This window comes from Flavobacterium sp. DSP2-3-1 (assembly GCF_049896865.1).
Taxonomy (GTDB): Bacteria; Bacteroidota; Bacteroidia; order Flavobacteriales; family Flavobacteriaceae; genus Flavobacterium.
The window spans coordinates 1-57,671 of record NZ_JAFCVD010000009.1; the positions used below are offsets into that span (position 1 = coordinate 1).

At 35.2% G+C, this 57,671-nt stretch carries 50 protein-coding genes, 1 pseudogene and 1 riboswitch; of the genes and pseudogenes, 9 read left to right on the forward strand and 42 right to left on the reverse strand.

Annotated features, from left to right (window positions below):
* Positions 1–585: 585 nt before the first annotated feature.
* A complete protein-coding gene (locus tag ACP7AT_RS11210) occupies positions 586–1,812 on the reverse strand; it encodes an ABC transporter permease (RefSeq protein ID WP_426064408.1) in 1,227 nt (408 codons plus the stop codon).
* A gap of 196 nt (positions 1,813–2,008) precedes the next feature.
* Between ACP7AT_RS11210 and ACP7AT_RS11215 the strand changes: the two genes are divergently transcribed.
* Entirely contained in the window at positions 2,009–3,142 is a 1,134-nt protein-coding gene (locus ACP7AT_RS11215; RefSeq protein ID WP_426064409.1) for an exo-beta-N-acetylmuramidase NamZ family protein, read from the forward strand.
* Between the two features lie 49 nt (positions 3,143–3,191).
* Here the strand turns inward: ACP7AT_RS11215 and ACP7AT_RS11220 are convergent, their stop codons facing one another.
* Complete coding sequence (locus ACP7AT_RS11220; RefSeq protein WP_426064410.1) at positions 3,192–3,686, reverse strand: YkgJ family cysteine cluster protein; 495 nt, start codon at positions 3,684–3,686, stop codon at positions 3,192–3,194.
* Between the two features lie 92 nt (positions 3,687–3,778).
* Between ACP7AT_RS11220 and ACP7AT_RS11225 the strand changes: the two genes are divergently transcribed.
* Both ACP7AT_RS11225 and ACP7AT_RS11230 read left to right on the forward strand, forming a co-directional pair.
* Positions 3,779–4,510, forward strand: a complete 732-nt coding sequence (locus ACP7AT_RS11225; protein WP_091204149.1) for a class I SAM-dependent methyltransferase — start codon at positions 3,779–3,781, stop codon at positions 4,508–4,510.
* A 1-nt stretch (position 4,511) separates the two neighbouring features.
* Positions 4,512–5,054 carry a YfiT family bacillithiol transferase gene (locus ACP7AT_RS11230; protein WP_426064411.1) on the forward strand — a complete coding sequence of 181 codons (543 nt, stop codon included), beginning with the start codon at positions 4,512–4,514 and terminating at the stop codon, positions 5,052–5,054.
* A 77-nt stretch (positions 5,055–5,131) separates the two neighbouring features.
* Here ACP7AT_RS11230 and ACP7AT_RS11235 read toward each other — a convergent pair whose 3' ends face one another.
* The 8 genes from ACP7AT_RS11235 to ACP7AT_RS11270 form a co-directional block, all read right to left on the reverse strand.
* The gene (locus ACP7AT_RS11235; protein WP_426064412.1) at positions 5,132–5,764 is read right to left on the reverse strand and encodes a 7-carboxy-7-deazaguanine synthase QueE; all 633 of its coding nucleotides are present in this window, start codon (positions 5,762–5,764) and stop codon (positions 5,132–5,134) included.
* Between the two features lie 226 nt (positions 5,765–5,990).
* Positions 5,991–7,664, reverse strand: coding sequence for a tetratricopeptide repeat protein (locus tag ACP7AT_RS11240; RefSeq protein ID WP_426064413.1), 1,674 nt, complete (start codon positions 7,662–7,664; stop codon positions 5,991–5,993).
* Positions 7,665–7,680: 16 nt separating this feature from the next.
* Positions 7,681–8,601: a PstS family phosphate ABC transporter substrate-binding protein gene (locus ACP7AT_RS11245; RefSeq protein ID WP_426064414.1), complete on the reverse strand. Its 921-nt coding sequence runs from the start codon at positions 8,599–8,601 to the stop codon at positions 7,681–7,683.
* Between the two features lie 3 nt (positions 8,602–8,604).
* Positions 8,605–8,835: a hypothetical protein gene (locus ACP7AT_RS11250; protein ID WP_091204157.1), complete on the reverse strand. Its 231-nt coding sequence runs from the start codon at positions 8,833–8,835 to the stop codon at positions 8,605–8,607.
* Positions 8,835–9,629: an energy transducer TonB gene (locus ACP7AT_RS11255; protein ID WP_426064415.1), complete on the reverse strand. Its 795-nt coding sequence runs from the start codon at positions 9,627–9,629 to the stop codon at positions 8,835–8,837. Before ACP7AT_RS11255 ends, ACP7AT_RS11250 begins: the two co-directional genes overlap by 1 nt.
* 38 nt (positions 9,630–9,667) lie before the next feature.
* Positions 9,668–10,213: an ExbD/TolR family protein gene (locus ACP7AT_RS11260; protein ID WP_426064416.1), complete on the reverse strand. Its 546-nt coding sequence runs from the start codon at positions 10,211–10,213 to the stop codon at positions 9,668–9,670.
* Positions 10,214–10,231: 18 nt separating this feature from the next.
* On the reverse strand, positions 10,232–10,831 hold the full coding sequence (locus tag ACP7AT_RS11265) for an ExbD/TolR family protein (RefSeq protein ID WP_426064417.1): 600 nt from the start codon (positions 10,829–10,831) through the stop codon (positions 10,232–10,234).
* Positions 10,832–10,918: 87 nt separating this feature from the next.
* Positions 10,919–11,737 (reverse strand): MotA/TolQ/ExbB proton channel family protein, encoded by an 819-nt coding sequence (locus ACP7AT_RS11270; RefSeq protein ID WP_426064418.1) that lies wholly within the window; start codon positions 11,735–11,737, stop codon positions 10,919–10,921.
* 373 nt (positions 11,738–12,110) lie between these two features.
* Between ACP7AT_RS11270 and ACP7AT_RS11275 the strand changes: the two genes are divergently transcribed.
* Together ACP7AT_RS11275 and ACP7AT_RS11280 are read left to right on the forward strand one after the other, a co-directional pair.
* A complete protein-coding gene (locus ACP7AT_RS11275) occupies positions 12,111–13,631 on the forward strand; it encodes a helicase HerA-like domain-containing protein (RefSeq protein WP_426064419.1) in 1,521 nt (506 codons plus the stop codon).
* Positions 13,632–13,639: 8 nt separating this feature from the next.
* Positions 13,640–14,002 carry a cupin domain-containing protein gene (locus ACP7AT_RS11280; protein ID WP_091204171.1) on the forward strand — a complete coding sequence of 121 codons (363 nt, stop codon included), beginning with the start codon at positions 13,640–13,642 and terminating at the stop codon, positions 14,000–14,002.
* A 60-nt stretch (positions 14,003–14,062) separates the two neighbouring features.
* Here ACP7AT_RS11280 and ACP7AT_RS11285 read toward each other — a convergent pair whose 3' ends face one another.
* Positions 14,063–15,400, reverse strand: a complete 1,338-nt coding sequence (locus ACP7AT_RS11285; protein WP_426064420.1) for an FAD-dependent oxidoreductase — start codon at positions 15,398–15,400, stop codon at positions 14,063–14,065.
* Positions 15,401–15,462: 62 nt separating this feature from the next.
* Entirely contained in the window at positions 15,463–17,853 is a 2,391-nt protein-coding gene (locus tag ACP7AT_RS11290; RefSeq protein WP_426064541.1) for a penicillin acylase family protein, read from the reverse strand.
* 167 nt (positions 17,854–18,020) lie between these two features.
* Here ACP7AT_RS11290 and ACP7AT_RS11295 point away from each other — a divergent pair, with 167 nt between their 5' ends.
* Positions 18,021–18,662, forward strand: a complete 642-nt coding sequence (locus tag ACP7AT_RS11295) for a flavin reductase family protein (RefSeq protein ID WP_426064421.1) — start codon at positions 18,021–18,023, stop codon at positions 18,660–18,662.
* A gap of 3 nt (positions 18,663–18,665) precedes the next feature.
* A complete protein-coding gene (locus ACP7AT_RS11300; RefSeq protein WP_426064422.1) occupies positions 18,666–20,198 on the forward strand; it encodes a cryptochrome/photolyase family protein in 1,533 nt (510 codons plus the stop codon).
* A 78-nt stretch (positions 20,199–20,276) separates the two neighbouring features.
* Here ACP7AT_RS11300 and ACP7AT_RS11305 read toward each other — a convergent pair whose 3' ends face one another.
* Positions 20,277–20,711, reverse strand: coding sequence for a YMGG-like glycine zipper-containing protein (locus tag ACP7AT_RS11305; protein WP_426064423.1), 435 nt, complete (start codon positions 20,709–20,711; stop codon positions 20,277–20,279).
* Between the two features lie 91 nt (positions 20,712–20,802).
* Positions 20,803–22,089: a kynureninase gene (gene kynU, locus ACP7AT_RS11310; RefSeq protein ID WP_426064424.1), complete on the reverse strand. Its 1,287-nt coding sequence runs from the start codon at positions 22,087–22,089 to the stop codon at positions 20,803–20,805.
* 182 nt (positions 22,090–22,271) lie between these two features.
* Between kynU and ACP7AT_RS11315 the strand changes: the two genes are divergently transcribed.
* On the forward strand, positions 22,272–23,006 hold the full coding sequence (locus ACP7AT_RS11315; RefSeq protein ID WP_426064425.1) for an SIMPL domain-containing protein: 735 nt from the start codon (positions 22,272–22,274) through the stop codon (positions 23,004–23,006).
* Between the two features lie 360 nt (positions 23,007–23,366).
* Here ACP7AT_RS11315 and queA read toward each other — a convergent pair whose 3' ends face one another.
* From queA to ACP7AT_RS11385, 14 genes and pseudogenes are all read right to left on the reverse strand, one after another.
* Entirely contained in the window at positions 23,367–24,416 is a 1,050-nt protein-coding gene (gene queA / locus ACP7AT_RS11320) for a tRNA preQ1(34) S-adenosylmethionine ribosyltransferase-isomerase QueA (protein WP_426064426.1), read from the reverse strand.
* A 164-nt stretch (positions 24,417–24,580) separates the two neighbouring features.
* The gene (aroA, locus tag ACP7AT_RS11325; protein WP_426064427.1) at positions 24,581–25,813 is read right to left on the reverse strand and encodes a 3-phosphoshikimate 1-carboxyvinyltransferase; all 1,233 of its coding nucleotides are present in this window, start codon (positions 25,811–25,813) and stop codon (positions 24,581–24,583) included.
* A 100-nt stretch (positions 25,814–25,913) separates the two neighbouring features.
* The gene (locus ACP7AT_RS11330; protein ID WP_426064428.1) at positions 25,914–26,240 is read right to left on the reverse strand and encodes a nucleotide pyrophosphohydrolase; all 327 of its coding nucleotides are present in this window, start codon (positions 26,238–26,240) and stop codon (positions 25,914–25,916) included.
* On the reverse strand, positions 26,237–28,234 hold the full coding sequence (locus ACP7AT_RS11335) for a DUF3857 domain-containing protein (protein ID WP_426064429.1): 1,998 nt from the start codon (positions 28,232–28,234) through the stop codon (positions 26,237–26,239). Before ACP7AT_RS11335 ends, ACP7AT_RS11330 begins: the two co-directional genes overlap by 4 nt.
* 4 nt (positions 28,235–28,238) lie before the next feature.
* On the reverse strand, positions 28,239–30,254 hold the full coding sequence (locus ACP7AT_RS11340) for a DUF3857 domain-containing protein (RefSeq protein WP_426064430.1): 2,016 nt from the start codon (positions 30,252–30,254) through the stop codon (positions 28,239–28,241).
* A gap of 4 nt (positions 30,255–30,258) precedes the next feature.
* The gene (locus ACP7AT_RS11345; RefSeq protein WP_426064431.1) at positions 30,259–32,169 is read right to left on the reverse strand and encodes a DUF3857 domain-containing protein; all 1,911 of its coding nucleotides are present in this window, start codon (positions 32,167–32,169) and stop codon (positions 30,259–30,261) included.
* Between the two features lie 47 nt (positions 32,170–32,216).
* Positions 32,217–32,669, reverse strand: a complete 453-nt coding sequence (dtd, locus tag ACP7AT_RS11350; protein WP_426064432.1) for a D-aminoacyl-tRNA deacylase — start codon at positions 32,667–32,669, stop codon at positions 32,217–32,219.
* A 49-nt stretch (positions 32,670–32,718) separates the two neighbouring features.
* Positions 32,719–33,078: pseudogene (locus ACP7AT_RS11355) on the reverse strand (four helix bundle protein).
* Positions 33,079–33,108: 30 nt separating this feature from the next.
* Entirely contained in the window at positions 33,109–34,086 is a 978-nt protein-coding gene (gene rsgA, locus ACP7AT_RS11360) for a ribosome small subunit-dependent GTPase A (RefSeq protein ID WP_426064433.1), read from the reverse strand.
* 141 nt (positions 34,087–34,227) lie between these two features.
* Positions 34,228–35,310, reverse strand: coding sequence for a chorismate mutase (locus ACP7AT_RS11365; RefSeq protein WP_426064434.1), 1,083 nt, complete (start codon positions 35,308–35,310; stop codon positions 34,228–34,230).
* Between the two features lie 126 nt (positions 35,311–35,436).
* Complete coding sequence (locus ACP7AT_RS11370; protein WP_426064435.1) at positions 35,437–36,294, reverse strand: prephenate dehydrogenase; 858 nt, start codon at positions 36,292–36,294, stop codon at positions 35,437–35,439.
* Positions 36,295–36,462: 168 nt separating this feature from the next.
* A complete protein-coding gene (locus tag ACP7AT_RS11375; RefSeq protein WP_426064436.1) occupies positions 36,463–37,611 on the reverse strand; it encodes an aminotransferase class I/II-fold pyridoxal phosphate-dependent enzyme in 1,149 nt (382 codons plus the stop codon).
* Positions 37,612–37,661: 50 nt separating this feature from the next.
* Positions 37,662–38,489 (reverse strand): prephenate dehydratase, encoded by an 828-nt coding sequence (locus ACP7AT_RS11380; RefSeq protein ID WP_426064437.1) that lies wholly within the window; start codon positions 38,487–38,489, stop codon positions 37,662–37,664.
* Positions 38,490–38,879: 390 nt separating this feature from the next.
* Positions 38,880–40,133, reverse strand: coding sequence for a dicarboxylate/amino acid:cation symporter (locus ACP7AT_RS11385; protein WP_426064438.1), 1,254 nt, complete (start codon positions 40,131–40,133; stop codon positions 38,880–38,882).
* 145 nt (positions 40,134–40,278) lie between these two features.
* Between ACP7AT_RS11385 and gldA the strand changes: the two genes are divergently transcribed.
* Positions 40,279–41,178: a gliding motility-associated ABC transporter ATP-binding subunit GldA gene (gldA, locus tag ACP7AT_RS11390; protein WP_426064439.1), complete on the forward strand. Its 900-nt coding sequence runs from the start codon at positions 40,279–40,281 to the stop codon at positions 41,176–41,178.
* Between the two features lie 261 nt (positions 41,179–41,439).
* Here the strand turns inward: gldA and metF are convergent, their stop codons facing one another.
* The 14 genes from metF to ACP7AT_RS11460 form a co-directional block, all read right to left on the reverse strand.
* The gene (gene metF, locus ACP7AT_RS11395) at positions 41,440–42,396 is read right to left on the reverse strand and encodes a methylenetetrahydrofolate reductase [NAD(P)H] (RefSeq protein WP_426064440.1); all 957 of its coding nucleotides are present in this window, start codon (positions 42,394–42,396) and stop codon (positions 41,440–41,442) included.
* Between the two features lie 81 nt (positions 42,397–42,477).
* Complete coding sequence (metH, locus tag ACP7AT_RS11400; protein ID WP_426064441.1) at positions 42,478–45,153, reverse strand: methionine synthase; 2,676 nt, start codon at positions 45,151–45,153, stop codon at positions 42,478–42,480.
* 3 nt (positions 45,154–45,156) lie between these two features.
* On the reverse strand, positions 45,157–45,444 hold the full coding sequence (locus tag ACP7AT_RS11405) for a hypothetical protein (RefSeq protein ID WP_426064442.1): 288 nt from the start codon (positions 45,442–45,444) through the stop codon (positions 45,157–45,159).
* A gap of 52 nt (positions 45,445–45,496) precedes the next feature.
* A complete protein-coding gene (locus tag ACP7AT_RS11410) occupies positions 45,497–46,546 on the reverse strand; it encodes a homocysteine S-methyltransferase family protein (protein WP_426064443.1) in 1,050 nt (349 codons plus the stop codon).
* 295 nt (positions 46,547–46,841) lie between these two features.
* Positions 46,842–46,961: riboswitch (SAM riboswitch) on the reverse strand.
* A gap of 92 nt (positions 46,962–47,053) precedes the next feature.
* On the reverse strand, positions 47,054–48,106 hold the full coding sequence (locus ACP7AT_RS11415; protein ID WP_426064444.1) for an NAD(P)/FAD-dependent oxidoreductase: 1,053 nt from the start codon (positions 48,104–48,106) through the stop codon (positions 47,054–47,056).
* A 165-nt stretch (positions 48,107–48,271) separates the two neighbouring features.
* Positions 48,272–48,862 (reverse strand): precorrin-2 dehydrogenase/sirohydrochlorin ferrochelatase family protein, encoded by a 591-nt coding sequence (locus tag ACP7AT_RS11420; RefSeq protein WP_426064445.1) that lies wholly within the window; start codon positions 48,860–48,862, stop codon positions 48,272–48,274.
* Positions 48,863–48,864: 2 nt separating this feature from the next.
* Positions 48,865–49,638, reverse strand: coding sequence for a uroporphyrinogen-III C-methyltransferase (cobA, locus tag ACP7AT_RS11425; RefSeq protein WP_426064446.1), 774 nt, complete (start codon positions 49,636–49,638; stop codon positions 48,865–48,867).
* Entirely contained in the window at positions 49,631–51,721 is a 2,091-nt protein-coding gene (locus ACP7AT_RS11430; protein WP_426064447.1) for a nitrite reductase, read from the reverse strand. Before ACP7AT_RS11430 ends, cobA begins: the two co-directional genes overlap by 8 nt.
* Positions 51,722–51,750: 29 nt before the next feature.
* Positions 51,751–52,995, reverse strand: a complete 1,245-nt coding sequence (locus ACP7AT_RS11435; protein WP_426064448.1) for a sulfate adenylyltransferase subunit 1 — start codon at positions 52,993–52,995, stop codon at positions 51,751–51,753.
* A 180-nt stretch (positions 52,996–53,175) separates the two neighbouring features.
* Positions 53,176–54,075 carry a sulfate adenylyltransferase subunit CysD gene (cysD, locus tag ACP7AT_RS11440; RefSeq protein ID WP_426064449.1) on the reverse strand — a complete coding sequence of 300 codons (900 nt, stop codon included), beginning with the start codon at positions 54,073–54,075 and terminating at the stop codon, positions 53,176–53,178.
* 74 nt (positions 54,076–54,149) lie between these two features.
* Positions 54,150–54,851 (reverse strand): phosphoadenylyl-sulfate reductase, encoded by a 702-nt coding sequence (locus ACP7AT_RS11445; protein WP_426064450.1) that lies wholly within the window; start codon positions 54,849–54,851, stop codon positions 54,150–54,152.
* Positions 54,852–54,865: 14 nt separating this feature from the next.
* On the reverse strand, positions 54,866–55,768 hold the full coding sequence (locus ACP7AT_RS11450) for a sulfite exporter TauE/SafE family protein (protein WP_426064451.1): 903 nt from the start codon (positions 55,766–55,768) through the stop codon (positions 54,866–54,868).
* Between the two features lie 116 nt (positions 55,769–55,884).
* Positions 55,885–56,295: an RrF2 family transcriptional regulator gene (locus tag ACP7AT_RS11455; RefSeq protein ID WP_426064452.1), complete on the reverse strand. Its 411-nt coding sequence runs from the start codon at positions 56,293–56,295 to the stop codon at positions 55,885–55,887.
* A 186-nt stretch (positions 56,296–56,481) separates the two neighbouring features.
* Positions 56,482–57,654, reverse strand: a complete 1,173-nt coding sequence (locus ACP7AT_RS11460) for a trans-sulfuration enzyme family protein (protein WP_426064453.1) — start codon at positions 57,652–57,654, stop codon at positions 56,482–56,484.
* Between the last annotated feature and the right edge of the window lie 17 nt (positions 57,655–57,671).

Sequence of the window (57,671 nt, forward strand, 5' to 3'; positions counted from 1 at the left end):
CCTTTATTGGGTTATTCAAGCTTTTTAAACACTTTTTTTTGACCTTTTCTTAACTTTATCTTTAACTAACTGATATCATGTTTTTTGAAAGAACAAGTTTTTTAAACAAATCTACAATCAAACACCAAATAAAACCATTTGTACTTCCAAATCGCCAATTTCATTGCGGACAGATCGCTTTTTACTATCCATTCCTATTTATACAATCTTGATGAATTCAAGCTTTATTGCACTATTCCCTGTTTATGACTACGCTTTGCGACTTCAAATGTTGCTTCTGTGCCATTATTCAAAAACATGATTAAGCTAACTAATGGTTTTGTTCTATACATTATATAGAACTAAATTGTGCTATTACTTTTTCACTCCTATATATAAGGTATCATAATATTCGTAAAAACAACAACAAGTTATAGATTACCGAGGTTCGCGTCAGGGATAGCAGCGAAAAGCCCACAGGAAAACGAAATGAAATGGAGTTTTGCGAGGACTTGCAGCGAATAGCCCGACCGTTTATAAAAAAGAGGCTATTATCGATATCGATAATAGCCTCTTTTTTATAAACGGTAACGCCCAAATGAAAATCTAATCGAAACGTATGGCTTTGACTGGTGAAATTTTGGTTATTATATAGGAAGGAATTAATAGTACCAGGAAACAAACGGTCACGGTAAGCAGGTTCAATAAAAGTATGTAACCCCAATTTAGATAAACTGGCGCTTGATTGACGTAATAGTTCTCTGGTGGAAGTTGGATTACACCAAATTGTTGTTGGATTAACAATAATGAGATACCGATTAGGTTTCCCCAGAAGAGTCCTCTTACTATAAGATAGAAGGCGTTGTACAGAAATATTTTTCGTACTAACCAATTATTAGCCCCTAACGCTTTTAAAATTCCAATCATTTGGGTTCGCTCGAGAATCAGCACTAATAAAGCTACTACCATATTGATTGTGGCGACAAGAATCATAACTACTAAAATAACAACGATGTTGAAATCGAATAGTTGAAGCCACTCAAATATATAACTGTATTTCTCGATTATAGTTTTAGTATCTAACGTTGATGCTGTTTGTGCGTAAACCTGCTCACCAATTGATTCTATAGTATTAAAATCATCTACAAAAATCTCGAAAGCTCCTATTTGATCTGGAGCCCATTTATTAATACGCTGTATGTGACGAATATCTCCTATTATATAGGTAGCATCGAATTCTTGAAAACCAGAATTGAAAATCCCAACAACATCAAAATTCCTCAGGTTAAACCCCTTCTCTTTCATAAAGAAAGTGTTGAATGCATCACCAACTTTTAAATTCAACCGATTTGCAATAAACTGAGATATCACAACTTCTTCATTTAACTTTCCTTTGTTATTTGGAATTCTACCTTCAACAATGTATTCCTTTATATTGTCCCACTTATAATCAGTTCCCACTCCTTTGAAGACAATTCCTTCGAAAGTGGTTTCGGTTCTAATAATACCAGCTTTACTGGCAATGGCCTGAATATGTTCTACTCCACGAACTGAAGTAAACTTTGGATAAAAATCCTGTTTTTTAGAAATTGGAACTAATGTCACTTCAGATTGATTGTTATCGTAATTTGAAATAATGATATGTCCATTGAAAGCCGAAACTTTCTCTCTAATTTTTTGCTGCAGCCCAATTCCGGTTGCTACTGAAACAATCATCATAATCATACCGATGGCAATTGCTGAAATAGCGATTTTTATAATTGGAGCAGAAATGCTACTTTTATAATCTTTAGCAGTAATAAGACGTTTGGCGATGAAATATTCTAAATTCAATTTAATTACTTTTCTGATTTGGATTTGCTTCGCCAGTCTGCGTTGCTTAAGCCAAAAATACAGCTAAAACACGAATTACACTAATTGACCTTAATTTTATTTGCTCCTATATATGAACTCATTTTTTAAAATATCTTTTCGTTTAATATTTCTGATAATCATTTCAACTTCCTATTCTGCCAGAAAAACCGATACAATGGGAAATATAAAATCGAATTTAGACAAGGCTGATACCAATTTACAAATAAGGACAAAAACCGGAGCAGATAATTATAATAACTATTTACCATCGTTAAAAAACAAGAAAATTGGAATTGTAACAAATCAAACCGGTATTCTCTCTAATAAAATACATTTAGTAGATTTTCTTTTAGAAAAAAACATAACCATCCAAAAAATATTTGCACCAGAACACGGTTTTCGCGGAACTGCTGATGCGGGCGAACATGTCGTTGACGGTAAAGATTCTAAAACTGGACTTTCAATTATTTCGCTTTATGGTGACAATAAAAAACCAAAACCACAACAACTTTCAGGAATCGACATTATGGTTTTTGATTTGCAAGACGTAGGCGCACGATTTTACACTTATATCTCTTCGTTACATTATATAATGGAAGCCTGTGCTGAAAATAATATTCCGCTTTTGATTCTTGACCGACCAAATCCTAACGGAAGTATTGTTGACGGTCCAATTCTTGAACAATCATTCACCAGTTTCGTGGGAATGCATCCAGTTTCCTTGCTTCATGGAATGACAATTGGAGAATATGGAAAAATGGTTAATGGTGAGAAATGGCTGAAAAATGGTATACAATGCAAATTGACTGTTATTCCATGTCTTAATTATAATCGAAAGATCAGCTATAGTTTACCTGTAAAACCTTCACCAAATCTTCCAAATGATCAAGCCGTTAATTTATATGCAAGTTTATGTCTTTTTGAAGGTACAAATGTAAGTGTAGGACGAGGAACTGAACTACAGTTTCAAATTTATGGCTCTCCATATTTACCGAAAAGTACTTTTAGTTTTATTCCGAAACCAAATTTTGGCGCACAAAATCCCGTTTACAATGGCATCGAATGTTACGGAGAAGATTTATCTGCGACTGCGAAGGTAAATCGACTGGAACTAAAATGGTTAATTGAAGCCTACAGGTCGACAACTGACAAATCAAAATTCTTCAATCCTTTTTTTACAAAACTCGCAGGAACTAAAAAACTACAACTGCAAATCGAAGCAAGAATGCCGGAAAATAAAATAAGAGAAAGTTGGAGGAACGGGTTAGTTCAGTTTAAGGAAATGAGATCGAAATATTTGATTTATTAATCCTCATCCCAGTACTCTTAAAAGAAGAGGAAGACGATGTATAAAATTTTTAAAGAATCAACTTCTTTTTCATTTCTTCGACAATATTAAAAGCAGCTGGACATATAGCTACGTTTTTCAATGTTAAGTCCGTGATTTGTTGAAACTTTTTTCTATCCGTATGCGGGAACTCTCTGCATGCTTTTGGGCGAACATCATAGATCAAACAGGCATTTTCATTATCCAGAAAAGTACATGGTACACTTTGCAACACATAATCCCTGTCTTCATCGATGCGAAGATATTGCTCAACAAACTTTTGTGGTTTTTGACGCAAATATTTTGAAACACGTTCAATATCTGCATCTGTAAACAATGGTCCTGTGGTTTTACAGCAGTTCGCACACTTTAAACAATCTGTTTTCTTGAATTCGGCGATATGCAAATCTTCCATTATGTAATCCAAATTCTTTGGCGTCTTCTTTTTCAGCTTATCAAAATACTTTTTATTTTCGATATGCTTATCTTTGGCTTCTTTAGGGAGATTGTTTAAAATAGTGTTCATTCGCAGGTTTGTTTTTTCGTTTATTCGATAAAACATGTCGCGAAATTACTTAAAACAAATCAACAAATAACTAAATTAACACATCAACTATAATGAAAGACCTTTTTGGCAAAGCCATACTTGATTTTCAAACTAATAATTCCCCAGAAGATTTAATCACGGAAACCTCAATTTCAGAAGAAGATGAAATGAGCGTTGAATATTTATTTCGTTCTTATGCCGAAATGCCAAAACTAGAACAGAAAGCATTAATACTTGCGAAGGGGAAAATTTTAGATGTAGGCTGTGGCGCCGGAAGTCATAGTTTGTATTTACAAAACGAAAGGAATTTCGATGTTCATTCGATTGATATTTCTCAAAATGCAGTTGAAGCCTGTAAACTTCGTGGATTGAAAAATGTTCAAGTTCAAAATATTCTTGAAATGGATTCTACTAATCCTCAAAATAAATTTGACACTATTTTATTATTAATGAATGGTACAGGAATATTTGGAACACTAAAAGATACCACTAAATTTTTAATAAAACTAAGAAGCTTACTTAATCCAAACGGACAAATTCTTATAGATTCTTCGGATATCATTTACATGTTTGACAATGATGAAGATGGTGGCAAATGGATTCCAAGCAGTGGTTATTATGGCGAATTGACTTTTACAATACGTTATAAAAACGAAAAAGAGGACCAATTTCCTTGGCTTTACATGGATTACAACACTTTGCAAAACGCGGCTTTCGCCAATGGATTACAAAGCGAGTTAATTCTCGAAGGGGAACATTACGACTATTTAGCAAGACTTTCGATTATAAACAATATTTTATAGTATGGAAAATATTACATTAGAAAAATTACGATATCCCATCGGAAAATTTATCGTACCGGAAAGCTACTCCACCACGTATCTCACTGCTAAAATAGCTGAAATTGCAAGTTTCCCTGAACAATTGAAAAAGGAAGTGATCCATTTAACCGAGGAACAACTCGAAACACCTTATCGTCAAGGTGGTTGGACAATTCGACAAGTGATTCATCATTGCGCTGACAGTCACATGAATTGTTTTATTAGAATTAAATGGACGCTGACCGAGGATCATCCCATAATAAAATTTTATCACGAAGATCGTTGGGCTGAATTAGATGATAATTTAACCATGCCTATCCAACCTACTCTTTCTTTTCTGGAAGGTTTACACTTTCGCTTGGCGTATTTAATGAATGGACTATCAGAAGCTGATCTACAAAAATCTTTTATTCACCCTGATGCAAACGCGGTATTTCAAATAAAGGAAATAATTGGAACATATGCATGGCATGGCAACCATCATTTAGCACATATCACGGAATTAAAAAAAAACAAAGGCTGGTGATACTCGTGTCTACATTTTTACTTTAAATGAAAAATCCCAAATACAGTTTTAAACAGCATTTGGGATTCTTTATTTTTTTAAGGAATATTCAAATATTTATGAGTCTGCAATGAAACGCGCCATTTGGGATTGTTCATTACATAATCTACTATAAGCGGTGTCATTTCTTCTTTTTTACTCCATTCTGGCTGCAAGAATAAAATCGCATTATTATTCACTTTTTCCGCTTGCTCTTCGGCAAAAATAAAATCATGCTTGTTGAAAATAATCACTTTCAACTCATGTGCGTTATCGTAAACCGTTTGTGTTGGTAATTTATTTTTTTTGGGAGACAAACAAATCCAATCCCAATATCCAGTAAGAGGATACGCCCCAGAAGTTTCTATATGAACTTTTCTATTGTTTTCTTTTAACTTTCGCGTCAGCAAAGACATGTCCCACATTAATGGTTCACCACCAGTTACCACAACAGTTTCTGAATATTTACTGGCATTTGCTACAATTAAGTCAATTGCTGTCGGTGGGTGTAATTCTGCATTCCAACTTTCTTTCACATCGCACCAGTGGCAACCCACATCACATCCACCTATTCTAATGAAGTATGCAGCAGTACCTGTATGAAACCCTTCTCCTTGAATGGTATAGAACTCTTCCATTAATGGCAGCATGGCGCCTTTATTAACTTCTAACTGTATTTCTTTTGATAACATTCTATTATTTTAAAGTGCAAAGATAGTTAATTTGAAAAGAGATAATTTGAAAACAGTGACTAATATAAGAAACTTTGAAAGCACCGAAGAAGTTTACCAACTTAATGAAATCAATAGTTACGAGAATATAAATCATCGCAAAAAATTACTGCCTTCAAATACTAACCACAAAAAAACCGATAGCCACTAGACTATCGGTTTCCCATTTTAAATATTTAAATCTTTATTATTTTAAAATTTTTAAAGATTCTAAAGCATAACTATTCGCCGGGTCTAATGCTAATGTTTTTTTAAAATATTCTTTAGCTTTAGTTGTATCAGTGTTAGCGAAACTTGCGGCCATATTATTATAAGATTCGATAAACTTCGTCTTAACTGCTGGTTTTGCTAACTCCGCTGCTCCTAACTCAGTCGTTTTGGCAACATAATCTTCATAATTTTTTACCATTGCATCATCTTTTTCAAGCAATCTATTTGTTCTTGCTCGGTATAGATAAGCTTCTAGGTAAGTTGGTGAAGCTACCAAAACTTTTTCGAAAGCTGCATCTGCTTTTTGTAAAGCGACAACATCAACTTTTACATCTTTTCCTTTGTTAGTGTTCGCATAATAATTTGCTAAACCATAATACACATTGTCATCAAGGAAATTTGAAGATTCTTTAGTATTTGCTCCAAATTCAAATATTGCTGCTGCTTCATTATAAAGTTTTTGTGTAAATAATTTTTTACCAACTTCACTTAAATCTTGTACCGCTAAAGGTTCCATTTCAATGGCTTTTTTCACATCTATCAAACCTGCACTAAAAGCAGCCGGATCAATTGATAAACCATCAGCACTTGTTCCTTTTTTGATTTTTGTTAATCCTAAATATAAATAATCTAAAGCAATCGGTTTATTCGCTGGAGCATTGATAAAACTCTCTAAAGATTTAATAGCAACATCCACATTTCCATTTTTATAAGCTGCATAACCTAAATAACGGTAAATCCTTGGATTAACTTTGTCCAACTCAATCATTTTATTAGCTTCAGCTTCAAGAGCCACATAATCTTCTATCAAAATAAGAAAATCGGCACGACGCATTCTAGAATTAATAGAGTAATCAGTTAATGACATGTATTTATCATAATATCCTAGTGCCGTTTTATAATTAACAGCAGCTTGAGATGGCTTATTACGTGCTATTTTATAATAGGTCTCAGCTAATTCTCTGTAAACTGGACCATAATTGGGATTTATAGCAATTACTTCATTGTACGCTTTTGAAGCTTCATCATAAGATTTAGCACCTTTTAACAAAACACCTAATTGCATTTTAGCTCTCAATAAAGTATTATCTAATTGAAAAGCACTTCTATACGCTACGTAAGCTTCATTTTGTTTCCCATCACCATAATATGCATCACCTAATGCAAGTTGCAATTGTGCATCTTGAGAATTGTTTATTGCTGCACGAGTCAAAATTGCAATAGCCCCTTTATAATCAGGTTTGTTTGCATTCATATATGCTCTGGCTACATAAACAAATTCTTGAACATCTTTTTTTCTCATGTCTTTGGTGGCCAATGCAAATTTAGCTTGTGCACCAGTAAGATCATTTTTATTCAAATCCATCTGACCTAAACCGATATAATTTAGTTTAGCATTCTCAGACGCATTCAATCCTTCTTGAAAATAAATTTTAGCAGAATCCTCTACACTTTGAGTAAGGTAAACATTTCCTAAAGTAAAGAAAGCCGCTCCATTAGAAGGTTTTGCTTTAATAATTGATTTTAAAATCGATTTTGAACTTTCAAACTGCTCCGCGTCGATAGCTTTTCTAGCTTGATTAATATCTTGTGCTTGTGTCGTAAAAGCAGAGGCCATTAAGGCAACGCTAAAAGTTGTAAATTTATTCATTTTCATTGTAGTTAATTTATTTTTCATCATTTTGACTTTTCGTTATTGTAAATTTTCTTGTAGGAATACGTACAGGTAACAATCCAGATTTTAAAATTATCCTTTGCCCGATATCTCCACCAACAAATGAGGCAAAGCCCATTCCTAATCCAGAGTATCCTTGACAATTTATTATATACAAATCACGTGCCAAAGGGTATTTTTTTTCTGCGATATTGTTTTGTGAAGGCATATAGTAGTTATCTCCGTTCACTCCTTTTACACTTAAAGTATTTACTTTATCAACATACTTTTGCATATCAGGTTTTGGCTGAGAAAGCCAATTGACGCCCACCACACCTATCATTCCTTCATTGGCTGAAACATGTTTTATAACCTCATCATTTGTCTTAAATGAAAAAACGCCCTTTTCAGGAATCGTTTTAATCCTTGCCAACGATTTTAAATAACGAACCGTACTTGAATTTAAGTTATCAAAAACTAAACCTTTTATTGAAGAAACTGGATTTCCTTGCATAAAACTGATAACATCGTTTAAAGCTATAAGAGAATCTTGACCATTTCTATTAGCGACAAAAGCAATTGCATCGGTACCAAAAGGTGTAATCTTAGGGTTAATTTTTCTTTGTTTAAAAATTTCAAGTTCTTCAGGCGTCAAGTTTCTGGATAAAATTGCTATTGCACTTTTTTTATTAAATAAAGAATTAACTGTTTCCGATTCTGATTTTGAGATCAGGCTAATTTTAGCCTCATATTTATTCTCGAATACTGCAACTTGGTCTTCAATAATTGGAGTTAAAGTTTCATCTACATAGATAGATGCTGAGCCTTTCAAAATAGTTTCTTTTTCTTTTGATTTATTTCCTTGATTACAAGAAACTACAAAAGCGATTGCTAAGAAGAAAATCAAATACGGAAGTTTAGCAGAATTTTTCATAACCTAATCATTATTATCATTAATAATCCTAAAGAATCTAAACGAAGCATAAGCAATCAGCAGAACACCAAAAGCGACTCTATAAATAGGCTGCATATCTAAAGGAAAATTCTTCATAAAGATAATGAATAAACCTAAAACAAGATAAACCAGAAAAAACAAAATTCCTAAAACAAGAAGAAATCGCTCTCTAAGCGATTTCTTCTTAATATTATTAAGTATGTTACTCAGCATTACTCTGCAGATTGAATGGTTATTGGTAACGAATAAAGTACTCGAACCGGTTTACCATTTTGCACCCCAGGAGACCATCTTGGTGATTTTTTCAAGACACGAATAGCTTCTTTTCCAGTTCCGTAACCAATATCTCTAATTACTTTAATGTCAGTTAAGGAGCCGTCTTTTTCAACTACAAAAGTTACATAAACTTTACCTTTCAACCCTTCTTCTTCAGGAGTTACATAATTACTACCTACAAATTTGTAAAATTTCTCGATACCTCCAGGAAAATCAGGTTTAACTTCAATACCAGCAGTGTTATAAATCTGGTTATCAACCTCTTCAACTACTGCGGCAGTTCCAGTACCAACTGGTTCAACAGTTAAAACAGCATCTGGATCTCCCTTTATAGTTTCAGCACCTAATTTCTTATCTTTAATTTCGACAGTTTTTGGCGGTTCTTCAGTAACTTCATCTGCTTTTGCAACCACAGGTTTAACAAATTTAACCTGATCCACTTTTGGTGGCGGCGGCGGCGGCGGCGGTATGTTTTTCTTTATTTCTTCTTTTGGTGGTAACTTGATACTAACAATTTTAGTATCTAAGGTGTCATCAGCTTCTGTTGAATTAGGAAGTAAACGTAATATTAGTGGCATACTAACAGCTACAGCGAAAACAATTGCACCTAAGATAAGTGCTCTAACCGTAGTTTTGTTATTTGATTTTCGTAACTCATAAGCTCCATAAGCTTTGTTACGACCCTCGAATACAATATCAAGCCATTGGTTTGTGAATATATCTAATTTCATTTTTCTTAATTATTAAGTTATTGAGCAATAAGAAAATCTTATTTACCTTCTAACAGTTTTAGTTCCTCTGGAGAAAAATCATTAACAATTGCATTTGAAGGTACTCCAACAATTGCCATCTCATCTAGTATGTCTACTAAATTACGATAATTTGATTTTTTACTTGGTTTGATAATTACGATCAATCCTTTGTCTTTATTCCCGGTATATTCAACTACTGATATTTTTCTTTTCAATAGTTCTTTACGGATACCCTCTTTACCATAAGAAATGTCTTTAGGACCTGCAATTGGAGTTGCTAATAAACCCATGTAATAAACCATCTTATCATTGTCTCCTAACAAAACAGTCAAGGTACGATTTTCATCAACTTTAATCGGTTTTTCATTAGGATCATCTTGCTTATCAGGCAAACCCAAACTCATGGATTGGGGTTTAGACAACGTAGTGGTCAGCATAAAGAACGTAATCAACAAGAATGCCAAATCCACCATAGCAGTTAAATCTACTTTTGAATTGGATTTTTTACTTCTTACTTTACCACTTTTTTTGCCTCCGCCGTCACCGGTATTTAATTCAGCCATTATAGTGTATGTTTTTAGTTATTTTTGTGTTGCTCTTAAACTCGTAACCAAATTAAAATTATTGATTTTTTGATCTTGCAAAATATCCATAACTCGTTTAATTGCAGGATACTCTTCTTTTGAATCCCCTTTTATAGCGATTTGCAATTCCTTGTCATTCACATCAATATTTGCTATACGTGAATTGTATATCCAATCTTTCAATTGATTATCCAATGAATCTTTAGGAACTCCCGGCTGCAAACCTGGTTTATTTCTATCCGCAGTCTTCATTGCAATAAGTTGCTTTAAAGCTGTAATAGGCACTCCTACACCTTCCATCAGAGAAAATGTTTCCAATTCCTGTTCTGTAAATGCAACACTATATTTTTGCCCCATTAACTCCAAGGCTTTTTTTCTAACTTCTCTACCTTTTAGGTCAAAGAAAACTTTTCCTTTTCCAATAGTTATAGTAGCTAAATTATCTTCCGGTAATTTAGTTTGCACCTGTGATGCAGGTGTATCTACTGGCAATGCTTCCGGTATCTTTGCAGTTGCTGTCATTACAAAAAACGACAACAAAAGGAAAGCGACGTCACACATAGCAGTCATATCCGTAGACCCTGCTTTTTTTTGCATTTTTATAGCCATCAATTTTTTTTTTAAATTTACTAGAAAATAGAAACCAATTAAGAGAATCTATTTTCTTGTAAATTAAGTTGTTAATTATTTTTGTGTACTTCTGAAGTGTCTGTACGTGTTTACAATTGTATTACCTGCCTCATCAATAGAATAAGTCAAAGTATCAATTTTAGACGTAAAGAAGTTGTAAGCTACAATTGCTAAAGCAGAAGTTGAGATACCTGTGGCTGTATTGATCAAAGCTTCAGAAATACCATTTGCAAGTGCAGCTTGATCTGGAGTACCAGCAGCAGACAAAGCACTAAATGCTTTAATCATACCTGTAACCGTTCCTAACAAACCTGCAAGTGTCCCTAATGAAACCATAGTTGAAAGAATTGTCATGTGCTTTTCTAACATTGGCATTTCCAATGAAGTAACTTCTTCTATTTCTTTGTGGATTGTTTCAGCAGCAGCTTCGCTATCTAAACCCTCTCTTTTAACTTCTTGGTATTTCAATAAAGCTGACTTTATTGGATTTGCAACAGAACCTTTTTGTTTGTCACATGAAGCAATAGCTCCTTCAATATTACCATTTTTAATATCATTTTGTACACTTGTCATGAACTTATCAAGATTTCCTGTACCTGCCGCTTTCGAAATTACAGCATAACGCTCAAATGAAAACACAACAACCATTAATAAAAAGCCTAATAATACTGGTACAATAGGACCTCCTTTGTAAACCATTGCCAACATATTCCCTGGTAATGGATGACCTGTATTAACACCACCTTCAAAATTAGCGCCATTACCCATTATAAAATTCCAAATTAACCATCCAACAAAAATACATGCTACAATAATGATTCCTGAAATCATTCCTCCTCCGTTTGCTGCTTTTTCTTTTTTAACGTTTGCCATTTTTTTTTAATTTTAATAGTTTTAAATAAATTATCTTAGTTATATTAAACTTGTAGTGGAGCAAATTTATATTTTTAGTTCAAATAAAAAAACTTTTTTTTATTATATTATATTTAAATTTATTTCAAAAACATATTTACAGATTACCCTCTTGCATTTATATCAATATACGCAAACAAATAGCACGTTTTATAAAAAATAACATATTTTTTTAAGAAAAATTAACACAATATTTCATTTCCAGCCTGTTTAGCAGGAAAACTATTATTTTGTGATATTAACAATAAAAAAGCAGGAAAACTGCGGTATGCACTAAATTTGTTCATTTTAGAAAAATATAATATCTTACAAATGTTTTAAATACAAACTTATTATGAGCAGAAAAGAAGACTTCACCAAGCATATCTCTGAAGGATACTTTTTTAAAGGACAAAGCATTATTTTGGGCGGTGCTGTTTTAGATGGAGAAGCCATCCCAGATGCTCACGTGAAGATCCCACTGAAAACCTTTAATCGCCATGGATTAATTGCTGGTGCTACCGGAACCGGGAAAACCAAAACCATTCAAGTCCTGTCCGAACAATTATCAACTTTTGGAATTCCTGTTTTAATGATGGATATCAAAGGCGATTTTAGCGGAATTGCAAAAGAAGGCGAAGAAAAACCGTTTATAACGGAGCGCCACACTAAAATCAACATTCCTTATTCAACTGCTCGATTCCCTGTTGAATTAATGACATTATCAGAACAAAACGGAGTTCGGCTACGCGCAACAATATCTGAATTCGGACCAGTATTATTCTCTAGAATCCTTAACTTAAACAATACTCAAGCTGGCGTCGTTTCAGTTATCTTCAAATATTGTGATGACAATAAAATGCCTTTATTAGATTTAAAAGACATCAAAAAAGTAATCAATTATATTACGGAAGAAGGAAAAGACGAAATAGAAGAACATTATGGTAAAATTTCTACTTCCACAACTGGCACTATTCTTCGAAAAATAATTGAATTAGAGCAGCAAGATGCCGATTTATTCTTTGGTGAGATGTCTTTTGATGTGGAAGATTTAATGCGAATTGATGAAAATGGAAAAGGATACATCAACATCCTAAGATTGACTGATATACAAGATAAGCCAAAGTTATTCTCGACCTTTATGTTGAGTTTATTAGCTGAAATTTACCAACAAATGCCTGAAAAAGGAGATTCTGACCAACCTGAATTGGTAATCTTTATTGATGAAGCTCATCTAATTTTCAATGAAGCCAGCAAAACTTTATTAGAACAAATTGAGACCATTGTAAAATTAATTCGTTCGAAGGGTATCGGAATTTATTTCATAACACAAAATCCGATAGATATCCCAAACGGCGTCTTGGCACAGTTAGGCTTAAAAATACAACACGCTTTGCGAGCATTTACAGCAAATGACCGAAAAGCCATCAAACAAACTGCAGACAATTATCCAACATCCGATTATTACAAAACTGATGAAATCCTAACCAGCCTTGGAATTGGCGAAGCACTCATTACTGCATTAAACGAAAAAGGAATTCCTACACCGCTCGCTGCAACGATGATGCGTGCCCCAATGAGCAGGATGGATGTTTTGACCGAAAGCGAAATTCAGGAAATCAACAATAAATCGAAATTGGTAAAAAAATATAGCGAACTGATTGACCGCGAAAGTGCGTATGAAATGCTAAATAAAAAAATCACCATTATAGAACAAAAAGATTCCGAACAAGAGCAAAAACAGGAATCTCAAAAACAACAAAACCAACAGCCAAGTACAGCTAGCGTCGTAGGAAAATCAGTTTTGAAAGTATTGACTAGCGCTACGTTCATCAGAGGTGCATTTGGTGTGCTAACAAAAATGTTTAAAAAATAAGATCAATCATGAAAAAATATTTCATTCAAAATACTCCTTTCATTGTTCCGACTAACGATGGAAAACTAATCGAAGAACATCACGGAAAGGCTTCGACAGATAATGCGGAAATCTCCATAGCTCACATGGTTGCACCACCTAAATGGAGTGAACCGTTTCAAACTCCTGAATTTGAAGAGTACACCTATGTCATAAAAGGTAAAAAGCAATTCATCATTGAAGAGGAAATTATCATTTTGAAAGCTGGACAATCGATAAAAATCGAGAAAAATACGCGCGTTCAGTACTCCAACCCGTTTGACGAACCTTGTGAATACATTGCGATCTGCAAACCTGCCTTCGATTTTACTAAAGTACATCGCGAGGAATAAACAACTTCAATAAAAGGAAAACATTATCTAAATATATTCAAGTCAATAACGCCTACAAAATTATTGCAAGAGCTCATGAATTTTATTTTCAACGGCTTCTGAATCCCATATTTCGTTAATGTTTTCCATTTTCAAAACTTCTTCCATAATGGCATTTTGATAATCTCCTATAGCCAAGGCTTCAGCATAAGGACGATCACTAAAAGTAACTCTGCTGTAAAGCGGAATCCATTTTTCAGGGTATTTATCTGAGAATGCTTTTTCAATTTTCTTTTGTAAAAGGAAATTTTCATCAGCTGTTTTCGAACTCATTTCTAAAAAATTACGATACGAAAGTTCCGCAATAGCATCTGCGTTAGGTTTGCGGGATTTTTGATATTCAGAGAAAATGGATTTCCAGTCATCACCATACTTTTCCATCATTTCATAAAGCACCGAAATATCTTCAAAACCAGCATTCATTCCTTGACCATAAAAAGGAACAATTGCATGACTGGCATCACCAATAAGTGCAATTTTATCTTCATAAGTCCATGGATAACATTTCATCGTCACTAGCGTGCTGGTCGGATTTTTAAGGAAATCTTCCGCTAATTTTGGAATTACATCAATAGTATCCGGTAAGTTTTTTTCGAAAAAAGCCTCTACTAATTTTATGTCTTTTAATGATGCAAAAGAATTTTCTCCTTCAAACGGCATAAACAAAGTACAAGTAAAACTGCCGTCTAAATTAGGCAATGCAATCAACATATATTCTCCGCGAGGCCAGATATGAAAGGAATTTTTATCTAATTTATGTGTTCCGTCAGGATTTGCAGGAATGTTTAATTCTTTGTAACCAATAGGCAAAAATTCTTGTGAATAATCAAACATACTTTGGCGTTGCATACGGTGACGAATTCTTGAGAAAGCACCGTCAGCGCCAAAAACCATATCGTATTTTTTATCTTCCCAAGCGCCACGTTCTGTTTCACCAATGTGAAGCGTTGCATCATCAAGTGTTACATCCCATATTTTATGCTCAAAAAAGAATTCAGCACCTGCGGCTTCCGCTAAATCAATCATTTCCCTATTCAAAAGCCCCCTAGAAATAGAATAAATTGATTCTCCCTCTTGACCATAATTTTGGAAATTAAGTTTGTCTACCAAGTGAATCGCGCGTTTTTCCATAGGAATAGCGATTTTGCGAACCTCATTTCCTATTTCAACTCCATCTAAAGCTTTCCAGCCGCGGTTAGACATCGCTAAATTGATGGAACGACCTGAAAACTCTATTTTACGAATATCTGGACTTCTATCGTAAACATGAACTGTATGACCTGCCTTACGAAGATAAATAGCTAATAAAGATCCGACTAACCCAGAACCTACAACCGCTATTTTTATGGGAGTTTGCATTATTTTTTTATAAAAAGTTAGGCAAAATTACTGAATTATTATCTTCGGCACTTTAAAAACAGTTATTTTTTACGTGGGGTAAAAACCAATTTTGTTGAGGTCCTAACAATCTCCTCTTTATTTAATTTCATTCTTCTGAATTTACCGGCATTATACAACTCCGCTTGATCACTGTAATGAGCGCTCATTGGGTTCCCGGACTGTCCAGTTGGTAGTATGCTCCAGCTGTTTTCTATGTCAGAGAAATCTATAATTCTTCTTGTTGAAGGGCCTCCTTTTACGATGTAATTCCCATCATCCGTAAAATCAAAAAACAGGTTATTGATTACTTCCGTAGAACCAGAAACTTCAAAAGGGCCAACATTGAAGATACTCCTTAAGGCCGCTATTTTTCCCAACGGATGCTGATGTTCGACAGTATGCACTTTATTCCAAGTCCAATCCGAAACAGAACTTCCTAATTGTTTTTCTAACGCTATTATCGATTCTTTGAATGATTTTGAGACAATCTGGCTTCTCGTTTCTTTCTCCTTTTTAGTATTAACATTATCCCACCAAAGTGATTTTTCATTCGTGATTTGTCTTGCGATAATTTGCTTCATGATGTGCGTTCCTAAAAATATTTTGAAATTTCCAGCACCAAGTTCATCTTCAAAAGTGTTTTTTAAGTAATTAAAAATCCATTTATTATAAATTGCTGGAGCCACATCACTAAGATTATTAGATCCGTTCCACTCCTTTAAAACGACAAGAGCCTGTTTTTCATTTTCAGAAAGGGACTGCTGATTTATGTTTGAAATTAAATCCTTAACAACTTTTGGAGCCACAGAAGATGTATTATCGAAAATCATTTTTCCAACCGCAACCATATCCCAATCTGATTTTGGATTTAATAATTGCGTGATTCGTTTGGCACGATCTTCTGGAAGATAATAACCGGGATATAAGAAACCGTCAATAGGTTCTGGCTGATTGTTGGCGGAATACACATAATTCCATCTTGGGTTCACCGCCGAAGGATTTTTGGAGAAATCTAAAAATTCTTTTATATCATCGTTGCCACTGGCTCCATCCAGAATAAAATTAGGATTCACTCCTTCTATGTGCTTGTATAATTTTCCTGTTGCCCACCAAGCCACATTTCCTCTGGCATCGCCATACATTACATTCAATCCCGGCGCAGCGATTAGCGACACTCCTTTGTGAAACTCCGCTTTACTTTTAGCATGCGAAAGTGCATACACCGCATCGAGAATTTGAATGGGTTGTTGCGTATAAATCCATGACATTGCAACAGGTTTGTCTTGATGTAAGCCATCAATCAAGTCGTTCATAACAGGTCCATGGCGCGTACTTTTCACATTCAAAACAACGTCAGCTGAATCTTTTACTTTGATTGTTTTTTTTCGTATTTTATAGGCACTGAAGCCATTGGGTATTTTGTAAGAATTGGCATCAGCCGGATTATTCTCTTCTTGGTACAAATCAATATCATCATTTTCAAACATAGTCAAACCATACGCATATTCTCTGTTATGCCCCAAAAGCGGATATGGAGTTCCCGCTAAGTAGGAGCCATACAACTCGAATTCCGGAGTAACAATGTGCGCTTCATACCAAGTTCCCGGCTGCGAAAACCCAATATGTGGATCGTTAGCAAAAATAACTTTTCCGTTTTTCGTTTTCTTTGGAGCAATAACCCAACTATTACTTCCTATAAAAGGCGAAATTGGCGATTGCTCTAAAAGTTGTGCTACAGATTTTGAAATAGCGGCGTATTCTTGCGGTCTGTCTTTAGAATTTTTAATTTTTGTCGTATTGAAAGAACCATCAATTCCAAAATCCTTGAGGTATTCCATTCCATATTTGTTTCGAATATCAGTCAATAACGGATCAGATTTTTGCGCCATTGCAAAACTAAAAGACATGTATCCAAAAATATTATAAACGTCTTTAATCGTAAATTTTTCTTTTTTAACGCCCACCAAACTGAACTCTATTGGCGTTGTTCCTTCATCCATATATTGATTAATCCCATCTAAATAAGCCATTGTCAATTGGTAACTTGGACTGTTTTTATCCAAAGCCGTGATTGCTTTTGCGGAAGCTTCTTCGATTCCCAATCCCGCAAAGAATTTGTCGCTTTTCAGGGCAACCGAACCAAATATTTCTGATAATCGTCCCGGAGCAATACGCCGCATCAATTCCATTTGCCACAATCGATCTTGCGCGTGCACATAACCCAAAGCCACCATTGCATCCTTTGAAGAAACCGCATAAATATGGGGAACGCCAAATTCATCGAAATATACGGTAGTTTCATTTTGAATATTTTTCAAGCGCAACTCGCCTTCGTATTTTGGTTTTAAATAAAAACCATAGATAAGAACCGTTACCACTAAAACAAAAACAAACGAGACTAAAACGAGAAGTAATTTTTTAAGTATTTTCATCATTGGATAAATTGAAAAACAAATATATAGGATTTGGAAGTGAATTAAAACTATTTCTTTCAATGTACTATTTCAAAGTCGATGTCAATAAATTATTATAATATTTTGTTTACTTTATTTCGTATTTAATTAAACAAAAAGTATATTTGTTTTAAATATGACTACACATGAAACACATTTCAAGAGATGCTATTTCTCAAATGGAAAAAATCGAAAGATTAAATTTAATCAATTCCTGCACTGGTTATAAATCGGCTAATTTGCTTGCCACAAAATCCCTTGACGGAAAATCAAATGTTGCCATTTTTAGCAGCGTGACCCATTTGGGAAGCAATCCTGCCATGATCGGATTTATCATGCGCCCCACAACTGTTCCCAGAGATACATACAAGAATATCAAAGACACAGGATATTTTACCGTAAACCACATAACGGTTGACATGATTGAGGATGCGCACCACACCTCTGCAAATTATGAACTGGGTATTTCCGAATTTGACAAAACAAATCTGGAAGAAGAATATAAAAATGATATTAAAATCCCTTTCGTCAAAGGAAGCCCGGTGCAATTGTATTGCAAATATTTAAATGAATATTACATTAAAGAAAACGACACAATTCATGTGATTGCTTCGATTGAAAATCTATTTTTTGAAGAAGAATTAGAACATAAAGACGGCTGGTTACAAATTGACAGAGGAAATGTCGTAACATTAAACGGACTTGATGGGTATTGCTTGCCAAAATTAGTGGATCGTTTTCAATATGCCCGAAAAGAAATCCCCACTACTTCATTTTTTAAAAAATAGTAAATGCAAAAATTACGATTAATCCTTGGCGATCAATTAAATACAGAACATTCATGGTTTCAGGAATCTGATAAGGGCACGATTTATCTTCTGGCAGAAATGCGTCAGGAAACGGATTATGTAAAACATCACATTCAAAAAGTAGTGGCATTTTTCATGTCGATGAGAAATTTTTATTCGACTGTAAAAGCAAATGGCCACCAAGCCGTCTATTTTCAAATTACCGATGCAGAGAATCCGCAGGATTTAGAAAAATTAATTTCCGCTTGCATTGAAAAATATGATATTGAAAAATTCGAATACCAATTACCTGATGAATATCGACTTGACCAGCAATTAAAAACGATTTGTTCCAATTTGAAAATTGAATCAAAAGCTTTTGACTCGGAACATTTTTATACCACACGACACGAATTATCCGATTTTTTTGCGGGAAAAAAGTTGTTACTGATGGAGAATTTTTATCGCAGCATGCGTAAAAAACATCATGTCTTGATGGATGGAGCAATTCCAGAGGGCAATCAATGGAACTTTGACGCTGATAATCGCAAAAAATACAAAGGGGAAGTTCCAATTCCGACAGAAAAAAGTTTCCACGCTAATGTTTCCGGAATTGTCGCCCAAATAAAAGAAGCCGGAATAATCACTTTTGGAAACATCAATCTTGATAATTTCAGTTGGCCTACTTCCCGCGAGCAATCTTTGGAAGTTTTAAAATATTTCTGTAAAAATCTGTTGAAGCATTTTGGTGATTATGAAGACGCGATGCACACCGATGAAAAATTTCTTTTCCATTCCCGTTTGTCTTTTGCCATGAATAGTAAAATGCTTTCGCCAAAAGAAGTAATCGAGACCGTTATTTCATTTTATCATGTAAATGAAGCTGAAATAACGCTCTCACAAGTAGAAGGATTTGTGCGCCAAATTCTGGGGTGGCGCGAATACATTCGGGGAATATATTGGAAAGAAATGCCCAATTATGCCCAAAAGAACGTCTTAAAAAACACAAACAAGCTACCTGATTTTTTCTGGACGGGTAAAACCAAAATGAGTTGCATGAGCCACGCAATCAATCAAAGTTTAGACGAAGCTTACGCTCATCACATTCAACGCCTTATGGTGATAGGAAATTTTACGTTATTAACACAAATTCATCCTGATGAAGTAGACGCATGGTATCTGGGAGTGTATATCGATGCGATTGAATGGGTCGAAATGCCCAACACCCGCGGCATGTCACAATATGCTGATGGTGGAATTATTGCCACAAAACCGTACGTTTCCTCTGGAAGTTACATCAATAAAATGAGTAATAATTGTTCCAAATGCCACTACAATGTAAAGGAAAAATTTGGTGATAATGCGTGTCCTTTCAATACGCTGTACTGGAATTTTCTGGATGAGAAAAAAGAGTATTTCAAAGGAAATCAACGCATGGGAATGATGCTGAATTTATTAAAAAAAATAAATCCCGAAGAATTGTATAAAATTAAAGTAAAGGCAAACGAAATTATTGAAAACATGGATTCCTATTAAACGAAAACCAGCCAAAAAAAAAGAGTGTTTAAATTCTACATGAACTTAAACACTCTTCACTATCTACAAAAAATAAATCTATTCTTTTTTGCTTCCGTCTATAATTGCTCCGGTTCCGGCACCAATTCCGGCACCTGCAACACCACCAATTATAGCTCCTTGCACTTTTTTCTTGCTGATTATAGCTCCTGTTGCAGCTCCAACTCCTGCACCAATTACGGCTCCTTTAGCGGTACTGCTCCACCCTTTCTTTTTTGTAGTCGTAGCACTAGTAGTCGTTGTGGTAGAACTTGGCGATTGGCGATTAACTACAACAATTTCTTTTTGAGTTTCTATTTTGGCCTCTTCAATTTTAGCCATTTCAACCTGCATAGAATCAATAATTCTTTGCTTCTCCATTTCAACTTTCATGGAATCTACTGTGGCTAATTTTGCTTTTTCAATTTCCATTTTTCCTTGATTTTGACAAGAAACAATACCTGCAGCGATCAGTATAAAATATAATGCTTTCATAATTTTACTTTTTTTTAAATTTGTAATTCAACAAAGTAACGGCTAAATTGGTAAAATATAATTACATTTTACCAATTATTATTTACATTACTCAAAGACCTGCTTTTTCCAAAATTCCTGCTTTCAAAATTTGACCAAATTCAAACATGTCTTCAAAAGACGTGTATAATGGTACCGGCGCCAATCTGATTACATTAGGTTCACGCCAATCTGTAATTACACCATTTTTCATCAGATAATCAAAAAGACTTCGCCCTTCTCCATGAAGTAAAACTGATAATTGCGAAGCTCTTTCCGCAGGATTTGCCGGTGTTATAATTTCAAAACTACTATCCACCTCTTTGTCTATTTCGTGTAAAATAAATTCTAAATAGGAAGTAATCGTATCTCTCTTTGCGATTAAAGCGTCCATTCCAATTTCATCAAACATTTCTACTGATGCTAAATAAGGCGCTAAAGAAAGTACTGGAAGATTACTGATTTGCCAACCATCGGCTCCGTGTATGGGATCAAAAGTCTGTTCCATTTTGAAACGACGTGCTTTATTGTGTCCCCACCAACCCGCAAATCTTGGCAGATCGTTATTGTTATGGTGTTTTTTATGAACGAAACATCCAGAAGCATTTCCAGGACCTGAATTCATGTATTTATAACTGCACCAAGCTGCAAAATCCACATTCCAATCGTGTAATTCCAGTTTTACATTTCCCGCAGCATGCGCTAAATCCCATCCTACATAAGCTCCCGCTTTATGCCCTGCGGCGGTTATGGTTTTCATATCAAATACTTGTCCCGTGTAATAATTGACCCCGCCAATTAAAACCAAAGCCAGCTCTTCGCCTACCTCTTCAATTTTCGCTAAAACATCTTCTAAACGAATATTGTGTTCACCATCGCGACGCTTAATTTCCACAATTGCATCTCCAGGTCTATAACCATGGAAATGAACCTGACTTTGAAACATATATTGGTCCGATGGAAATGCCTTTTCTTCACAAATAATTTTATATCTGGTTTTTGTAGGTCTATAAAAAGAAACCATCAATAAATGAAGATTTACTGTCAATGTATTCATCACCGTAACTTCGCTAGGAAGCGCACCAACAATTTTACTCAACGGATTTGCAAATCGTTCGTGATAATCCCACCAAGGTTTTTTACTGTAAAAATGTCCTTCAACAGCGAGGTTTGCCCAATCATTCATCACTTCATCTACATACGCTTTAGTTCGTTTGGGTTGTAATCCTAACGAGTTTCCAGTGAAATAAATCACCTTTTTTTCATTTACCTGTGGGAAAATAAATTCATCCTGGTATTTGTGTAATTGATCTTGTGAATCCAGTTTTTTTGCAAATTCAAGAGTATTTTCGAATGTCATGATTTGTATTTTGATTTGTAAAAGTAGTAAAAAATGACCGATAGATAAAAGACTTTAAGGCGATTGACAACTCGTACAAGAATTAATATTTCAAGTGTAAAAAAATAGTAATCGAATACGATTTGGAATTAAGAAACAACTCGTTATTTGACTATATTTGATTGAATTTAATATTCTTAGCCATGCTTAAAAACAGTTTAAACGTCATTATAATTGCCATCGCAGTGGTAATTTCCTCCTATTTATTTTCGAATGCTTTTCAGAATCGAAATAAAAGTAATGATACCATAAGTGTTACCGGATCGGGGAAGAAAGATTTCGTATCGGATCTGATTGTTTGGAGCGGCTCTTTTTCTAAAAAAAGCATGACGTTGAAAGAAGCTTACGCGGCACTTGATGCTGATAGAGAAAAAATAAAAAGCTATTTATCAGGCAAAGGAATTGCTGCGAATGAAATGGTTTTCTCAGCGGTAAATTTCAATAAAGATTTTGAAACTACATTTAATGAAAACGGGACTACAAGACAGCAAATTTTTACTGGTTTTACATTGACACAAAGTGTAAGCATCCAATCTAAGGAAGTAAATAAAATTGAAGAATTATCGAGACAATCCAGTGAACTGATTAACTCAGGTGTGGAATTTTATTCGTCTCCGCCAGAATATTATTATACAAAGCTAGCCGAGTTAAAAATAAAAATGATTGCCGAAGCCACAAAAGACGCCAGCATTAGAGCTAAAAGTATTGCTGAAAATGCAGATGCGAGTTTAGGAAATTTAAAAAAATCGGATATGGGTGTTTTTCAGATTACGGGTCAAAACTCATCGGAAGATTTTTCTTATGGCGGTTCGTTTAACACGCAATCCAAAAACAAAACAGCTAATATCACCGTGCGATTGGTGTATCAAGTGAATTAGATTTAAGGTTTCAGAATACATGATAAGTCGAGCGCAGTCAATACTCCTTGTTGAGTCTCGACCGCGAACGACTTGACAAAGCGAACGACTTACACAGTGTTATTCAATTATAAAATTTAAATACAGTTTTAAAAATTTTTAATGGATACAAAAAGTTTTCAAATTTCCAAAACGTTTTGTGTGAGGGATGGAAGCGGCATCCTTTATTTTTCTTTCTTTAAGAAAATAAAGATACAGCGTACAGCCCGTCCCGCTTTTTCAGCGGGGTACACCCTAATAAGGCTTCCGATATAATAAAACAAAAAAAATCTCGCCATTACTGACGAGATTTTGTTATTTACAATCTGAACTGAATTCAGATTAAATGATTAACATCGCATCACCGTAAGAATAGAATTTGTATTCTTTTTCGATTGCTTCTGCGTATGCTTTTTTCATTAAATCATGTCCGCAAAATGCGGAAACCATCATTAATAAAGTAGATTTTGGCGTGTGGAAATTGGTAATCATACACGTTGGAATCGTAAATTCATGAGGAGGAAAAACGAATTTATTTGTCCATCCATCAAAAGGATTTAACGTGTTTTGTGAAGACACTGAACTTTCAACAGCACGCATAGAAGTCGTTCCCACGGTACAAATACGTTTCTTTTTAGCTTTGGCTTCATTCACAATATCACACGCTTCCTGAGTAATTTTTAATTCCTCAGAATCCATTTTGTGTTTTGATAAATCCTCAACCTCAACTGGATTAAAAGTTCCTAAACCTACGTGAAGGGTTACTTCGGCAAATTTAATTCCTTTAATTTCCAGTTTTTTCAATAAATGTTTCGAGAAATGCAATCCTGCAGTTGGTGCTGCAACAGATCCTTCTTCTTTGGCATAAATAGTTTGGTAACGTTCCGCATCTTCCGGAGTTACGTCTCTAGAAATGTATTTTGGAATTGGAGTTTCTCCAAGTTCTGTTAATTTATTTCTGAATTCTTCGTAAGAACCGTCGTAAAGGAAACGCAATGTTCTACCACGAGAAGTTGTATTGTCGATAACCTCAGCCACTAACGAGTCGTCATCTCCAAAATATAATTTGTTACCAATTCTGATTTTACGTGCCGGATCAACTAAAACATCCCAAAGTCTTTGCTCAGAATTCAATTCCCTAAGTAAAAAAACTTCGATTCTTGCTCCGGTTTTTTCTTTATTTCCATACAATCGCGCTGGAAAAACTTTGGTATTATTTAGAATTAAAACATCTCCGTCATCAAAATAATCGATAACATCTTTGAACATTTTATGCTCTATAGTTCCTTTCTTACGATCAATAACCATTAGACGAGCTTCGTCTCTGTTTTCAGCTGGATATTCGGCAAGAAGTTCTTTTGGTAAATCGAATTGAAAATGTGATAATTTCATCTTAAAAAGTTATAAGTTATGAATTATAAGTTATGAGTTAAGCCTCAATAAATTATAATCGTGTGCAAATATACGATTGTGAGATAGGCGTTGTCAAGTGTTTTGCTGTTTATTTTTAAAAGGCGCCTGCCACAAAGGCGCAAAGGCACTAAGTGAAAATTAATTTACAAAATTTCAAACACATTATATCCTAACTTCTTCATGTCTTCCCAAAAATCAGGGTATGATTTAGAAACTACTTCTGCATTTTCGATGATTATTGGTACTTTTACCGCTAATGGTGCAAAGGCCATCGCCATCCTATGGTCGTTATAGGTGGCAATTTTAATATTAGGATTAATTTCTTCTGAAGCCACAAGCGTCAAGCTATCATTGGTCACGGATATATTCGCTCCTAGTTTTCTAAGCTCAATTTGTAGTGCTTCAAGTCGGTCCGTTTCTTTTATTTTCAATGTATGAAGTCCTGTGAGATGGCAGCCAATTCCTAATCCAAGGCAAGTAACAACAATTGTTTGGGCAATATCGGGCGTATTATTTAATTCTAAGATTAAAGGTTTAGGTTTAAAATCAGACTGTTTCACCAAAGTCATTTTGTTTTCTTCAAAATGTGTATCGACGCCCAATTGTTTGTAGATTTCAACCAAAGCCGAATCACCTTGCAAACTGGTTTGTTTATAATTGGTCAGTGAAATTCTTGCATTTTCAGCTAAAGCAGCCAAGCTAAAGAAGTACGAAGCAGAACTCCAATCGGATTCTACGGTCATTACTTTCGATTCTACTTCCTGTTTTGGATAAACCGTAATTACATTTCCTTCAAAACTGGTTTTAATATCCAAATCATTCAATAAAGCCAATGTCATTTTGATATAAGGAACCGAAGTGATTTCGCCAACCAAAGTGATTTCGATACCGTTTTCCAGTTTTGGCGCTACTAATAATAATGCTGATATGTATTGACTGCTCACATTTGCAGGGATAGAAACTTTAGAAGCCGTAATTTTTTTTCCGCTGATTCGAATGGGCGGATAACCAATTTCTTTCTCGTAAGAGATTTTCGCGCCTAATTGTTCCAAGGCTTCCACCAACACTTTTATAGGGCGTTCCGTCATTCTTTGAGAACCAGTCAAAACTACTTCGCGACCTTCGTTTAACGCAAAATAAGCCGTCAGGAAACGCATTGCCGTTCCCGCATGATGAATATCTACTATTTCCTCATTTCCTTTTAATGCTTTTTGCATCACTTCGCTGTCATCAGAGTTTGAAGCATTAGCCAAAGTGATGTTGGGAAACAACGCTTGTAATAATAGCAAACGATTGGTTTCGCTTTTTGAGCCGGTGATATTTAATTGTGAATTATCAATTGTGAATTGTGAATTCGTGCTTAATTTTAAATTCATGTAGGTAATTATGAGTTGTGAATTATGAATTATGAGTGGTATAATTCAAGTTCGCAATTTACCATTCCACATTTATAATTCATAATTTATACTTGACAAATTATTTGAGTTTTTCGTTGTTTTTGTGACGGTCTTTGTCTCTAACGGACTTTAATTCCATCTTTTTATCGAAAGCGGCTTGTAAATCGATTCCGGTTTGATTCGCCAGACACAACACCACAAAAACCACATCGGCTAATTCTTCGCCAAGATCTTTGTTTTTATCGCTTTCTTTTTCGGATTGCTCTCCATAACGACGGGCTATAATTCGGGCTACTTCCCCCACTTCTTCAGTAAGTTGCGCCATATTGGTCAATTCGTTAAAGTAGCGAACGCCGTGTTCTTTGATCCAAGTGTCAACGTCGAGCTGGGAATTTTTTAAGTTCATGGTTCAATTTTTTTAAGTATAATTTTCTCGTTCTGTTTATCAATAATTTTTTGAAAAAAACTTTTTAAATCATCATAGTTCTCTGCTGACAAAATTGCTGCATTTATTTCCTTTGCAATAATAATTTGAATTTTATTTCCATCTGCCTGAGCATTAATTACAAACGAGAGCACCTTATCTTCAGATACTATCTTCATCGCTTTGGGAAAGGAATCTACCATATATCCCTCAGGGATTTCCAGATTTATAGTGTATTTTTCCTGCTTTGGATAACCAAAATAAATTGGCATTTCCCTTTTCTCCTGAACAAATGGATTTTTCTTTATTGTAAAAAACAGCAGTGGATCAATAAACATTTTGCCTCCTATAATTTCACAATGATTCTCAGATGCAAAAGTAAAAGTTTCTATAACTGGTTTTGACATATCAGTATCTCTATTTTCGATACTGTAGTCTTTGATTTCTATGCCGTCCCAATTATTTTCCGCTATTTCCAAATAATTATCTTCATTTTGTTTGGCATTCTTTTCTCTAAAACGATATGCTTCGTAGTCCATTTTTTGAACTCTAAACTTGCCCGTGATTTGGCCTGAAGGATCAACTTTTGTCATCAAGGTGTAATAGACTTTGGAGGGTATCGCTGGGACAAGATTGATCTCTTGAGAAGTCCCGTCTTGCTTAATGAGTCGCCCCGTCCAATTTAAGGCATGCAATGGCAAGATATTCTGTGTGGTATATTTATGCGTTGCATCTAATAGAATTTGTTTTCCCTCTATTTCTGCCGCAGCAATTACATAGTTAAACACTGTCCGGTTAGGAAAAGAAGGAATGCCGTGCGCTATGGTACTTATTAAAACAGGATCAGCATTTATTCCTGCTAATTTCAGCATCGCAATTAAAATAAAATTTATTTCAGCCACATTACCTGTTTTGTCTAGATAGGCCTGTTTTACTCCTTTTTCAGTAAAATAGCCGTATTCCATATTCCAGTTCATTTTGCTTTGAACAAATTTAAAAATGATGCTTAACTTCTCTTCTTGAGATACGGAATTTTCAAGTATCATTTTAAGATCTTGAATAAGATATTCTCTTTCAGTCAGTTGCTTACCGAAATCTTTATTTTCAAAAATGATTTTGGCAACCCCTTCCCAGGTTATGGAATAATCTTTGACAGGTTGTTCCGGAAAACGAGTTCTTTCTAATTCATTTTGAATAGAGGATGTATAGTTTTTAAAATTATCAACATAATCCTCTTCTTTTATTGCAGGTATATTTTCAGTTACAAAGGTCGTATTAATTTGTCTGTAACTTAAACTGGCCGTTCTTTTGTACTGATCATCATAGCTTTGATTTCCATTGACGAATTTTGCATCTGATTTGACCTTTAAGTTCCCCTTTAAAACTGACTTGTAAATAAAAATTTCCGGGATTTCAGTAAGGTATTCTGAATAGTTAACAGGAATGTCGTACTGATTTTCAAAAACGGGAAATTTTACAATGTTTTCAGATTTCAGGATATATTTAAATTCTACGACCGAACCTACTTTTACATCTGGCATAGATATCGTGGCTTGGCTCCAATATTCGTTTACATTTTGCTTGAAAGAGCCTTCATTATTTAACTTCGTTTTTACTACAGCACCATTCTCTAAGTTATACGTTACTGCATTAGAAAATTTTACAGATTCATCATTCAAATCTTCATATCCTACATAATAAGGAACTTGGAAATTTGCCCAACTCAAGCCTTCTTTCTTATATATTTTGATGCGATACCAATATTCATGATTTACCGTAAAACCATTTTTTAAATTATAACTATAAAAAGTCCTTGCCTTTTTTGTCAAAATGGCAGCAGTTGCGGTGGTATCCTGGGGATGAAACTTTTCTGAAAGCTCTTTAATTGATACTTTTCCGATTTCAAAATTCTGAGCTTTTGTCTCGGGTGTAAATGTCACCAAGAATAGGGCAAGAACAACTTTGATAATTTTCATTGGATTATACTTTTCTAAGTACTATTTTCTCGTTTTGCTTTTCAATCATTTTTTGATAAAACTGTTTTAACATTGGATAATAATCTGTAACAACGATTGGTACGTTTATTTGATGCGTTACTACTAACTGAATCGAGTTGCCAGTTGTATTTATCATAAATTTAAATCCTCCCAAATTATCCTCCATATTTAAAAGTAGCGGAGCAGGAATTGTTTCGACTTTATAACCTTCTGGGATTTTAATTGTAACGGTATATCTATCGATAAAAGGAAATCCATAATCCACAGGATAAGCCCTGTTTTCTTGTTTAAAAGGATTTTGTTCTTCAACAAAAAACAGCATTGGATTTATATAAATTGCACCACCAATGTTCTCACTAAAATTTGAACCCGAAAATGAAAAATTTTCCACAATTGGAAACTTTAAATCATTTTCATTTGTTCTTGAATACTCACTTATCTCTATTTTATTGTTATCATTCTCTAACTTCTCGAGATAAGCATCTTCTGTAACATCCTTAATATTTTCTCTGAAAATAATCGCATTATAATCTGTTCTTTGACGTTTCAACGTTCCAGAAACTTGTCCATTAGTATCAATCTCGTAGTTCATCATTACTACATCATTTGATGGCGCTTTAGGAATTAAATCTGCTTCTACCGAAGTACCGTCATTCCGTATTAGTCTTCCTACCCAATTCAAAGCCCTCAAAGGTAGAATATTTGGAGTTGAAAAGCGATCCGTAGCATCCAGTAATACCAATCCTTTTGGCGTTTCAATTGCAGCAATAACATAATTAAAAGCAGTTCTATTGGGGAAAAATGCAATTCCGTTAGAACGTGTACTCACTAAAACAGGATTTGCAGTTAAGCCCGCATAACGCAACATGGCTGTAAGCATCAGATTAATTTCGGCTACATTACCTGTTTTGTCTTTATATGCTTTTTTCACCCCATCGTTGCAGGAATAACCATAATAATCATTCCATTTTACAGTTTCTTTTACATAATTAAAAATTGCTAAGAACTTTTCTTCTGGTGAAGAAAGCCCTGCAATAACAACCTTTAAATCTTCCTCAAAATATCCCGTTTTATTCAATTCAGCCCCAAAATCATCATAATCATAAATTGTTTTAGTCACTGATTCCCAATCGGTAGATAACGTCTTGTAAGGTTGATTCGGGAATTTTACAACAGAAAGTTCATGAGAAACACTTGTAGTGTAGTTTGCAATATTATTCACATAAGCTTCTTCTTTCATCGCAGGAAGATTTTCTGTAACATAAGTAGTTCTCGTTTCTGAAAATTCTAACTTTTCTTGGGAAGAAGAACTACCCAATCTCTCTCCCGGACTTGCTTCTGGTCTGTAAGCATAACTTAAAGATTTTCTGCTATTCTCCTTGGTGATTTTCGGAGAAATAAAGCCTTTTATGTTTGGATTGTACACAAAATACTCCGGTATAAAAGTTTTAAATTCAGAGTAGTTCACAGGAATACTAGATTGAAAACTCCATTCTGTTAATTCACTAGAACGGGATGAACGAATTTTATATTTAAATTCAACCACGGAGCCTACTTTAACATTTGGCATAGTGATTTTTTTTCGTCTCCAATATTTATTAACTTGTTCATCAAACTCACCATCACTTTTTAGTTTTGTCTTTTCAATCTTACCATCTATTAAATTATAAGTAATAGCATCCGAGATAAAAACCGTTTCTTTCGCATTAGCTCCAATGTAATACCTTACCGCTTTATTTGCCCAATCGTATCCTTCTTTTTTATAAATTTTAATACGAGTTGTAACCTCCGTAATCATTATAAAACCATCATTTTGATTATACTCAAAATTAACTGCTCCTTTTTCGAAGAGAATAGCAGCTACGGCAGCAGAATCTGTTGGATGATTTTTCTCTTGAAGCTCCTCAACTGAAACTTTTCCTAGTTTAAATTCTTGCGCTTTGCCATTAAAAAAAGATAAAGTAAAAAAAAGAGTCAACAATAGTTGGTTACATTTCATAATTTTATTGGTTTTGGGTTAGAATAATTTTGGCATTATCATTTTTAGAAATATTTTCTATAAAAAGACGGTACTCATCATATTCTTTATTTGAATACAATCCTTTTTTGACGAATAAGGTTCTTTTATAAACTAAATCAGCGTTATCCTTTTTTATAATCTCCGTTTTATAATTACCGAATTTACTGTTCAGTTCATAATTGCCAGGCAAAAATTCAGTAGAAAAACCAGAAGGAAGAGTTATAATTATCTCATCCTCGTCCAAAAAACCTCTTTGTATTTCTAAAGGATTTTTACGGTTTCTTATTCTCTTGATATTAGCATTTGTCTGGTTGAACGCGTTTACAACAAATATTAATTTATTCGCTGAAAGGTTACCATAATTCACTGCATTAATTTCAATATTTTCAGCTAACCGAATCTTATCTTTATCATTCGAAAATGATATTTTGTTGATTTTCAAATTATTGATATTATCCCAATATTCTTTATAATGTGCTTCCTTTTCCGTTGGCTGTACATGTTCAATAGGTGCTTTTTGACTATATTGTGATCCCTCTGAAACAATTACTATTTTTCCAGAGAAATCTCCCTTTGCTGATAAAGCATATTCTCCTTTGCTAATTTGAGTATTTCCATTATCTTCATAAACTTTTGTTCTAACAATTTCGCCTCCATCCGGTTTTATGACTAAAACCTCTCTGTCGTCTGTAAAAATGCCTTGATATCCAAAGGGATCATCTTGACTGGTACATTCTAACCAAGTATAATTATTCCCATTTGGAATAGACAAAATAACGTGATTGCCTTGCATGGATACAAAATCAGACTGAATGCTTAGTTTTTTCCTATCTCCATAAAGAATAGTGTAATAAGATGGCACATTTACCACATCCAATAAGGCCTTAGTATAATTAGTCAATGCTTTACAATCTCCATATCCCAAACGATCCACATCACTTGCAAGCATAGGTTTCCATCCGCCAATTCCAACTTGAATACTTATATATCTTACTTTTTGTTGTACAAAATTGTAAATTAATTTTGCTTTTTTAATTGGGTCTTTTTCATCTCCAACAAGAGCTTTTACTTTGATTTTAGTTTCATCTGGCAAATCAGTTGTTCCAAATAAAATTTTATCAGAATACCATTGTCCAAACTCCTTCCAAGTCGTTGCATTTCCGTCTACTCCTTCAAGATGAAACAACTCTAATCCCATCATCACTTTTGGAAAAATAGAGCTATAAACAGGACTGTAATCTTCTTGTTTTTGAGCGATCATATTAGTGGCAGTATATGAAAGTTGCGTTGCAGTATCAATGGTTTTATCAATTTTGGAATTAGAAAAATTGAATTCCATTTTCTTAAAACCTAAATTATTAGGATATTTTACATTCAAAATACTTTTTTCAACACTTACAAAATAATCGCTTGAAGGATACCATTTCGGAATAAAAGCCGTACTAGAAGTTTCTATCTCGCTATCAAAAACTACTGTAAACGGATATTGGACAGGAGTATAATCTAAATAAAGATAACGGTTATCCGAAAAAAGGGTACCGCCATCAACTGCACTTTGGTCTTTAAAATCTTTACGCTTAATTTTTTTGATTTCTTTTCCTGAAATATCATACACAGTTGCCTCGATATTTCTGATATTGGTCCTTTTATCATAACTTTCAGTAGCGTCAATTGCACTAAGACCTTTTTCATTCAGAACCAAAATCACTCTTTTAGTGATGATATTCATGCTTCTTTGTGAAGCAATAATTATGTCTATTTGATTTAGACGAACAACAGCATTAGCATTTTCTTTTAAGCTATCGGAAATGTTTAAAGAGTTATAATCAATCTTTTGAGCAAAAACAAAAGAAGTAAAAAACACAAATAGAAAAGAGATATTTTTAAAGATCATAAAATTCTTTTTGTCAAAAATATAAGAATTTTTCGATTAAAGAAAACTTATTCTCTGTTTTTACTGTCAATTACTATCGTTACAGGACCATCATTTAACAAAAGTACTTTCATATCCGCACCAAAAACGCCAGTTTGTACTTTTTTACCCAATTCTTTTTCTAACTGAATTACTAAATTTTCATATAATGGGATGGCAATTTCTGGCTTTGAAGCTTTTATATACGACGGTCGATTTCCTTTTTTGGTGGAAGCATGCAACGTAAATTGACTTACAACAATAATATCGCCGAATATATCTTTGACAGATAAGTTCATCACGTCATTCTCATCTCCAAAAATACGTATGTTGGCTATTTTTGAAGCTAACCAATTACTGTCTTCTTGATTGTCTAAATCTTCAATTCCAACCAAAACCAATAATCCTTTCTGAATATCGGCAACAATTTTATTATCGATTGTTACGGAGGCTGACGAAACTCTTTGGATTACTACTTTCAAAATAATTATAAATTATGAATGATAAATTATGAATGGTGAATATTCATGATTATTTTTTTAAATTATTTTTGGTTGAAATAATTATGGAAGCTAGGATTTTATTAATCCCCATTATATCAGAATTTAGAGATTTAAATTGAGATTCACTTAAATATTCGGACTGAAACAATAATTCAATCCAATAATCACTCTCATTAGCCTCTTTTTGTGCAATAGAGAGTTTATGAATAAAATCTGACTTACTTTACGCGTGTTCTGACTCTCTTCCTTGTGCACCAATTGAAGTACTACTGCGTAATAATTGTTTACTTAAAACAAATTCCTTCTTTTCAGTACTTAAAAATTGATATAATTTTACAATTCGTAAAGCAAAATCAAATGATTTTATTTTTATAATATTACTTGCCATAATTCATAATTCACCATTTACAATTCATAATTATTCCCTGGTTTTATCACTAATTATTCTATCTTCATTGTGAATATCCGTTCGGTAATTTTCATCATCACCTTCCAAAATTTTCAGATAACTTCTGTAACGGGACCAGGCGATTTCATCTTTTTCTAATGCAGCTTTGATTGCACAATGCGGCTCGTCTTTATGCAAACAATTATTAAATTTACATTGCTCTTTCAATTTGAAAAATTCCGGAAAATAACCACTGATTTCGGCTGCATCCATATCGACAATTCCAAAACCTTTGATACCTGGTGTATCAATAATTTTAGCATCAAAAGATAAATCATACATTTCTGCAAAAGTCGTCGTGTGTTGTCCTTGCTTGCTTGCTTCAGAAATTGTCTTCGTTTTTAAATGTAAAGAAGGTTCCATCGCATTTACCAAAGTCGATTTTCCAACACCGGAATGTCCGGAGAACATACTCACTTTGCCAATCATCATTGCTTTTAACTCCTCAATTCCTTTCATTTCTGTCGAAGAAACACGCAAACACTTATACCCTATTTCCTGATACACATGTTGCATGTACAATTGTTCATCCAGCGTGGCGTCATCAAAAGTATCAATTTTATTAAAAACCAGTATCGTTTCAATTCCATACGCTTCGGCAGTAACCAGAAAGCGATCAATAAAATTAAAAGTCGTTGGCGGATTATTAATAGTAACTAACAAAAAAACCCGATCAATATTAGACGCAATAATATGCATTTGGTGTGATAAATTCACTGATTTCCGAACGATATAATTCTTTCTGTCATGAATCTTATGAATGGTTCCCGTAACAGTGTCGGATGATTCTTCCAGTTCATAATCAACAAGATCACCTACAGCAATAGGATTGGTGCTTTTAATTCCTTTTATTCGGAATTTTCCCTTCATACGGCATTCAATAAAATCACCTTGTTCAGATTTTACGGTGTACCAACTTCCTGTAGATTTGTAAACGAGTCCTGTCATAGTGCAAAGGTAAAATTTTGTTTTAAGTTTATCCCGACACTTCAGGATAAAGTGCAAAGTTTTTATTTTTGTCTTTAAATAGAAAATCCCCGCAACATAAAAATAAGCTGCAGGGATTTATTTATTTTTAAAAAGTACTAATTAAGCATTCAATACTTTTTCTTGGTGACCAATACTTTCCTGGTGAATCGCTTTGAACATTTTCAATACAAATTCTTCCGTCAATCCTTTTTTCTCACCTTCCAAAATCATTTTTCCAAGGATTTCATTCCAACGCGTATTTTGAAGAATGGCAACGTTAGCGTCTTTTTTTACTTTACCAATTTCTTCTGCTACTTTCATCCGTTTTCCTAGTAAGTCTAATAAATTCTCATCCAAGATGTCGATATTCGTTCTCAATTTCGTCATTTTTTGAGTGAATTCTACGGATGCATCATTTACTTTTCTTACTTTCAAATCAATAAAAATTTGTTTCAAAGCATCTGGCGTCACTTGTTGTGCAGCATCACTCCACGCATTGTCCGGATCATAATGTGTTTCGATAATCATACCGTCATAATTTAAATCCAAAGCTTCTTGCGTTACTTCAAGAATCATCTTACGATCTCCCGTAATGTGAGACGGGTCAATAATTAAAGGCAAATCAGGGAATTTATTTTGCAACTCGATAGGAATCTGCCATTCTGGAATGTTTCTGTATTTTGTTTTTTCGTAAGTAGAAAAACCTCTGTGAATCACTCCTAATTTTTCAATTCCTGCATTGTACAAGCGCTCAACTCCACCCAACCATAACGAAAGATCTGGATTTACCGGATTCTTAACCAATACGATTTTTTTAGTTCCTGCTAAAGCATCTGCAATTTCCTGCATTGCAAAAGGATTTACGGTCGTTCTGGCACCAATCCATAATACATCGATATCATATTCCAAAGCTAATTTTACGTGAGCCGCATTTGCCACTTCCGTTCCCATTAGCAATCCGGTTTGTTCTTTAGCTTTTTTCAACCATTTCAACCCTATTTCTCCCACTCCTTCAAATCCTCCCGGACGCGTTCTTGGTTTCCAAATTCCTGCTCTAAAAACACTCACATCTGAATCTTTCAATTCATGGGCAATTTTCAATACTTGCTCTTCTGTTTCAGCACTACAAGGTCCCGCAATCACAAATGGATGAGTCAAATTGAATTCATTCAACCAATTTCTCATTTCTTTCTTATTTTCCATCTTTTCTAATTTTTCCCCACCCCAGCCCTCCCCGAAGGGAAGGGAGCCGTAAATGGATGATTGTTACTATTTAATTGTTTTATTCTGTGTTGTTATTTTTTACTGTAAACTGTGACTTAACACTGATCACTTTTTCACATTAATTCCGTTTAATATTTCTTTTATTTTATTGACACTTTGCATTTCATTGTAAATCGCATCGTAATCTTCTTTTTCTAATAATTCTTTAAATTTTGATAAATTCGAAATGTATTCCTCCAATGTTTTTACAACCTGCTTCCTGTTTTGTTTAAAAATAGGCGTCCACATCGCCGGGGAACTTTTGGCCAAACGAACCGTACTTTCAAAACCGGAACCCGCCATATCAAAAATATCCTGCTCGTGTTTCTCTTTATCGATTACCGTTTTTCCAAGCATAAACGCACTAATATGTGATAAATGCGATACGTACGCGATGTGCTTATCATGTGATTTTGGATCCATGTACCGAATTCTCATTCCCAGTGCTTTAAATAACTCCAAAGCCCTTTCTTGTAATTTAAAAGTGGTCTTCTCCACCTCACAAATAATATTTGTTTTCCCTTGAAACAATCCTTTTATCGCCGCCGAAGGTCCTGAAAACTCCGTTCCTGCTATAGGATGCGTGGCTATGAAATTCCTCCTTTTGGGGTGATTGGCAACCGCTTCGCAAATGGGCATTTTAGTAGAACCAACTTCAAAGACAATCGTATTATCCCCGATTACATCCAAAACTTTCGGCAAAACTAGCAATGCAACATCCACAGGAACCGAAACAATCACAAAATCTGCATCAAATAAATCATCAAATGTTGCACCAGCATCAACAACTCCTAAAGCTATGGCTTCCGCCAAGTGACTTTGGTTGTTATCAATCCCGTAAATTATTGCTTCCGGATGCAGCGTTTTAATGTCCAATACCATCGAACCGCCTATCAATCCTATTCCTATTACAAATACTTTCATTTTCTATTTTTTTGTAGCTAATCCTGCTATCTGTTTCAATCTTTGTAGTCCTGAACTTGTTTCAGGATTCTGAAACAAGTTCAGGACTACAAAGGATTTCCACTACTATCAGGGCTAGGGTATCTCGTTTTTTTAGAACGTTTATTTTTCCTAAAACAGCTGTTTTTTTTAAGTAAATCTGTCAATAGCTTCCTGTACTTTTTCTTCTTTTATACACAATGCAAATCGAATATATCCTTCACCATTACTTCCAAAAATAGTTCCCGGCGTAATGAAAATTGATTTGTCATACAAAATTTCGTCAATGAATTTCTCCGCCGATGTGATTCCGTCCGGCAATTTTGCCCAAACAAATAATCCAACTCCATCTTTATAAACTTTACAGCCTAATTTCTCCGCCAGTTGTTCTGTTAGAATTCTGCGTTTTCTATAAATCGCGTTCATCGATTCAAACCAAGATTTGTCACTTTTCAAAGCTTCAATTGCTCCTTTTTGAATCCCGTAAAACATGCCGCTATCCATGTTGCTTTTTACTTTTAGTACAGCATCAATACATGCTGCATTTCCTAAAACCATTCCAACTCTCCAGCCTGCCATATTAAACGTTTTGCTCAAAGAATTCAATTCTAAAGCCACGTCTTTTGCGCCTTCCACCTGCAACAAACTCATCGGATTATCGTTCAAAACAAAACTATACGGATTGTCATTTACTAACAAAATATTATGCTTTTTGGCGAAAGCCACCAACTTCTCAAACAATTCCAAACTTCCTCTTGCTCCTGTTGGCATGTGCGGGTACCCAATCCACATGATTTTTACTTTCGATAAATCCAGTTTTTCCAAAGCTTCAAAATCAGGCTCCCAATTATTAGTTTCTTTTAAATCGTAATAAACTGGAACGGCTCCCACAAGATTCGTCACCGAAGTATATGTTGGATAACCAGGATTAGGAATCAGCACCTGATCGCCTTCATTCAAGAAAGCCAGTGAAATATGCATAATTCCTTCTTTGGAACCCATCAAAGGCAAAATTTCGTTAGCTGGGTTTAACGCTACTTGATAGTTGTTCTGATAAAAATCAGCCATTCCCTGTCGCAATTCCGGCAATCCCTGATAACTCTGATATTGATGTGCATTTTCATCTTGCATAGCAAGAACCATTGCCTCAACTACCGTTTGTGACGGCTGTAAATCTGGACTTCCAATTCCCATATTGATAATTGGGTTACCCTCAGAAGCCAGTTGTCTTACTTCTCTTAGTTTTGAGGAGAAATAGTATTCTTCAATTATATCGAGACGTTTTGCTGTAGTAATCATTTGTAAATTTTAAAATTCTTTTGACTTTCAATTTTGTAACTGTCCGCTAATTATAATTTTGTGTTTTTATATTCGCCTAATACTTTGAAATACTCAGCCATGATAATCAATAGTGACTTTGCTTTTGCATAATCTTCATATTTTTCGAAAGTAACATCCACAAAAAACGAATATTTCCAAGGCGTTTCTATTTTTGGTAACGATTGTATTTTGGTCAAATTCAATTTGCAATCGCTCATCACATTCAAAACTGCCGCTAAACTACCACGTTTGTGATCCAATTCAAATTTAATGGAAGCTCTGTTTATTTCATTTTTAGAAACAAAATTATCAGCTTTATTAATGATAACAAATCGTGTCATGTTATTATTAATCGTCTGAATTTCTGAAGCCAAAATTTCCAAATCATACATTTCAGAAGCTGTTCTACTGGCGATTGCGGCAATTCCTTTCAATTGTTTTTCCTGAATTCTTCGAGCCGTTTCAGCAGTATCTTTGTCTTCGACCAATTTTATATTTGGATATTTTTTAAGGAATTCCATACATTGCAAAATAGCCATAGGATGCGAATGTACTTCCTGAATATCTTCCATTTTTTGACCTTTTAAAGCCATTAAATTTTGGTGAATTATTAAATAATGTTCTCCTATAATGTGTAAATTATTTTTGTCGATCAATGCGTAATTCGGAATAATTGGACCCGCAATAGAATTTTCTATTGCCATAACTGCCTGATCGGATTTGCCTGAAAGCAGGTTATCTACTAGTTCTTCAAAGGACAAACATTCATCAACAACGACTTCCTGATTGAAATATTCTTGTGCCACCTGATGGTGAAAAGAACCCGTTATACCTTGTATTCCAATTATTTCATTCATTTTACAAGCTTTTAAGCAAAAAAAAATCCCGATTTTCATCGGGATTGTATATTTACAGTATCAATTTAATTTTATAATCAAATAACCATATAACAATCCCCTTCTACTTTCCAGAAGAAATAATAAGAGTTGCTAAAATAAAATCGGTTACTCAACATGACAATGTTTTTTTGTATTAATTGCTCTGCGAATGTATTAATAATTTCCAGTTAAGCCAAACAAAAAAAGGATTTTATTGAACAAAAAAGGGATTCGATAAAAAACTGGTTATTAATTATATAATGTTTAAAAAAAAGACTTTTAAAATCCTTTTTGGTTAGTCTACATTTGAGATTTGAAAGAAACAAAACATTATTTCTCCAAAAATTCATCTTTAAAAACAAACTCAAATTAAGCTGCTAATTTTACAGTAAGCCAATTTTTCCCTTCAGAAATTCTCGCTACCACCATTGCCGAAACCAAATCGCCATTCGCATTCAGTAACGTTGCCATAGGATCTACAAGAGTTCCCACGATCATTGCTGCAGGAAGTGCCTGTTCCATTGGAAATCCATACACGGTTATCGCCAGAATTTCTCCGATGTAACCTCCATTTGGAATGCCGCCTTCGACTACCGAAACAATTACAGTAATTCCCAATGCCGTCAGCAACGTATTTGGATCTGTGAAATCTTTGCCAAACATGGCGAAAATAACCGCAATTTTTATAATAGACGACATACTCGAACCATCTTTATGCAAAGGCGCACCCAATGGAATAACAACATTTCTGATGCGTGCAGGAATATTCATTTTTTCAGCACCTTCCAGATTGGCAGGAATTGTTGCAATGCTGCTGCAAGTTCCCAATGCTGTTAAGGAAGGCGTAATGTTATTTTTCCAAAACACTGTAAATCCTAATTTTCCTCCAGCGATAAAAGCGTACAAACTAAAAAATACAATAAAGTAAAAAGCACAAACCGCATAATACAGCCCCAAAGGTTTTGCGTAAGCGCCAAATAATTGGGGTCCAAAAATTCCAACCTGATACGCAAAATAAGCACCAAGACCAATTGGAGCCGTTTTCATAATCATATGCAGCAATTGTTTCATAACTTCGTTCCCTGAATTCAAGAACCGACTAAAATCTTTTCCTTTCTCTCCCGAATGCAAACTGGCAAAACCTATTAAAAAAGAAAATATAATGAGCGCCAACATATTTTTTCGAGACAACAGCTCATAAAAGTCACTGGCAGTAAGCAACTGGGTAATTTGTGAACCCGCAGAACTTTCCTGAATGCTTTCCAATGGAAGTTTGGAAATGATAATGTCTTGCTGAATAGGAAATAACAATACGCCAACAATCATCAAAATGGCCGAAATTAATACTGTACTTAAAAACACGCCAATGACAATTGCAAACAATTTTCCCAATTTCTCCGTTTTTTCTAAATTGGCAATCGAAGATGCAATCGTAAAAAATATCAACGGGATAATTGCGGTGAACAATAAATTCAGAAATATATCGCCCAAAGGTTTAATCACTTCTACACCTTTTCCAAAAACTAAACCCAATATACTTCCTGCCAAAATTCCGCCGAGAAGCAATAAAATGCTTTTGTAGTTTTTCAAGAAACTGCTTGATTGTGTAGTTTTCAAATTCATATTCATATAGTTTATGGTAAATATATAAATCTAAAAGAGAATATCCTCTTGCTTAGTAAACTTTGACGAAGGTCTTTTATTTATTGAGTTACAAAAACAATAAATCAATACTTTTTCTGTTTACTTTTGCAACAAATAAAATCCCATGTCGATAGCAGTTAATAACATATCCAAAAGTTACGGTTCCCAAAAAGCACTGGATAACATTTCATTTTCCATTAATAAAGGAGAAATTGTTGGTTTTTTAGGTCCAAATGGAGCCGGAAAATCGACTTTGATGAAAATATTGACCACGTACATTAACGCCGATGAAGGCTCCGCTTTAGTAAATGGAAATGATGTAAACACCCAACAAAAAGCTGTTCAGCTTTCTATTGGTTATTTACCGGAACACAATCCGTTGTACTTGGATTTATATGTACGTGAATATTTAGCTTTTAACGCTGATGTGTACAAAGTCGCAAAATCCAGAATTGAAGAAGTAATTCAACTAACTGGTTTGAGTACCGAAAGTCATAAAAAAATAGGACAATTATCCAAAGGATACCGTCAACGCGTAGGCCTTGCCAATGCTTTATTACACAATCCCGATGTTTTGATTTTGGATGAACCAACAACCGGTTTAGATCCAAACCAATTAATCGAAATTCGGAATGTGATTAAAAATGTAGGGAAAGACAAAACCGTTTTCCTTTCTACACACATTATGCAGGAGGTCGAAGCCATTTGTGACCGCGTTATTATCATCAATAACGGTAAAATTGTTACCGATAAAAAACTGGATAATTTAATTTCCCAAGATAAGGAGCAAGTTATTGAAGTAGAATTTGATTATAAAATTGAAGAACAAGCCATTGCTAAAATAGAAAATCTTGTTTCTTATAAAAACACGCATGATATGATTTGGGAATTGACTTTCCAAGCGGACAAAGACATGCGTCCAGCTGTTTTTGATTTTGCCAATGCCAATGGTTTGAAAACGCTGCAGCTCAATCAGAAAAATAAAAATTTAGAGGCTGTTTTTAGAGAGATTACGAAAAAATAGTAATAAGTGTTCAGTCGCAGTTTGCAGATGAAAAATACTTGCCATTTATAATGTTTATACCGTTTGATTTGTCATTCCGACGAAGGAGGAATTCCACTCGGTAAGATTCCTCCTTCGTCCGAGTGACGAAATGACGAGAATTTGGAATAAATAACGATATTGATAACCGTCAAATCCCTAGCCCAGATAGCAGTGAAAATCCTTTTCTTGTCTCATTTTTTGAGACAAGAAAAGATTGTAACGGATAGCTGGAAAAAGCTCCTAAAAAACCTTACTCGCGATTTGTCGAATATTTTCTGATTTTCCCATAGAATAATAATGCAATACGGGAACGCCGGCCGCTTTCAATTCTAATGATTGTTGGATAGCCCATTCGATTCCCACTTGTCTGATGTCAGCATTGTTTTTGCACTGATCAACCGCCTGAATTAAATCTTCCGGCAAATCAATTCGGAAAATTTGTGGCAATACTTGTAAGTGTCTTTGCACTGCAATAGGTTTGATTCCTGGAATAATAGGAACGGTAATTCCCATTTCTCTGGCTTTAGCAACAAATTTGAAATATTTTGCATTGTCAAAGAACATTTGTGTCACCACATAATCCGCACCTGCATCAACCTTTTCTTTCAGTCTTTTTAAATCTGAAATCAATGACGGCGATTCCAAATGTTTCTCCGGATATCCCGCAACTCCAATGCAAAAATTGGCTTTGTTATCAACATCCATCACGTCATGTAAGTACTTTCCGCAATTCAATTGATCAATTTGTTTGACCAAATCAACGGCAAAATCATTTCCTCCTTGTTTAGGAACAAAAGACTGCTCATCCTTCATCGCGTCACCTCGCAAGGCCATCACATTATCAATTCCCAAATAATGACAATCGACTAATAAATACTCCGTTTCTTCTTTGGTAAAACCTCCACACAGCACATGAGGAACTGTATCTACATTATACTTATGTTTTATGGAAGCACAAATCCCAAGCGTTCCAGGACGCATTCTGGTCAATTTTTTTTCTAATAATCCGTTCCCTTTATCGACATAAATAAATTCTTCGCGAGAAGTAGTGACGTCGATAAATGGTGGTTTGAATTCTATCAACGGATCAATATTATCGTATAATTCCTGAATGCTTTTGCCTTTTTGAGGCGGAATAATTTCGAAAGAGAATAGCGTTTCTCCTTTGGCGTCTTCAATATGTTGTGTTACTTTCATCTTAAGTCTTAAAGTTTGAATGTCAAATGTCGAGAGTCACGTCCTTTGGACTTTATGACTTTTGACTTTATGACTGTGTTTTTAATCTGCTATATTCGGGCTTAACCATCTCGTGGCTACTTCGGTTGAAACGCTTCTTCGTTTGGCGTAATCGATAACTTGGTCTTCTTTTATTTTTCCGAGTCCAAAATACTTGCTTTGCGGATTTCCAAAATAATATCCAGAAACCGAGGAAGCGGGCCACATTGCCATACTTTCAGTCAAAGTCACTCCTATTTCTTGTTCTACATTCAGTAATTTCCAAATCGTTGGTTTTTCTAAATGGTCGGGACAAGCTGGATATCCTGGAGCCGGACGAATTCCTTTATAATCTTCGGCAATCATAGCCTCAGTACTTAAAGCTTCATCAGACGAATAGCCCCAAATTTCTTTTCGGATTTTTTCGTGCAAATATTCCGCGAAAGCTTCCGCAAAACGATCCGCCAATGCTTTGACCATAATCGAATTGTAATCATCTAAATCTCTTTCGAATTCAGCCGCCCACTCATCAACACCAAAACCAGTCGTGACGCAAAATGCGCCCATATAATCCGTTTTTCCGCTATCTTTCGGGGCAATAAAATCCGACAAGGCAATGTTTGGAGCACCTTTTGTTTTTTGTGATTGTTGACGCAACGTCAAAAATTTCTCTAACACTTTTCCGTTTTCATCACTTAACTCAATGTCATCATCGTTCACTTGATTGGCAGGGAAAATTCCATAAATTCCTTTGGCTGTCAGTTTCTTTTCTTTCAAAATAACGTCCAACATTTCTTTGGCATCCGCAAAAACAGAAGTAGCTTGTTCACCAACAACATTATCCGTTAAAATAGCCGGATATTTCCCGAACAATTCCCATGTTCTAAAAAACGGCGTCCAGTCAATGTACGGAACCAACACATCTAAATCGACTTCGATAGTTTGTTCTCCAATTACATTTGGTTTTATAGGAGTAAAATTTTCCCAATCCAATTGCAATTTATTTTTACGGGCTTGCTCAATAGTCAAGAAGTTTTTGTCGCGTGAACGATTCAAAAAGGTCTCTCTAAAAGCGTCATAATCAGCCCTGATGTCGCTTGCATATATCTTTCTATCCTTGTTCAATAAATTTCCGGCAACCGTTACAGCTCTCGAAGCATCATTTACATGGATAACCGTTTCTCTGTATTGTGGCGCAATTTTCACGGCAGTGTGCGCCCGTGAAGTTGTTGCTCCCCCAATCATTATAGGAATTTTTATGTTTTTTTTGTCTAATTCCTTGGCCAAATAAACCATTTCGTCAAGCGAAGGTGTTATTAATCCGCTTAATCCAATGATATCTACATTGTGCTCAATAGCTGCTGCAATAATTTTCTCAGGAGTAACCATAACCCCTAAATCGATGATTTCATAATTGTTACAGGCCAAAACAACCGAAACAATATTTTTCCCAATATCATGCACATCTCCTTTGACAGTCGCCATTAATATACGACCGGCAAAACTGGAGACTCCATCTTTTTCAGCTTCAATAAAAGGCAGTAAATAAGCCACCGCTTTTTTCATTACTCGGGCTGATTTTACCACTTGAGGCAAAAACATTTTACCTGAACCAAATAAATCCCCAACGACATTCATTCCGGTCATCAAGTTAATTTCGATAACTTCAATAGGTTTTGTTGCTGCCAATCGGGCTTCTTCCACATCAATTTCTATAAATTCATCGACTCCTTTTACTAGCGAATGTGTCAATCGTTCTTGGATGGTACCTGAACGCCATTCTTGAACTGCTTTTTCATTGTTCTTTACATCTCCTTTTACATTTTCGGCAAAGTGCAACAATCTTTCGGTGGCATCATCACGTCTGTTTAGAATTACATCTTCAACACGTTCCAAAAGTTCCTTTGGAATTTCATCGTAAATAGAAAGCATCTCTGGATTTACGATCCCCATCGTCATTCCGTTTTGAATAGCATGGTACAAAAAAACCGAGTGCATCGCTTCCCGAACCGTGTCATTTCCTCTAAACGAGAACGAAACGTTACTTACCCCACCACTAATATGCGCATGCGGCAGATTTTCTCGAACCCATTTGGTTCCTCTAAAGAAATCCAAGGCGTTCTCGCGGTGTTCTTCCATTCCTGTTGCTACGGGGAATATATTTAAATCGAAAATAATATCCTGCGGAGGAAAACCAACTTTATTCACCAAAATATCATACGATCGCTGGCATATTTCTACCCGACGCTCGTAATTATCAGCTTGTCCCGTTTCGTCAAAAGCCATAATAATTGCCGCAGCACCGTAGCGCTTAATCAATTTGGCATGATGAATAAATTGCTCTTCGCCTTCTTTTAAAGAAATCGAGTTTACGACGCTTTTTCCTTGCACCACTTTTAGACCCGCTTCGATAATATCCCATTTCGAGCTATCAATCATAATTGGAACTCTGGAAATATCCGGTTCAGCAGCGATCAAATTCAGGAATTTTGTCATGGCATATTCCCCATCAAGCATTCCTTCATCCATATTAATATCGATGATTTGCGCGCCGCCCTCCACTTGTTCTTTAGCAATACTAAGTGCTTCCTCGTATTTTTCTTCCTTGATTAACCGAAGGAATTTTCTAGAACCCGTAACATTCGTTCGTTCACCAATATTTACAAAAACGCTTTCTGGCGTAATGATTAAAGGCTCTAATCCCGATAATACAAGGTTTCTTCTAGTTTCTTGTGCCATTTTTTATTTTATTTGATCCTGAAGGGTTTTGTAAACCGTATCGGAGTAACTTATTCTTTTTATAATTTGGGCGTGACCCAAAAGGGTCGGGCTATTCGTTCCCGCTCTTTTCCTTCGGCTAAAAAGCCTAAAAAAAGGAGCTCCACTACTATCCCTCACGCAGTTTTGTAGTTTTAATATCATTGCGAGGAATGAAGTAATCTCATCCAGTAAATCCTGCAACGTCATTCTCTTTTTTGTCATTCCGCTCGCGATAACTGAGGTTGAACTACTGTAACATCTCGCAAACATCTATTTTTAAACATACCTACAAGGTTTGAAAAAAACCTTGCAGGAAATTTAATTACATGGTCGCAGTCGAAACTCTAGGTTTGTACTCTTTTGCAATATCAGCAATCAATTTGATATGTTCCGGCGTTGTTCCGCAACAACCGCCTATGATATTTACTAAATTATCGTCTAGATATTCTTTGATAAAGGCTTGCATCTGTTCGGGAGTTTCATCGTACTCTCCAAATGCGTTAGGCAATCCTGCATTAGGATGCGCCGACACGTTGAAAGAAGTATTTTGTGATAAGGTTTGTAAATACGGTTTCAGCAAATCAGCTCCTAAAGCACAATTAAAACCTACGCTCAACAACGGAATGTGCGAAACCGAAACTAAGAAAGCTTCCACGGTTTGACCTGAAAGTGTTCTTCCTGATGCATCCGTAATTGTTCCCGACACCATGATAGGAATATCAATATTGCGTTCGTCTTTGACTTCTTCAATAGCGAAAAGCGCCGCTTTGGCATTTAAAGTGTCGAAAATGGTTTCCACCAATAATAAATCACTTCCTCCGTCAATCAACGCTTCCACTTGTTGTTTGTAAGCAATGCGTAAATCATCAAAAGTTACTGCTCTGTAACCCGGATCATTTACGTCTGGTGACATACTTGCCGTTCTGTTTGTTGGTCCTATTGAACCGGCTACAAAACGAGGTTTATCTGGATTTTTGGCTGTAAATTCATCGGCTACTTCACGGGCGATTCGTGCCGATTCGTAGTTGAGTTCGTAAACAATATCTTCGAGATGGTAGTCTGCCATCCCGATGGTGGTTCCAGAAAAAGTATTGGTTTCAACAATATCCGCTCCCGCTTCAAAATAGGCGGCGTGAACAGCACGAATCGCTTGCGGTTGCGTGATTGACAATAAATCGTTGTTTCCTTTTAAGGAATGTGGAAAATCTTTGAAACGTTCTCCACGAAAGTCTTCTTCAGAGAAATTGTAACGTTGCAACATGGTTCCCATAGCTCCGTCGAGTATGAGTATGTTTTTTTTGATGGCATCATGGATAAGCCCCCTAGCCCCCGAACGGGGAACTCCTAAACTATCTTTTAAAATCTTTGACATAACTTTTATTTCTTGCAAATCTCGAGATTTATCGAGATTCGTTCTTTTGATTAATAAATACAAAAGTTCACTATTTTAAATCTATAGCCCCGATTGCAGTGGTATCCTTTTTTTATTTTACCCTTTTAGGGTTTAAAACCCTAAAAGGGTAAAATAAAAAAAGATATAGCGTAAAGCGGGAACGGTACTGGCAAAAAAAACGCCAATTGGTCGCTCCTGTTACTAAAAATGATTCAGCAGGCTAAAAATATATGTTGTCAAGAAAAGGTTTGAGAAATACTGGGTGAGTATTCGTGTGTTATCTATCTTTGATACTGAAACTGGTTCTGTATAAAGTAGAATGTAGCACCTTCTTTAAAGATAAAGGGTTGCTAAGGTTTCATCGGGTCTTTCCCTCCGCCTTTCGTGATAACTTTCAATAAATATAGGAACAGTGCAAAGTAAAGACAAAGCGCTAATACTTGCAAGTATTAGCGCTTTATTTTTTAACTAGTTTGTACTAAGTTGTTAAACTATGGCTTTAACCACGGCTTTTGGAGCTTCTTTACGAGTTCCGTCAAATCCGTCAACACCAGAAACTGTAGTATATTTCAATACATATTTTTTCCCCGGATTGATGATTTGGTAGGCTGCCTGACACATCATAGTTGCTTCGTGGAATCCACAAAGAATCAATTTCAGTTTTCCTGGATAAGTGTTTACGTCACCAATGGCAAAAATTCCCGGAATATTCGTTTGATAATCCAAAGCATTATTTACTTTGATGGCATTTTTTTCAATGTCTAATCCCCAGTCTCCAATAGGACCTAACTTTGGAGTTAATCCAAAAAGCGGAATAAAATAATCCGTTTCTATAGTACGATGCGCTCCATTTTCCTCAATATCGATTGACTCCAAATGTTCGGCTCCATTCAAACCAACAACTTCTGCCGGCGTGATCATTCTTATTTTCCCTAAATCTTTTAACTCCTGCACTTTTTCGACCGAATCCAAGGCTCCTCTGAATTCATTTCTACGGTGAATTAAAGTCACTTCGGAAGCAATATTCGACAAGAAAATACTCCAGTCTAAAGCAGAATCTCCTCCACCAGCGATAACGACTCTTTTGTCTCTGAATTTTTCCGGGTTTTTAATGAAATACTTGATTCCTTTATCTTCATAAAATTCGATGTCTTCTATCAATGGTTTTCTGGGTTCAAAACTTCCTAATCCACCAGCAATCGCAACAACTGGAGCATGGAATTTTTTACCCTTATTTGATGTTACAATGAAACTTCCGTCCTCTTGTTTTTCAATCGTTTCTGCACGTTCTCCAAGAGTGAATCCTGGTTCAAATTGCTTGATTTGTTCCATTAAATTATCCACCAGATCTCCCGCCAATACTTCTGGAAAACCCGGAATATCATAAATAGGTTTTTTAGGATACAATTCAGATAATTGACCGCCCGCTTGTGGCAAAGCATCTAAAATATGGCATTTCAATTTCAATAATCCTGCTTCAAAAACTGCAAATAAACCTGTTGGTCCGGCTCCTATTATCAGTATGTCTGTTTTAATCATTTTTATATTCTTTTATTCCTCCCCCCAGCCTCCTCCACAGGAGGGAGAGACTTGGTAGAGTTTCTTTTGTTATACTTGTTCTTAATTATTATTATTTTTACAAATGAACGAATGATTCGCTCAAAAATAAATGATAAATATCAGTCGAATTCTTTATTGTTTATTCTATTCTCTTGGCTCTTTATTTTTTAACGACTCAGTGATTTCATTCATTTTTTGAACTTTTTCCTCGAAATTTCCTTTAAGTGTTTTGCGATATTCATTTAGGTTTTCAACCATTTTATTGATATCGTCCGGAATTATTTCTTCAAAAAACTCTCGCAATCTTTTGGCTGTTGTCGGTGACTTTCCGTTAGTTGAGATGGCTATTTTTACATTTCCTTTGGTTACAATTCCACCCAAATAATAATCACATAATGGCGGTGTATCCGCAATATTACAAATCAAATATCTTTTTCGGGACAAATCATAAATCCTTTTATTGACGTTTAAATCATCTGTACAAGCAATGACCATGTGGCGTTTGCGAAGCATCCACCGATTGAATTTTCTGTAGGTCAATTTTACCGAAGGATGTTTTGCGGCCAAGCTTTCCAGCTCTGGCAAAAACTTTGGCGCAACCACCTCAACATTGGCGTTTGGACTTGATTTTAAAAGAAATGATAATTTTTCTAAACCCACGTTTCCTCCCCCCACAATAAGCACGTTGAGATTGTGTAATTTTAAAAAAACAGGATATAATTCGTTTCTTTCCAATGTTATTGTATTTCTTTTGCTATAAATTCTTCATAAAATCCTTTCAATTTATTGCTTTCTTTAACTACTTCTCCAATGACAATAATCGCAGGGTTACTTAATTTATTTTCCGCCACAACTCGCTGAATTGTATTAATTGTTCCCACACCAATTTTCTCCTGAATCGTAGTTCCGTTTTGAATAATTGCAACTGGAGTCTCTCCTTTGGATTCATTCTGGAATAGTTCAATAATCTGAGACAACTTACTCATTCCCATCAATATCACAACTGTTGCCGATGATTGCGCTGCTAAAGCCACATCATTTGACAATTTCCTGTCAGAAGTTGTACCTGTAATTACCCAAAAACTTTCGGAAACACCTCTTTTTGTCAAAGAAATACCTTGATAAGCGGGAACGGCAATCGACGATGAAATTCCAGGCACTACAAATGTAGGTATCCCAAAACTTTCTACAAAGTCTATTTCCTCACCGCCACGACCAAAAATAAATGGATCGCCACCTTTTAACCGAACCACATGTCCGTAGGTAAGCGCGTTATCTACAATCAATTGGTTGATTTGGTCTTGTGTATATTCATGACAACCTTTGCGTTTGCCTACAAATATTTTAATTGCTTTTTTAGGTGCATAACTTAAAATTTCTTCGTTTGCCAAGGCATCATACAAAACGACATTGGCCTCAGCTAGTGCCTTTGCACCTTTGATCGTCAACAGATCCGGATCACCTGGACCCGCACCCACTAGCGTAACTGTTGGTTGTATATTTTTAAGCATCGGCTAAATCTTTTGCTCTATATTTCTCTATTGTATCAAAAAACGCAACGCCTTGTTGGATGTATTTTTGTGCAAATTCTGCCGAAGGATCATTCGATTTGATTTGATAAACCAAATCTTTGAAGCTTGAATCCAATTCTATTTTTTTGCTTTCGATAAAAACAGTATCAAATAAATCGATAATTCCAGCGTGGTGATTTGTTTTTTCGTTTTCAGCCAATAATATTGCTTTGGCACCGTTTACAAAACCTGCGTACGCCAAGTAAATCGCATCTGCCCATTTTTTATCTTCGAAAGCTTCTTGCGCGAAAGTCATTTTATCTTTGGCTTCCAATATTAAAGTAGCCACCAAATCAATGACAACGCCAGCGCATTCTCCTACTCCAACTGCTTTCACGTAATTATCAGCATTTCCCCAATCTACAAAATCAGCCTCCGTAAGGTTTGTTATATCAGCCAATGGCTTCAAAAATTCATAGAAATATTTCTCCCCTTTGGCAACATAATAATTCAAGAACGATTGTCCGTTTCCGTTTGCCTCAAAATCATTTAAAATATAACGCAACGCATCAGGTCCTCTTCTGCTTGGAATTTTGATTACTTTATCCGAAAATCTTCCGTTTCCGTTTCCTAAATTCCCTCCACCTAATAAAACCTGAAGAGCCGGAGCTACCAACTTTCCTGCGTTAATGGACATTCCTTGGAAACCTATTTCGGACATATTATGCTGTCCGCAAGCATTCATACAACCGCTAATTTTTATGGCGATTTGCTGATTGTTGCTGTATTGTGGATATTCCGTTTTTAATACTCTTTCTAATTCATCTGCTATACCAGTACTGCTAGCGATACCTAAATTACAAGTATCGGTGCCGGGACAAGCCGTGATGTCTCCGATAGTTTCATAGCCTAAAGTAACAAAATCCAATTTGGCTAATTCTTGGTAAAAGAACGCTAGATTTTCTTCTTTGATATTACGCAAAACGATGTTTTGTCGCAATGAAAAGCGCAATTCATTCGCTCCGTAATTTTTAATCAAATCTGCTAGCAATTTTGCTTTGTCTGTATAAAAATCTCCTAAAAGCACTTTGATACCAATAGCTACATATCCTGTTTGTTTTTGTACAATCACATTTGATTTTTTCCACTCTTCAAAAGCTACAACATCATCAATTGTTACTGCTGGCACTGCCAATAAAGGTTCTGTAATTGGACCTTCAAAAGCGGTAGTGTCAATTTCATAAGAATGAAAAGGCAAGGCTTTTTTCTCTTCGTCAACCAAACGTAAAAACTCCTCACGACCCAAGTCTTTAATTAAGAATTTCATACGTGCTTTCAACCGTTTTGTTCTTTCTCCAAATCGGTCAAAAACCCTGATTATCCCTTCGGCAGTTGGAATAATTTGATTAACCGGTACAAATTCCGAAAGCAATTCAGCATGACTTGGTTGAGAACCTAAACCTCCGGCAAACATTATTTTGAACCCTTTTTCGCCATTTACAATTTTTGGAATAAAACCTAAATCGTGCACGTAACTCAAAGCAGTGTCTTTATCAGAAGAGGAAAATGATATTTTGAATTTACGTCCCATTTCCTGACAAATTGGGTTACGCAATAAATATTGGAATACCGCGTGTGCATACGGGGATACATCAAAAGGCTCATCTACATCTACACCCGCTAATTCACTTGCTGTAATATTACGCACGGTGTTTCCGCAAGCTTCTCTCAGAGTGATATCATTTTTGGCCAGCTCAGACCAAAGCTCGGGTGTTCTATCTAAACTCACATAGTGAATCTGAATATCCTGCCTGGTGGTAATGTGCAAACGTCCAGTCGAATATTTATCTGATACTTCAGTAATACGCTTCAATTGCTCACTAGTCACTTTTCCGAATGGCAATTTAATACGAATCATTTGCACGCCTTCTTGACGTTGACCGTAAATACCACGTGCCAAACGAAGACTGCGAAAACGCTCATCGTCAATTTGTCCACTTCGGAAAGAATGAATTTTTTTCTCTAAATCGATAATCTCTCTTTGGACAATCGGATCTTCTATTTCAGTTCTAAAACTTTGCATATTTGTTATATTTTTAGCAACAGCTAAGTTTAGTTTATAAAACCAACTCCTGCAGTTGTATTGGTTGCGGCATCTATCAAAATAAAAGCACCGTTTGACTTGTTGTCGTTGTAAGCATCAAAATATATAGCCTTACTCAACTTAATATTCACTTCTCCTATTTCATTAATTGCTAACTGAGTTGCCGGACTTGAACCCGAATAATCCGTTGCAATCACATTTTTTATACTTTCAATTTTTGCTAAAACTCGATTCGTGTTGTGTTGTATAAAATATTTTGTTCCCGGCACTAACTTTTTACTGTCCATCCAACAAACTGTAGCATTAATATCTTTTCCAATTCTTGGAAGCTCACTTGATTTTACAATCATATCTCCTCTAGTCACATTAATGTCATTTTCTAATTCAATAGTAACAGAAGATCCTACAGTTGCTTCATTAAACTGTTTATCGAAAAAGTGAATATTCGTTACTCTAGATTCGGTCAACGATGGAAGGACAGTTACCGCATCGCCTACTTTAATATTGTCGCCGTATAATTTTCCGGCGTATCCTCTAAAATCATGATACTCTGCCGTTTTTGGTCGAATTACTGTTTGAACAGGGAAACGTGCTTGTCCTTTTTCGTACACATCTTTTGGCTCTAACGCTTCTAAATGTTCCAAAACCGTTTGTCCAGTATACCATGGCATGTTCTCTGATTTATCCGCAACGTTTCCTCCGTTAATAGCACTCAACGGAATGTAACTTACGTTTTGCTCTTTAAAAGAACTTTTACTGTTCAATGCCTGAAAATCAGCTTTTATTTTATTGTAAACTTCTTCCGAATAATCCACTAAATCCATTTTGTTTACCGCAACAATCACCTCTTTTACTCGCAGTAAATTATTGATAAAAAAGTGACGGTAGGTTTGCTCAATAACTCCCTTACGAGCATCAATCAAAATGATTGAAACTTGCGAAGTAGAAGCTCCGGTAACCATGTTTCGTGTATATTCTACGTGACCCGGAGTATCGGCAATAATGTAACTTTTCTTAGCAGTCGAAAAATAAATATGCGCAACATCAATCGTGATTCCTTGTTCTCTCTCGGCAACCAAACCATCGGTCGCCAATGAAAAATCCAAGTAATCGTATCCCTTTTGCTTGCTGCTTTTTTCTATTGCTTCAATTTTATCTGTAGTCAACGATTTTGTATCGTATAATAATCTTCCGATTAAGGTACTCTTTCCGTCATCTACGCTTCCTGCTGTTGCTATTTTTAAAACTTCCATATTACCGTTATGTATTCCCCTCCCCGACCCTCCCCGAAGGGAAGGGAGACGAGTCTGGCATTTATTTAATTAAAAAATCAATTTTTTATCTATTTTATTACTTTATAAAACCCTCAACCAATGGACACTTTTTATCCGGCTATGGCTCCCTCCCCTTCGGGGAGGGCTGGGGTGGGGATTCTAAAAGTACCCTTGTTGTTTTCTTTTTTCCATTGCGGCTTCCGAACGTTTGTCATCAATTCTGGCACCTCTTTCTGAGATCGTCGAAGATCTAATTTCACCTACTACTTCTTGAATTGTTGCGGCAAAAGAATCAACAGCTGCGGTACAACTCATATCTCCAACGGTTCTAAAGCGAACAATTCTTTCTTCAATTTCTTCATCTTCTTCCTGGTACACAAATGGAGAATGGGACCAAATCATATTGTCTCTCCAGAATACTTTACGTTTGTGTGAAAAGTAAATCGATGGAATTTCGATTTGCTCTTGTTCAATGTAACTCCACACATCTAATTCAGTCCAGTTCGAAATTGGGAATACACGAACGTTTTGGCCATTTTCAATTTTTCCGTTCAAAATATCAAACAATTCCGGACGTTGGTTTTTCTCATCCCATTGACCAAAATCATCACGAACAGAAAAAATACGTTCTTTAGCTCTTGCTTTTTCTTCATCACGACGCGCTCCGCCAATACAAGCATCAAATTTAAATTCTTCGATTGCGTCCAAAAGTGTAGTCGTTTGCAAACTATTTCTGCTGGCATACTTTCCTGATTCTTCTACAACTTTACCTTCGTCAATGGCATCTTGCACATTACGAACGATTAATTCCAATCCTAATTCAGCAACTAATTTATCTCTGAAAGCAATAGTTTCCGGAAAATTATGACCTGTATCAACGTGCAACAATGGGAAAGGAATTTTCGCAGGAAAAAATGCTTTTTGTGCTAATCGAACTAATGTGATCGAATCTTTTCCACCAGAGAAAAGTAAAACTGGCTTGTCAAATTGAGAAATCACTTCTCTGAAAATGTATATCGCTTCGCTTTCTAAAGCGTTTGTTTTTAATATTGAACTCATTTTTTTTATTTAAAAATTTAAATAATTGAAAAATTTAAAGATTCCAACAATCATTTATAATTTATAATTCATAATTACTTTTGGTGCAAGCCACACTCTTTATGACTTGATTCCCACCACCATCTGCCCGCTCGTATATCTTCATCAGCAGTAATTGCTCTAGTACATGGAGCGCACCCTATACTTACAAATCCTTGTTTGTGCAATGCATTTTGTGGCACATTATTGTCATTAATATATTTTTTAACTTCTTCTAAAGTCCATTTCAATAATGGATTGAATTTTATAATGTCGAATTTTTCATCGTACTCAAAAAGGTCTAAATCATTTCTGTTTTCTGATTGCTCTGCTCTTAAACCGGTAATCCAGATCGAATTTCCTTTCAATGCTTTAGTCAAAGGAGCCACTTTTCGAATAAAACAACATTCTTTTCTGTTCTCCACCGATTCGTAAAAACTGTTTGGACCTTTTTGATTTAACAAATTTTCTACTTCAGAAGCCTCCGGAAAATAAACCTTAATTTCCTTTTTATACTTTTTTAATGTCTTGTGAAAAACATCATATGTTTCTTGAAATAGTCTTCCTGTATCTAAGGTAAAAATGGTAATTGGTAAATCATTTTTTGCAATTAAAGCCGTAATCACTTGATCTTCCTGTCCAAAAGAAGTAGAAAAAACAACTTTATCTTTGTATTCATTAGCCAAAAAAGCAAGTGTTTCCTCGATGGATAAGCTTCTTGTTTTTTCTAATAAAGTATTGGTTATCGCTATGCTCATAATTTCGTTTCTCTTTATAATAATTTGGACAGTGTTTTTAAACTTAAAATAATAATTAAAATACCAACCAAAATCATCATAGGTTTTCTCTTTATTTTATTAACTAAAATAGCGGCGATTGGAGCAGCAATCACACCTCCTAAAATCAACCCTATAATTACTTGCCATCCTTGAATTCCTCCAAAGAGCATGAATGTTACACCGCTGGCAAAAGCTACCGCAAACTCAGCTGCATTGACAGATCCAATGGTATATCTGGGATTTCTACCGCGACCTAGCAAGGTCGAGGTCACAATTGGCCCCCAGCCACCGCCACCAACTGCATCCATAAAACCTCCAAAAGAAGCTAAAATATTCAATCGTTTGGTTTTCTTTTTAATGATGTTTTTTTGCATTGCTTTTCTGATAATTATAATTGCCAAGGCTATCATATAAACCGCAATAAAAGGTTTTATCGCATCACCGTCAATCACATCCGACAGTAAATAAGCACCTGCAATAGAGCCTAAAACCCCCGGAATTAACAAATGTCTCACTAGTTTTTTATTAATATTCCCAAATCGATGATGAGAAATCGCAGAAGCTCCGGTTGTAAACATTTCAGCAACGTGAACACCTGTACTACTAATCGCTGGTGGAATGCCATACGCCAATAAAAAAGAAGTCGAAGTCGCCCCATACCCCATTCCTAATGTTCCATCTACTAATTGTGCAAAAACACCGATACAGAAAAAAATTAAAAATTCCTGATTAAATCCCGCAATAAAACCATCCCAAGAAAATTCTGTGTAATGATTGTATACCAATGTAGAAATTAAACCTACTAATAAAATAACTGGAATAATAACCCATAAGCGTTCTTTAAAAGTCGTTTCCGATTTTGCATTAATATTAATGGCTTTCAATTCTTGGCTCATGCTTTTTTTATTCAACTGTTTTTACTATTTAAATATAGTACCCCATCGGAATAGTAGATTATTGTGCAAAAGTAAAACTTTTAACTTAACTACAAAACTTATTTTGTGATTATTCTCTAAAATGCAATGTCAGCCAAGGTGTTACTCTCTAAAATTTTCAGGGAATTATCACGAACTTCAATCATTAGTTTCCGAACAGCACAAGTAGCTTCATCTGAACAGTCCACACAACGCTCATAAAAATTATGGCTGGCACAAGGAAGTAATGCAATTGGCCCTTCAAGAATGCGATACACATGGGCCATATTGATGTCTTTGGGATCTTTTATCAAATAATAGCCACCGCCTTTTCCTTTTTTGGCTCCTAAAAAACCTGAATGACGCAGCAACAATAAAATACTTTCTAAAAATTTGATCGAAATAGTCTCGCTCTTGGCTATCTCCGCTATTTGCACAGGAGAATTGTCTTTTTGGCGCGCCAAAAAAGTAAGCGCTTTTATTCCGTATTTTGTTTTCTTTGAAAGCATAATTAATTTTTGATTGAAGGTTAACGATTTTTGATTTCAAATTTAAAAGTAATTTGAAATCACAAAATCATCCCTAATTTAACAACAAAAATATACTTTTTGAACGAAGATTAACGATTATAATCACACAGAAAATCTGCAAAGTATAATCGTTAATCTTATCCAGAAACTTCAGGACTAAAATCTTTATGAAAGCGCCTGCTCCAAATCAGCAATTACATCTTTTACGGTTTCCAATCCTACTGAAACACGCACTAAACCATCGGTAATACTGACTGCCAAACGCTCTTCAACAGATAATTTACTGTGTGTTGTTGATGCCGGATGGGTAACAATTGTTCTGGTATCTCCCAAATTTGGTGATAAAGAGCATAATTTTAATTTATCCAAAAAATTTCTGCCGGCTTCAAGACCGCCTTTTATTTCAAAAGCTACAATGTTGCCACCCAACTTCATTTGCTTTTGAGCAATTTCGTATTGTGGATGCGATTTTAAAAACGGGTATTTCACGCGATTCACGTTCGGATGCTGCTCTAAAAACTCCGCTACTTTCAAGGCGTTTTCACAATGTCTGTCCAAACGAATCGCCAAAGTTTCAAGGCTTTTCGACAATACCCAAGCGTTAAACGGCGATAAGGAAGGCCCTGTAAGTCGAGAAAATAAATAGATTTTTTGAATCAATTCAGCATCACCAACTGTTATTCCTCCCAAGACTCTACCTTGACCGTCCATTAACTTTGTAGCGGAATGCACCACTAAGTGCGCGCCCCATTTTATAGGTTGTTGCAAATAAGGTGTTGCAAAACAGTTGTCAATTATCAAAATCAAATTGTGTTTTTTGGCAATCGTCCCTAAAAGTTCCAAATCGATAATATCAACAGCAGGATTGGTTGGTGATTCAGCAAAAAGAATCCTTGTATTTGGTGTGATAAAACTTTCAATTGTTTCCGGTTTATTAATATCAAAATAGGAGGTTTCAATATTCCATTTTGGAAAATAATTGATAAATAAAGAATGTGTCGCTCCAAAAACACTACTGGAAGAAACTATATGATCTCCAGATTTCAATAAAGCTGCCAAGGTTGAATACACTGCTGCCATTCCTGATGCGAAGGCAAAACCAGCTGGCGCCCCTTCCATTTTACACACTTTATCAACAAATTCATTTGTGTTTGGATTGCTGTAACGGCTATAAATATTCCTGTCTTTCTCTTCGGCAAAAGAAGCACGCATATCTTCGGCATCCTCAAAAACAAAACTTGAAGTTAAGTACAAAGGAACCGAGTGCTCTAAATATTGCGTTCTTTCTAATTGGGTACGGATGGCTAATGTTTCAAAACCAAATTCTTGTTCGTTCATTCTTTTTTAGTTTAAAG

Bases quoted from the DNA above. Each gene is read 5' to 3' on its own strand.
- ACP7AT_RS11215 (WP_426064409.1), top strand. From the start codon at position 2,009: ATGGGAAATATAAAATCGAATTTAGACAAGGCTGATACCAATTTACAA.
- ACP7AT_RS11220 (WP_426064410.1), bottom strand. From the start codon at position 3,686: ATGAACACTATTTTAAACAATCTCCCTAAAGAAGCCAAAGATAAGCAT.
- ACP7AT_RS11225 (WP_091204149.1), top strand. From the start codon at position 3,779: ATGAAAGACCTTTTTGGCAAAGCCATACTTGATTTTCAAACTAATAAT.
- ACP7AT_RS11230 (WP_426064411.1), top strand. From the start codon at position 4,512: ATGGAAAATATTACATTAGAAAAATTACGATATCCCATCGGAAAATTT.
- ACP7AT_RS11235 (WP_426064412.1), bottom strand. From the start codon at position 5,764: ATGTTATCAAAAGAAATACAGTTAGAAGTTAATAAAGGCGCCATGCTG.
- ACP7AT_RS11240 (WP_426064413.1), bottom strand. From the start codon at position 7,664: ATGAATAAATTTACAACTTTTAGCGTTGCCTTAATGGCCTCTGCTTTT.
- ACP7AT_RS11245 (WP_426064414.1), bottom strand. From the start codon at position 8,601: ATGAAAAATTCTGCTAAACTTCCGTATTTGATTTTCTTCTTAGCAATC.
- ACP7AT_RS11250 (WP_091204157.1), bottom strand. From the start codon at position 8,835: ATGCTGAGTAACATACTTAATAATATTAAGAAGAAATCGCTTAGAGAG.
- ACP7AT_RS11255 (WP_426064415.1), bottom strand. From the start codon at position 9,629: ATGAAATTAGATATATTCACAAACCAATGGCTTGATATTGTATTCGAG.
- ACP7AT_RS11260 (WP_426064416.1), bottom strand. From the start codon at position 10,213: ATGGCTGAATTAAATACCGGTGACGGCGGAGGCAAAAAAAGTGGTAAA.
- ACP7AT_RS11265 (WP_426064417.1), bottom strand. From the start codon at position 10,831: ATGCAAAAAAAAGCAGGGTCTACGGATATGACTGCTATGTGTGACGTC.
- ACP7AT_RS11270 (WP_426064418.1), bottom strand. From the start codon at position 11,737: ATGGCAAACGTTAAAAAAGAAAAAGCAGCAAACGGAGGAGGAATGATT.
- ACP7AT_RS11275 (WP_426064419.1), top strand. From the start codon at position 12,111: ATGAGCAGAAAAGAAGACTTCACCAAGCATATCTCTGAAGGATACTTT.
- ACP7AT_RS11280 (WP_091204171.1), top strand. From the start codon at position 13,640: ATGAAAAAATATTTCATTCAAAATACTCCTTTCATTGTTCCGACTAAC.
- ACP7AT_RS11285 (WP_426064420.1), bottom strand. From the start codon at position 15,400: ATGCAAACTCCCATAAAAATAGCGGTTGTAGGTTCTGGGTTAGTCGGA.
- ACP7AT_RS11290 (WP_426064541.1), bottom strand. From the start codon at position 17,853: ATGAAAATACTTAAAAAATTACTTCTCGTTTTAGTCTCGTTTGTTTTT.
- ACP7AT_RS11295 (WP_426064421.1), top strand. From the start codon at position 18,021: ATGAAACACATTTCAAGAGATGCTATTTCTCAAATGGAAAAAATCGAA.
- ACP7AT_RS11300 (WP_426064422.1), top strand. From the start codon at position 18,666: ATGCAAAAATTACGATTAATCCTTGGCGATCAATTAAATACAGAACAT.
- ACP7AT_RS11305 (WP_426064423.1), bottom strand. From the start codon at position 20,711: ATGAAAGCATTATATTTTATACTGATCGCTGCAGGTATTGTTTCTTGT.
- kynU (WP_426064424.1), bottom strand. From the start codon at position 22,089: ATGACATTCGAAAATACTCTTGAATTTGCAAAAAAACTGGATTCACAA.
- ACP7AT_RS11315 (WP_426064425.1), top strand. From the start codon at position 22,272: ATGCTTAAAAACAGTTTAAACGTCATTATAATTGCCATCGCAGTGGTA.
- queA (WP_426064426.1), bottom strand. From the start codon at position 24,416: ATGAAATTATCACATTTTCAATTCGATTTACCAAAAGAACTTCTTGCC.
- aroA (WP_426064427.1), bottom strand. From the start codon at position 25,813: ATGAATTTAAAATTAAGCACGAATTCACAATTCACAATTGATAATTCA.
- ACP7AT_RS11330 (WP_426064428.1), bottom strand. From the start codon at position 26,240: ATGAACTTAAAAAATTCCCAGCTCGACGTTGACACTTGGATCAAAGAA.
- ACP7AT_RS11335 (WP_426064429.1), bottom strand. From the start codon at position 28,234: ATGAAAATTATCAAAGTTGTTCTTGCCCTATTCTTGGTGACATTTACA.
- ACP7AT_RS11340 (WP_426064430.1), bottom strand. From the start codon at position 30,254: ATGAAATGTAACCAACTATTGTTGACTCTTTTTTTTACTTTATCTTTT.
- ACP7AT_RS11345 (WP_426064431.1), bottom strand. From the start codon at position 32,169: ATGATCTTTAAAAATATCTCTTTTCTATTTGTGTTTTTTACTTCTTTT.
- rsgA (WP_426064433.1), bottom strand. From the start codon at position 34,086: ATGACAGGACTCGTTTACAAATCTACAGGAAGTTGGTACACCGTAAAA.
- ACP7AT_RS11365 (WP_426064434.1), bottom strand. From the start codon at position 35,310: ATGGAAAATAAGAAAGAAATGAGAAATTGGTTGAATGAATTCAATTTG.
- ACP7AT_RS11370 (WP_426064435.1), bottom strand. From the start codon at position 36,294: ATGAAAGTATTTGTAATAGGAATAGGATTGATAGGCGGTTCGATGGTA.
- ACP7AT_RS11375 (WP_426064436.1), bottom strand. From the start codon at position 37,611: ATGATTACTACAGCAAAACGTCTCGATATAATTGAAGAATACTATTTC.
- ACP7AT_RS11380 (WP_426064437.1), bottom strand. From the start codon at position 38,489: ATGAATGAAATAATTGGAATACAAGGTATAACGGGTTCTTTTCACCAT.
- ACP7AT_RS11385 (WP_426064438.1), bottom strand. From the start codon at position 40,133: ATGAATTTGAAAACTACACAATCAAGCAGTTTCTTGAAAAACTACAAA.
- gldA (WP_426064439.1), top strand. From the start codon at position 40,279: ATGTCGATAGCAGTTAATAACATATCCAAAAGTTACGGTTCCCAAAAA.
- metF (WP_426064440.1), bottom strand. From the start codon at position 42,396: ATGAAAGTAACACAACATATTGAAGACGCCAAAGGAGAAACGCTATTC.
- metH (WP_426064441.1), bottom strand. From the start codon at position 45,153: ATGGCACAAGAAACTAGAAGAAACCTTGTATTATCGGGATTAGAGCCT.
- ACP7AT_RS11405 (WP_426064442.1), bottom strand. From the start codon at position 45,444: ATGTTTGCGAGATGTTACAGTAGTTCAACCTCAGTTATCGCGAGCGGA.
- ACP7AT_RS11410 (WP_426064443.1), bottom strand. From the start codon at position 46,546: ATGTCAAAGATTTTAAAAGATAGTTTAGGAGTTCCCCGTTCGGGGGCT.
- ACP7AT_RS11415 (WP_426064444.1), bottom strand. From the start codon at position 48,106: ATGATTAAAACAGACATACTGATAATAGGAGCCGGACCAACAGGTTTA.
- cobA (WP_426064446.1), bottom strand. From the start codon at position 49,638: ATGCTTAAAAATATACAACCAACAGTTACGCTAGTGGGTGCGGGTCCA.
- ACP7AT_RS11430 (WP_426064447.1), bottom strand. From the start codon at position 51,721: ATGCAAAGTTTTAGAACTGAAATAGAAGATCCGATTGTCCAAAGAGAG.
- ACP7AT_RS11435 (WP_426064448.1), bottom strand. From the start codon at position 52,995: ATGGAAGTTTTAAAAATAGCAACAGCAGGAAGCGTAGATGACGGAAAG.
- cysD (WP_426064449.1), bottom strand. From the start codon at position 54,075: ATGAGTTCAATATTAAAAACAAACGCTTTAGAAAGCGAAGCGATATAC.
- ACP7AT_RS11445 (WP_426064450.1), bottom strand. From the start codon at position 54,851: ATGAGCATAGCGATAACCAATACTTTATTAGAAAAAACAAGAAGCTTA.
- ACP7AT_RS11450 (WP_426064451.1), bottom strand. From the start codon at position 55,768: ATGAGCCAAGAATTGAAAGCCATTAATATTAATGCAAAATCGGAAACG.
- ACP7AT_RS11455 (WP_426064452.1), bottom strand. From the start codon at position 56,295: ATGCTTTCAAAGAAAACAAAATACGGAATAAAAGCGCTTACTTTTTTG.
- ACP7AT_RS11460 (WP_426064453.1), bottom strand. From the start codon at position 57,654: ATGAACGAACAAGAATTTGGTTTTGAAACATTAGCCATCCGTACCCAA.